This window comes from Mycolicibacterium sp. lyk4-40-TYG-92, from assembly GCF_030209435.1.
Classification (GTDB): domain Bacteria; phylum Actinomycetota; class Actinomycetes; order Mycobacteriales; family Mycobacteriaceae; genus Mycobacterium.
Genome location: NZ_JARVRX010000001.1, coordinates 509,873 through 564,370, shown reverse-complemented (window position 1 = coordinate 564,370; position 54,498 = coordinate 509,873). Strand labels below are relative to the sequence as shown.

Below are 54,498 nucleotides of genomic sequence, written 5' to 3'. Positions count from 1 at the left end.
GGCGCCCGGATGCCCCTGCGCGGCCAGCCGATCGATGCGCCGGATCACCGGCTCGCTCAGCATGTTCTGCAACGGTAGTGGAAGTGGCTTGCGGCCACCGTCTTTCGGCGCCCACGCATCCGTCCAATCCGAAACCAGTTGACGCGCAGGCTTTCCGGTGCGGCCCGCCGACCGTACGGTGTCCCGTGACGTGGCCGCCAGCATCTTCTGCTTGGTGGCCGGCGCGGTCTCGGCCTCCTCGGTGGTCAGCCACACCGAGCCGGTCCAGGCCCCGGCGGCGCCGAGCGCGACCGCAGCGGCCATCTGCCGGCCGGTGACGATGCCGCCCGCCGCCAGTACGGGAACCGAATCATCAATGGCCTCAATCACTTCCGGCACGACGACGAGCGTCGACACCTCGCCGCAGTGACCGCCAGCCTCGGTGCCCTGCGCGACGATGAGGTCAACCCCGGCCGCCACCTGCTTGACGGCGTGCTCCTTGGCGCCGACCAGCGCGGCCACCGGAATCCCCCGCTCGCGGCCTGCCTCGATCATGTAGTCCGGCGGCACCCCGAGGGCATTGGCGATCAGCTTGATGGGGTGGCTCAACGCCACGTCGAGCAGGTCATGCCCGGTGTTGCCGGACAGCACCGAGCCGCCGGTACGGACGCGTTCCTCCGGCTCGATACCGTGGTCGATGAGCAGCTGGGTGACGAATTCCCGGTATTCCGAAGGGATTCGGTCGGCCAGCTGGCCGTCGGACAGATTCTCGCCCTTGCCCTCGAATTTCGCCGGCACGATGATGTCCGCGCCGTAGGGCCGGCCGCCGACGTGGTCGTCGATCCAGTTGAGTTCCCGGTCGAGCTGCTCAGGTGTGTACGCCGTCGCGCCGAGCACGCCGAATCCGCCGGCATTGGTGACGGCGGCGACCACGTCGCGGCAATGACTGAAGGCGAAGAGCGGAAAGTCGATACCGAGCTGTTCGCAGATGCGGGAAGTCACCCGTCAGTTCTTCCACCCCGACTTGACGGGTGTCAAGAGCGGGCCCGATCAGGGCAGTTCAAACGGCAGGTTCACCCCGGCGTGGGCCAGGCAGTGGGTGCAGGTCCGCTCGGCGGGGACGGTCGCGAGGGCCTGCTGCACCAGCGCCTTGAACATGGGGGTGTTCCGCTCGAACTCCGCGAAGACGTCGACAGTGGTGACCCCGGCCCCGGCCTCGATACCCGCGTCCAGGTCGGTCACCAGAGCGATTGCCGCGTAACACATCTCGAGTTCGCGGGCCAGCACCGCCTCGGGATAGCCGGTCATGTTCACCAGCGTGAACCCCTGGGTCGCGAACCACTGGCTCTCGGCGCGGGTGGAAAAGCGCGGCCCCTGGATGACCACCATGGTGCCGCCGTCGATGACGCCCGGCTGCTCGGACGCCACGGCACGCAGCGTCGGACAGTACGGATCGGCGAAGCCGACATGGATCCCGCCGGCGTCGAAGTAGGTGTCCTCACGGCTACGGGTCCGATCCACCAGCTGGTCCGGCACGACCACAGCGCCGGGGCCGAGGTCGGCGGTCAGGCTGCCGACGGCGCACGGAGCGAAAATCCGCCGCACCCCGAGCTTGCGCAGCGCCCACATGTTGGCCCGGTACGGCACCGTGTGCGGCGAGTACTCGTGCTTGAGCCCGTGCCGGGGCAGGAACGCCACCTCGTGTCCGCCGACAGCCCCGATGGTGATCGGCGCGCTCGGCGCGCCGTAGGGCGTGTCGACGGAGACGGTGCGCGCGTCGTCCCCGAAGAACGTGTAGAAACCGCTACCGCCGATGACTCCCAGCATCCGTTATTCGGCGTCGGTCGCCGGATTGGTCGTGGCGGTGTCCGCTTCTTGCGGCTCCACGGCCGTGGCGGGCGTCGGCGCGGGCACGTCCGCGTCCTCCACCTCGTCGGTGTCCTCGATGTCGTCCTGGTCGAGTTCCAGCTCCGCGCGGGCGCGCCGGGCGCCGTCGCGGATCTCGAATGCGTCGGTGGCCAGGGCGCCGATGGAGCTCGCCACGTCCTTGACGGCGGTGACGACGATGTTCATGACCTCGCCGACGGTGCCTGCGACGGCTTCGACGGATTCCTGCACGACGTCTTTGCGAATCTCGTTCTTGCTGAGCCGATCCTTCATGCCGATAAGTGTAGGGGCGTGGGACGATTGCGCGCGTGGCCAGTCTTTCGCAGTGGATAGAGGGCGCCCGACCGCGGACCCTCCCGAATGCCGTCGCTCCCGTGCTGGCAGGCACCGGTGCCGCCGCCTGGGTCGGCGGTGAGGTGTGGTGGAAAGCGGCTCTGGCCCTTGTGGTTTCGATCTCGCTGATCATCGGAGTCAACTACGCCAACGATTACTCCGACGGCATCCGCGGCACCGATGACGACCGGTCCGGGCCGGTCCGCCTGGTCGGCGCCAAATTGGCGTCACCACAGGCGGTGCTGGCGGCGGCCGTGATCAGCCTGTCCATCGGCGCAGGTGCCGGCCTGGCGCTGGCCCTGGTCAGCCAGCCGTGGCTGATCGCCGTCGGCGCGGCGTGCATCGCCGGCGCCTGGTTGTACACCGGTGGCACCAACCCCTACGGCTATCGGGGGCTCGGCGAGGTCGCGGTGTTCGTGTTCTTCGGGCTGGTCGCCGTGCTCGGCACGCAGTACACCCAGGCGCTGCGGGTCGACTGGGTGGGACTCGTGCTCGCTGTCGCGGTCGGGTCGTTGTCGTCAGCGGTGTTGGTGGCCAACAACCTTCGCGACATCCCTACCGATCAGGTGTCCGGCAAGATCACGCTGGCGGTGCGCCTCGGCGATGCCCGCACCCGGCAGCTGTTCCAGGTGCTGACGTTGCTGCCGTTCGTGCTGACTGCGATCCTGACGCTCGCGACCCCCTGGTGCCTGGTCGGCTTCGCGGCGGCGCCGCTGGCGGTCCGCGCGGCCAGGCCGGTGCGCACAGGTCTCGGCGGCCGCGAGCTGATCCCCGTGCTCAAGGACACCGGGCTGACGATGCTGGTGTGGGCCGCCCTGATCACCGCGGTGCTGGTGATCAAGCCGTAGCGCCGCGGCGTCAGTCGCCGGCGGAATCCTCGCCGTGCAGCCGGGCCCGCAGCTGCTCGCGCTCGGCGCGGCGGCGCTCGTCGACGGCGGCGATGCCGGCAGTGGCCCGGCGGCGCAGCGGTGCGAACAGCCAGATGCCCAGCGGCATGCCGAGAACCAGTGCGAACAGCAGCGCCACCATGGCCGGGAAATCACGGATTCCCAGCAACGCAACAACGCCGAAGATCGCGCCGGCAATCACCGCTACCAGCAGCAACCGGGCGAGCGCGTAGAGAAAGACGTCGAGCAGCAAACGTGGCATGGACGGGGTGGCGGGCGCATCAGACACCGCACGAGTTTACCGACGGACGCGTATATTCGAATAAAGGAGGTTTTACGTGCAGTTCCTGCTCCTGATCGCGCTGTTGGCTCTGTTGGCCTATGTGGGTTGGCGCGCCACTCGTGCTACTGCCGCGCGGCCGACAACCCGCGTCATCGGCCCGGACGACGATCCGGAATTCCTGCGCCGGCTCGGTTCCTAGCGACTCTCTACAGCGACAGCGGAAATCCGTCGGCGACTGCCACGGCCAGTTCCAGCAACGCATCCCTGGTATCCGGCCGGAGCCGGTCCAGACTGATCTCGGCGCCCTCCTCCAGGTGCGGATCGAACGGCACCAACTGCACTGCCCGGCACCTGCGGCCGAAGTGGTCGACCACCTTGCGCAGATCGACCTTGCCGGATCGCGGACGCACCGCGTTGACCACCGCGACGGCGTTGCGCACCAACTCCTGATGACCGTGCGCGTCGAGCCAGTCGAGCGTCGCGGCGGCGCTGCGGGACCCGTCGACCGAGCCTGAACTGATGACGACGAGCACGTCGGCGTGGTCCAGCACCGCGCCCATCGCCGAATGCAGCATGCCGGTGCCGCAGTCCGTGATCACGAGCCGGTAGTAGGGCTCCAGCACCGCCAGCGTGCGGGCGTAATCCTCCGAGCTGAACGCCTCCGACACCGCCGGATCGCTCTCCGAGGCCAGCACCTCGAGTTGGCTCTCACCGCGCGAGGTGTAGTTGCGGACGTCGCTGTAGCTGGCGATGCCCTCGGCGTCACGCAGGAGATGGCGGACCGTCGCCGGCGTCTCCAGCGGCACCTTCTGGCTCAGGGTGCCCCGGTCCGGGTTGGCGTCCACCGCGATGACCCGGTCGCCGCGGATCGACGCGAACGTCGCCCCCAGCGTCGCGGTGATGGTCGTCTTACCGACGCCGCCCTTGAGGGACAGCACCGCGATCCGGTAGCAGTCCCGCAGCGGGCGGTTGATCTGCGCGGTCAGCCGGTTGCGGTGCAGGGTCTTGGGACTGTCACCGGGGTTGAGGAGCGTGCCGGTCGCGTAGTACAGCGCCTTGCGCCAGCCGGACGACGGTGCACGGCTCGGCCGACTCAGCAGCGCGACCGTGGCGGGGTCCAGACTCCGCGGCTTCGCGGGCTTCGGCGCCACGACAGGGGTCACCGCATGCGCGATGACGATGCGGGTCTCCGGCGCCGCGGTGGGCGTGGTGACCGCGACGGGGTCGGCCGGGTCTTTGAACCGGCCCTGGGCGCGGAAAGAAGGCACGATCAGCCCCGACATCTGTCCGGCTCAGCCGACGCCGGCGTACGAGTGCAGGCCGACGGTCACCAGGTTGATGAAGAACAGGTTGAAAACCATCGCGACGAAGCCGACGACGTTGATCCACGCGGCCTTCTTGTCACGCCAGCCTGCGGTGGACCGGGCGTGCAGGTACGCGGCATAGACGACCCACGCGACGAACGACACCGTCTCCTTGGGGTCCCAACCCCAGTAGCGGCCCCACGCCTCCTCGGCCCAGATGGCGCCGAAGATGACGCCGAATCCGAAGATCGGGAACGCGAAGATCGTGGTCCGGTAGGCGATGCGGTCCAGGGTCTGCGCATCCGGCAGCCGCTGGATCATCCGGCCGAACCCGTTGTCCTGAAGAGCCAGCGGCGACATCTTGAGCAGGAAGAGAATGCTCGCCACACCCGCGACCAGGAAGACGCCGGAACCCAGGCTGACCACCGAGACGTGGATGGGCAGCCAGTACGACTGCAGCGCGGGCATCACCGGGGCAGCGTTGGTGTACAGGTACTTGACCGACACCGCCAGCAGGATCAGTTCGGGCACCAGGACGAAGACCCACAGCGCGCGGTATTGCGGCTTGCGCAGCACGATCGAGGCGGCGACCAACCCGCAGAAGCTGGTCAGGTTGATGAACTCGTACATGTTGCCCCACGGCACGCGCATGGTGGCCAGGCCGCGCAGCACGATGCAGACGAAGAGCATCGCGATGCCGACGTACACGAGCGCCAGCCCGACGCGGCCGATCCGCTCGTCAACCGTGCGGGTGGGTTCGTCGACGATCACGCCGGGGGTGGCGCTGTTGGCGCCCACGCCCGCGCCGACCAGCTCCCGGGTCTCGACCTTCCGGCCACGGCTCGACGCCAGTTCGACGGCCAGCAAGACGAAAGCCAGGCACAGCACCGTCCAGGAACTGAAGAACGCCCAGTCCGAGTACCGGGCCAGGTCGATGTCGATGTGCTCTGTATTCATCGCTTGTCCTCAATCAACCGCTCTGTGAGCTTCTCGAACTCGTCGCCCCACCCCGAGTTGTCCGTACGTGCCAGGCCGCCGAGCTCGACGTTGACGGTACCCGGCCCGGCCGACACGATCCGAATCCAAACGCGGCGGCGCCGCACCACCAACGACACCAGCAGCCCGGCCATCATCGTCAGCGCGAACACCAGTACCCACACCTGCGCCGGGTCGTGGGACACCTGCACGTTGATGAACGGCACCGCGCCGTCGAACTTGATGACGGTGCCGTCGTCCAGCTTCGTCTGCTCGCCGGCCTTGAGGTTGACGCGCGCCTGCTTGGTGAGCCGCTTCTGCTCGATGAGGCCCGGGTCCAGCGAGAACAGCGACTGCGGCTTACCGCTGTCCAGGCCGCTGTCACCGCGGTAGATGTCGATGGCGACCGCGGGCGCGTTCATCGCCGGGAAGCTCGAGGACAGCAGCTTGCCGTCGAGTTCGGCGGTCGGGGCGAAAAGCCCCTGGATGGCGATCTGGTGCTTGCGCCGCTCGCGGTCGTCGGGATAGCTGCCGCCCGGCGGGTCGACGCGCGCGACGCCCGAGGACAGCAGCGTCAGGGCGTTCTCGGGCTTCCACTGCACCGTCGACGTGCGGGTCTGGCCGTTCGGGAACGTGACGGTGAAGGTCGGCGCGTAGCCGTGGCCCTGCAGGTAGATGCGTTCGCCGCCGATCCGCAGGGGGTGATTGACCTCCAGCCGGTACGGCCGCCAGGTGCCGCTGACGAGGTCGGCGCCGTCCTGGTAGTCGATGTTCGCCGCGAACGCCGTGGCCTGCCCGCTCGGCAGGTAGCGGGCATCGAAGTCGTGCACGCGCAGGCAACTGGGGTGCAGTGCGGTGCCGTCGACGACGTTGCCGGCGCGGAACGAGTCGAACGCGGCCGGCGAGGCCGAACAGAACCCGGGCCCGCCGTCGGCGATGACGATGACGTTGCCCTCGTAGCCGAACATCTTGCCGAACGCGATGGCCACCAGCAGGCCCAGCAGCGAGAAGTGGAAGACGATGTTGCCGAACTCGCGCAGGTAGCCCTTCTCGGCCGAGATTTCGCGCGTGCCATCGTCCAGCGTGCGGGTGGTCTGGCGCCAGCCCTTGAGCCGTGTGGTCACCTGCGCGGCGACCGCGTCCGGCTCGCCCGGGACGGTGGCTGCGGCGTGCTTGGGCAGCCGCGCGAGGTTCCGCGGCGCGGGCACCGGGACGGCGCGCAGGCTGCGGATGTGCTCGATCATGCGCGGCGTCAGGCAGCCGACGAGCGAGATGAACAGCAGCACGTAGATCGACGTGAACCAGAAGCTCGAGAACACCGAGAACGCCTGCACCTTGTCGAGCCACGGCCCGATCGTCGGATGCTGCGCCAGGTACTCGTCGACCTTGCCGGCGTTGAGGGAACGCTGCGGCAGCAGCGCGCCCGGGATGGCACCGAGGGCCAGCAGGAACAGCAGCACCAGCGCGGTGCCCATCGACGTCAGCGTCCGCCAGGTGTTGCGGAACAGCGCGAAAACACGTGCCATCAGATCGGGAGCCTCACGTTGCTGACGAAGGCGTCGCGCACCCACGAGGTGAAGTCGTTCCACACGCCGGTGACGAGCGCGGTGCCGACGACGATCAGCAGCAGGCCGCCGAAGATCTGGATGGCGCGGGTGTGCCGACGCAGCCAGCCCAGCCCTTGCACGGCGCGGGCCGACCCGAAGGCCAAGAGCACGAACGGGATTCCGAGACCCAGGCAGTACGCGACGACGAGCGCGATGCCGCGGGCGACGCTGGCGCCGTCACTGGCGGAGGCCACTGCGATGACGCCGGTGAGTGTCGGCCCCAGGCACGGCGTCCAGCCCAGCCCGAACACCGCACCCAACAAGGGGGCCCCGACGACCGTCGACACCTGGCGCGGCGTGAACCGCACCTGACGCTGCAGCGCCGGCACCAGCCCGATGAACACCAGGCCCATCAGCACCGTGATGACGCCACCGATGCGTTGCAGCAGAAGCTGATTGGCGATGAGCGTCGTGGTCAGACCGAGCACCGCGACCGCGCCCATCAGGAACACCGCGGTGAAGCCCGCGACGAACAACGCCGCCGCGCCGGCCACGCGCCAGCGCGCGGTGCGGACTTTCGTAGACCCGGCAGTGACTTCCGATTCATCCACACCGACCACCGCGGCCAGATACGACAGATACCCAGGCACCAGCGGCACCACGCACGGCGACGCGAACGACACGAGCCCGGCCAGCACGCTCACCCCCAAGGCCACCAACAGCGGTCCGGCCGCTGCGGTTTCGGTGAAGGAGTTCATGCCTTGCCCTCTTTGGCGAGCCGCTCGACGACGGGCTCGAGGTCATCGGCCAGCAGCTCCCGCAGGAACACCGCGGCCACCCGGTGCTGACGGTCCAGCACCAGCGTCGACGGGATGACCGTCGTCGGGTACTTGCCGCCGAACGCGATCATGGTGCGCATGGCCGGGTCATAGATGGACGGGAACGTCACCTTGTGGTCGACGACGAAGTCGACCGCGGCCTGCCGGTTGTTGTCGCGCACGTCGATGCCTAGAAAAGCCACGCCGCGACTCCTTGTGGCGTACACCTTCTCGAGCTCGGCGATCTCCGAGCGGCACGGGCCACACCACTGGCCCCACACGTTGATCACCACGACCTGATCCGAAAAGTCCTCCAGCGACAGGGTTTTCGAGGGATCCGTGAGCGACGGACCGCGCACCGCGCCCGGCTTGCCGCGGCTCGCCGGCGGGTCGTAGAAGATGTCGGTCTTGCCGCCCGGCGCCACGAACTCGAAGGTGCCGCCCTGCGCGACGGCGTCGTCACCGGTGGAGCAGCCGACGAGCAGCACGGCCGTCGTCAGGACGGCCGCCATCACTGCCCCGGCACGGGCCACCAACGAGGTCACTGTCCGGCCAGCTCCGAATATCCCCAGCCGACCATCTGGTCGCCATGGAAGTAGAACGACGTCACCGACGCCAGGTTGCACATCCGCTTCGTCGGGAAGTGGTGCAGGTTCTTGCCGAGCATCGCGCGCCGCAGCGTCTCCACCGGCAGCTGATGGCTGACGCACACCGCCTCGTGCCCCATGCCCTTGATCCGGGCGCGGTCCACGGCGCCGGTCATCCGTTCCGCGATGTGCTTGTACGGCTCGCCCCACGACGGGGTCTTGGGGTCGCGCAGGTGCCACCAGTTCCGCGGGTCGCGCAGGGCCCCGTCACCCGGCGAGACTCGCTGTCCCTCAAACACATTCGTCGACTCGATGAGCTCGGGATCGGTGTCGATGGGCAGGCCGTGCCGGGCCGCGATGGGCGTCGCGGTCTCCTGCGCGCGCTCCAGCGGCGACGCCACGACGTAGACGATGTCGCGCTCGGCCAGCCAGCCGGCGACGGCCTCCGCCTGCGCCTGTCCACGCTCGGACAGATGGAAGTTGGGCTTGCGGCCGTACAGGATCTTGTCCGGGTTGTGGACCTCGCCGTGCCGCATCACGTGCACGATCGTCTTGTCGGTCATGCGGGCTCCTGAGCTTGGGCGGCGGCCTGCGCGGCGGCGGGCAGCGCGTCGGCGATCCGGTCGAACGCAGCGTCGTCGAGTGCGGCCGAGACGAACCAGGTTTCGAAGGCGCTGCACGGCGGGTAGACCCCGGCGTCCAGCAGGGCGTGGAAGAACGCCGGGTAGCGCCAGGTCTCGGTGGCCTTGGCGGACGCGAAGTCGGTGACGGGCGCATCGCCGAAGAACACCGTCAGGAAGTTCCCGGCGCGTGAAATCCGGTGCGCGACAGACGCTTCGGTGAGCGCTTGAGACAAGAGCCCCGACAGCCGGTCTGCGTTACGGTCCAGGGCGGCGTACACCGCGTCGTCGGCGGCGCGCAGCGTGGCCAGACCCGCGGCCATCGCGACCGGGTTCCCGGACAGCGTGCCGGCCTGGTACACCGGCCCGAGCGGGGCCAGCCGTTCCATCACCTCGGCGCGGCCACCGAACGCGGCGGCGGGCAGGCCGCCGCTCATGACCTTGCCGAAGGTGAACAGGTCGGCGGCGACCGGGTCGAGGCCGTACCAGCCGCCACGGCTGACGCGGAAGCCCGTCATGACCTCGTCGATGATGAGCAGCGCGCCGTGCTCGGCCGTGATCTGCCGCAGCGCGGCGTTGTAGCCCGCGGCCGGCGCGACGGTGCCCATGTTGCCCGGGCTCGCCTCGGTGATGACGCAGGCGATCTGGTCGCCGGCCGCGGCGAATGCCTGGCGCACTGCCTCGACATCGTTGTACGGCAGCACGATGGTGTCGGCGGCGGCCGCGCCGGTGACACCCGGCGACGACGGCAGCCCCAGCGTGGCGACGCCCGAGCCGGCGTCGGCCAGCAGCGCGTCACTGTGGCCGTGGTAACAGCCGGAGAACTTGATGATCTTGGGCCGGCCGGTGAAGCCGCGGGCCAGCCGGATGGCGCTCATGGTCGCCTCGGTGCCGGAGTTCACGAAGCGGAGCAGGTCGACAGGAGCCACCCGGTCGATGATCTCTTTGGCCAGGTCGGTCTCGGCGGGCGTCGGCGCGCCGAACGACAGGCCGTTCACCGCGGTGGCCTGCACAGCCTCGACCACGGCGGGGTGCGCGTGGCCCAGGATCATCGGCCCCCACGAGCACACCAGATCGACGTAGCGGTTGCCGTCGGCGTCGGTCAGCCAGTAGCCGTTGGCCGAGGTGATGAAGCGAGGGGTACCGCCGACCGAGCTGAAGGCCCGCACAGGCGAGTTGACCCCGCCGGGGATCACGGTCGACGCGTCGGCGAACAGTTTCGCGGAGACGTCGGTAGAGCGCATGGCCACCAGTGTCCCAGCCCGCTGCCGCAGCACCAACTACAGGGTGTAGGAGGGGGCCGGTGACAGCGGCCCGATGACGGGCGCCGGCCACCGACGAGCCGTCGCGAATGTAACCGGAGGGCGGAAAAACGGCCGATTCTCCGCCACGGCGTTACGCTCGCGAGCCGTCGCTGCCCGCCACTGCGGCCGCCGCCTACTGCTGCGGCGTCAGCTTGAAGACCGGGTGGTCGGCATCGTCGGGCAGCTCGCGCCAATACTGCTCGACCACCTTGCCGGCCAGCGGCCGGTACGCCGCGATGATGGGCGCCCGGTCCGCGACCGGTACCTCACTGGCCAGGTAGTTCTTCTTACCCAACGCCACCACCGGGTTCTCCCGGACGTTCTTCACCCACGCCGACTCACCGCGCGTCGACACCAGGTACTTCACCCCGTCGACCTCCGGTACGACGACCGGGATGCGCTGCGGCAGATGATTCGAGCTTCGGGTGACCGTCAGCGTCTGGCTGCCACCGATACCGGTCAGCCGCGCAATCGGGTTGAAGACCTTGACGACGAACCACGGCGGCTTGAGGTAGGCCATGGCCAAAAGCCTATGGCTATACCGCGCTCAGCGCATCGTCCAGAATGTCCAGCCCGCGCTTGGCGTCGTCGATGCTGATGTTGCACGGCGGCACCAGGTGGAAGCGGTTGTAGTTCATGAACAGCAGCAAGCCGTTCTGCTTGGCGCGCGCGTTGATGGCGCCCATCTCGGGAGACGACCCGCCGTACGGTGCCAGCGGCTCCTTGGTGGCGCGGTCCTTGACCAGTTCGACGGCCCAGAACACACCGAGACCGCGGACGTCGCCGATGATGTCGTGCTTCTCGGCCAGCGCCGCCAGGCCCGGACCGAAGACGTCGGTGCCGATCAGTTCGGCGTTCTCGACGATCTTCTCGTCGTGCATCGCGGTGATGGTCGCGACGGATGCCGCACACGCCAGCGGGTGGCCCGAGTAGGTGAGCCCGCCGCCGTACGGCTGATCCAGGAAGCGCTCGAGGATCTTGTCGCTGACGATGACGCCGCCGAGCGGGACATAACCGGAGTTGACGCCCTTGGCGAACGTGATGAGGTCTGGGGTGACGCCGTAGTTGTCCAGCGCGAACCACTTGCCGGTGCGGCCGAAGCCGGCCATGACCTCATCGAGGATCATCACGATGCCGTACTGGTCGCACAGCTCGCGCACGCCCTGCAGGTAGCCGGGCGGCGGCGGCATGATGCCGACGGTGCCGGGCACCGACTCGAGGATGATCGCCGCGAACGCGGTCGGGCCCTCGAACTCGATGACCGACCGCAGGTGCGCCAGCGCGCGCTCGGACTCTTCCTCCTGCGTCAGCGAGTTGAACTGGCTGCGGTACAGGAACGGGCCGAAGAAGTGCGTGGTGCCCTCGGTGCCGTAGTCGTTGCCCCAGCGGCGGACGTCGCCGGTCAGGTTCACCGTCAGCGCGGTACCGCCGTGGTAGCTGCGGTACGTCGACAGTGTCTTGTAGCGGCCGGAGTACACGCGGGCCATGCGGATGGCGTGCTCGACGGCGTCCGCGCCGCCGTTGGTGAAGAACACCCGGTTGAAGCCCTCGGGAGCGACCTGACAGATCAGGTCGGCGGCCGTGGCACGGGCCTCGTTGGCGTGCTGCGGCGCGATGGTGCACAGCTTGGCGGCCTGCTCGGCAATGGCGGCGACGACCTTGGGGTGCTGGTGACCGATGTTGGTGTAGACGAGCTGGCTCGAGAAGTCGAGGAGACGGTTGCCGTCACCGTCGATGAGGTAGCTGCCCTCGGCGCCGGTGAACACCATCGGGTCGAGCTTCCCCTGGGCCGACCACGAGTGGAATACGCGGCTGCGCTCCAGGTCATAGATCCGGCGGGCGTCAGCGTTGGCGGGCGCAGGCATGCATTCCTCCTCGAAGATGGGATCAGCGGGTTACGGGCTGGTGTGCGACACCACGTCGTCGCCGCTACCGGTCGGTAACTTTACTCGCTCCCCTGGCCGCCCCAACCACGATGGCGCACGATGGGGACATGCAGATTCCGCAGTCGGTCGCACGATTCAATCGCCGGGTCACCAACCCCATCCAACGGCTGTGGGCCGGCCGCGCGCCGACCTTCGGCATCCTCGAGCACGTCGGGCGCAAGTCCGGCAAGACGTTCCGCACGCCGCTGACGGTGTTCACCACCGCCGACGGCTTCGCCGTCCTGCTGACCTACGGCCCCGACCGTGACTGGCTCAAGAACATCACCAAGTCCGGCGGCGGCAAGCTCACCCGGCGTGGTCAGACGTACAACGTCGTCGACCCACGCGTGGTGAGCAAGGAGGACGCCGCCCCGCTCATCACCGGATCGCTGCGTAAGGTGTTCCCGCGCTTGCCTTTCGAGCAGGCGGTGCTGTTGCGCCGGGCCTAGTCCGGGCGCGTCTCGTCGAGCACCTGCTGGACGACCCGCATCGCGCTCAGCGCCGCGGGTGCCCCGCAGTAGCCCGTGGCGTGGATTATCGCCTCGACGATCTCATCCCGGGTGAGGCCGTTGTTGAGGCCGCCCCGGACGTGTCCGGCGAGTTCCTCGTGGGCGCGCAGCGCCGTCAGCATGCCGAGGTTGAGCAGGCTGCGGTCGCGACGGCTCAGGCCCGGACGGTTCCACACCGCATCCCAGACATGCTCGGTGACGAAGCGCTGGATCGGTTCCGACTCGGTGCCGGCGGTGCGAGCCAGTGCGCGGTCGACGAACTCGTCGCCCATCACCTGGCGGCGGGTGGTGATTCCGGCGTCGAATGCCGAAGCTCGCTCGCTGGTCATCTCTGGGCCTTTCTCTCGAGGTCGCTGCGGCCGACCGTAGCGCAGCGCCGCGGCGACCGAATTCGGTGAACAGAACGCGATACCGGTCGCGAGTGACCCAGCTCTCAATTAGGTTCATGCCCGATCCACCCTCACAGCCAACTGTCAGGAGCCCTCGGTGCCCGAAACCGACCGTCCCGAGAGGGTTGCCCCCACCGGGGAGCAGTTCCTCGCCATGCAGGCCAGCCCCGAGTTCCAGGCATTGCGAACCAGGCTGCGCCGCTTCGTGTTTCCGATGACGGCGTTCTTCCTGCTGTGGTACGGCCTCTACGTCGCGCTGGGCGCCTTCGCCCATGACTTCATGGCCATCCGGGTGTTCGGCAACATCAACGTCGGACTGCTGATCGGGCTGGGCCAGTTCCTGACCACGTTCGTGATCACCGGGCTGTACGTGCGCTTCGCGGGCCGGGAACTCGACCCGCGGGCTGCGGCCATCCGGGAAGAACTCGAGGGCGCCTGATGAACAACACGGTGCTCGCCGCCGCAACCGTCGGCAATCCCGCCGCCAACATCGGCATCTTCAGCGTGTTCGTCGTCGTGACGATGGTCGTGGTCATCAAGGCCAGCAAGCGCAACGCCACCGCCGACGAGTTCTTCACCGGCGGCCGCGGTTTCTCCGGCCCGCAGAACGGCATTGCCATCGCCGGGGACTACCTGTCGGCCGCGAGCTTCCTCGGCATCGCCGGTGCCATCGCCGTCTACGGCTATGACGGCTTCCTGTACTCCATCGGCTTCCTGGTCGCCTGGCTCGTAGCGCTGCTGCTGGTCGCCGAATTGCTGCGCAACACAGGCAGATTCACCATGGCCGACGTGCTGAGCTTCCGGCTCCGGCAGCGCCCGGTCCGGTTGGCGGCGGCCACCTCGACGCTGACGGTGTCGCTGTTCTACCTCCTGGCCCAGATGGCCGGGGCGGGCGGCCTGGTCGCCCTGTTGCTCGACGTGAAGAGCCGCGGCGGCCAGTCGATCGTGATCGCCGTCGTCGGCGTCCTGATGATCGTCTACGTGCTGGTCGGCGGCATGAAGGGCACCACGTGGGTGCAGATCATCAAGGCCGTACTGCTGATCACGGGCGCCGCCCTGATGACCGTCATGGTGCTGAGCAAGTTCGGGTTCAATTTCTCCGACATCCTCGGCTCGGCGCAGTCGGCGATCTCGCACGCCACCACCAAGGGCGTCTCCAGCCGCGATGTGCTGGCCCCCGGTGCGCAGTACGGCGGTTCGCTCACCTCGAAGATCAACTTCATCTCACTGGCGTTGGCATTGGTGCTCGGCACCGCGGGCCTGCCACACGTGCTGATGCGCTTCTACACCGTGCCGACCGCGAAAGAGGCTCGGCGGTCGGTGGTTTGGGCTATCGCACTGATCGGCGCCTTCTACCTGTTCACGCTGGTGCTCGGCTACGGAGCCGCCGCGCTCGTCGGCCCCGACCGGATTCTCAAGGCGGCCGGGGGCGTCAACTCCGCGGCCCCGCTGCTGGCATTCGAACTCGGCGGGGTGGTCCTGCTCGGCGTCATCTCGGCTGTCGCGTTCGCGACGATCCTCGCGGTCGTCGCAGGCCTGACCATCACGGCGTCGGCGTCGTTCGCGCACGACATCTACGCGTCAGTCCTCAAGTCGCACAACGTGACCGAGCAGGAGCAGGTGCGGGTGTCCCGGATCACCGCGGTCGTGCTGGGCGTGTTCGCGATCGGCCTCGGCATCCTGGCCAACGGTCAGAACGTGGCGTTCCTGGTGGCGCTGGCGTTCGCCGTGGCGGCCGCCGCCAACCTGCCCACGATCCTGTACTCGCTGTACTGGAAGCGGTTCAACACCCGCGGCGCGCTGTGGAGCATGTACGGCGGCCTGATCTCGACCATCGTGTTGATCGTGTTCTCCCCCGCGGTGTCGGGCAGCAAGACCGCGATGATCCCCGATGCGGACTTCGCGTTCTTCCCGCTGGCCAACCCGGGCATCGTGTCCATCCCGCTGGCGTTCGCCCTCGGCATCGTCGGCACGCTCACCTCGTCCGACACCGGGAATCCCGAAATCGACGCCGAAATGGAAGTGCGGTCACTAACCGGGGTAGGCGCGGAAAAGGCGATCACGCACTGAGTTTCGACCGGGTGTCACGGTCGCGGTGCGGACCTCAGCCGGCGACCTGCGCCACCTCAGGACGGGCAACCGTCTCGCCTTCCGACTGCCAACGCTGTTGTGCGGTGGCCGCCTCGGCGCGCCTGTCGCGGTCTTGCGGACTGATCATGAGCAGCCCGTCGATGGTGGCACCGTTGTCCGACTGGGCCGCGGCCATCATCGTGGTGTGGGCGTCGTCAGGGTCCGTGCGTGGCGGGATCACCAGCAGTATCAGGCGGTCACGGTCGTCGTCGAGGCCGCGAACCTCAATGGTGTTGCGCGGCTGCAGCCGGTATCCGTCCAGGCGTACCGCGCGACCACCCGTGGTGAGTTTGCGCGGTGCATTCGCCCAGGCGCCCAGGCGATACGACACGCGATCGATGCGGCCCAGCCGCACCGACAGCACCGCCAACAGATCCGGCAGCTCGCCGGCGAGATCGTCGCTGTGCGGCCACCATGCCCCGTCAACGTATCCGCCATGCGGCGCTTTGGCTTTCAACCGCAACCTCGGCGTGTGCGCAGGCACGGTGCCGTTCTGGTCGTTCTTGCGAGTTTGTGGCGTCATGGCGACGTTCCTTTCGTTACTTCTCTGGTGTCGGCGCGATCCCACTGGGTCGTTGAGCTGTCCAGCGCGGACTGACGCCCCGCTGTGGTGGATGCCGGGCGGTCATCGCCGACATCAGCCGGCGTCGACTCCGGCTGCGCTCTGGGTGACGCAGCACGATGCTTGTTGCGGTTGCTGCCCGCGGTCCACGCGAAACCCGCGATGAGGACCATCGCCACGAAGACCACGAGAGCCGTGAAAACTGTTTTACTGGTAGCCATTTCGGCTCCTAAGGGTTGGCGGCCGGGACGCGCACGCGTACCCGCATCATCGGCAATCTGCCGTGGGTCTCACCGGACCCACGTCCACCGCCACAAGCACCACGGCCGATCCAACGATGACGATCATGACGGCGCCTCAATCCGGTGCTGTACGTCCAGTAGACGCCCTATTCGCACCAATGTCAACAGCGTAGACCTACGTTATAGGCTTACACTGGAGCGATGCCGGAGAGATGCGTTCCAGGAGCGGTGCTTCAGCCATGACGCCACCGCCGAAAGATCCCACGCGTCCGGGGCGCGCGACCCAGGGCACCGCCTCGATCACCGGAGATGGCGCGAGCCGGCCGATCACCCGCGCGGCGGTGCTGACCAGCGCCCTGGAAATCATCGACCGTGATGGCGTCGACGCACTGTCGATGCGCCGCCTGGGCGAGGCGGTGGGCCGCGACCCGATGGTGCTCTACCGGCATGTGTCGAACAAAGCGGCGGTGCTCGACGGTGTGGTCGAGATGATCTTCGAGCAGCTGTCACTGGAGACGCCGGCGACGGACTGGGCTGCCGCCTTACGTCAACTCGGCCACGACTTCCGCGACCTGGCGCGCGCGCACCCCAATGTGGTGCCGTTGTTGGTCACCCGTCCCCTGTCCACACCGCTCGGGATGCGGCCACCGGGAATCCTGCGGCACCTCGAAGAGGTGCTCACACTCCTGACCACGGCGGGTTTCAGCGGAGACGACGCGCTGCATATGTACCGGACGCTGTTCGGGTTCCTCTACGGCCATGTCCTGACCGAACTGCAGGAGATCGTCGAACGTCCCGAGGAAACCGATCACGTGTTGCGGCTCGGGCTGTACCGGCTCCCGATCGACGAATTCCCCCACTTGCGAAACCTCGCCCCGACCTGGGCCCGCTACGACGGGCGGGCCGAGCTCGACCGGGGACTCGACATCTTGCTCAGCGGGCTGGGTGCCCGATTCGGTGTACCCCGGCCTGTGGCCGAGTCACCATAACCACCTTGAATGGAGGTGATCCGGATGGCGATCACCCAAGTAGCTGAATACGCCCATCTCAGCGTGGCAGACCTGGACGCACTGGGAGCCGCGCTGGACGACATCCGTCGCGACGTCGAGAATTCGCGTGGCGCATCCGACCGGGCATACATCGTGCGCACCATCGTGTTTCAGCGCTGCCTGGAACTGTCCGCCCGGCTGGTCATCGCCGTCAGCCGCGGCAAGGTCGGGTCCACGCTCGGCACCACCGCATTGGCCACGGCCAAGGCCATCGAGAACATGGAACTCGGCCACAACATTTGTCACGGTCAGTGGGATTGGATGAACGACCCGGAGATCCACTCGAGCACGTGGGAGTGGGACATGGCCGCCGCCTCCGCGCAGTGGCGCTATGCCCACAACTACCGCCACCACGTGTTCACCAACGTGATCGGCATGGATGACGATCTCGGGTACGGCATCATGCGGGTCACCCCGGACCAACCGTGGGGACCTGGCAATCTGCTGCAGCCGCTGCGAAACATCTTGCTGGCTGCCATGTTCGAATGGGGCATCGCACTGCAGGGCTGGGAGTCCGGGCAAAGAGCCGCGGCCACCGGTGCCGAGAAATCCGCCCACACCCGGGCGCTGATCCGCAAGATCGCCCGCCAGGCCGGAAAGGACTATCTGTTCTTCCCCGCGCTGAGCGTTCGCCGGTGGCGCCGGACAATCACCGCGAATGCGGTCGCCAACCTGGTACGCAACGTCTGGGCCTACGTGGTGATCTGTTGCGGTCATTTCGCCGATGGCACACAGAAATTCACGCCCGCAGCTTTGGCCGGCGAGACCAAACCCGAATGGTATCTACGCCAGATGTTGGGCACCGCGAATTTCCACGCGGGGCCCGTGTTGGCGTTTCTCAGCGGAAACCTCTGCTACCAGATCGAGCATCACCTGTTCCCCGACCTTCCGAGCAACCGCTATGCCGAGATCGCCGTTCAGGTTCGGGCCGTGTGCGCTCGATTCGGCCTGCCCTACACCACCGGACCACTCGCTCTTCAATATCTCCGCACCCTGCGCACCATCTTCACCCTCGCGCTGCCGGATCGCGTTGCGCGCGAACAGGTCTGCGTGCGGGCTAGTCCGTAGGCGAGCCGGTGGGGTGCAGCGCGCAGCCGGCGCCAGGGCGATCGCACCGCCGTTGGTGTGCCAGCCGGTTGTCACGGCAGCAGTCGGCGAACCGGACTCGGCGGCGGATCTTCTCGGCGGCCCGGCGCACGTCGGCTGCTCGGCTCGCCGCGGGTTCGCCGGTCACCAGAAACTGCCTCAGCGCCACGCAGAGCTTCACCGCGGACATCAGAGCCGCACAAGCGCGGCAGCCGAAACGATCATGTCATCGACATCGTGGACGGTCATTTTCCGACCTCACCTATCCCCGATATCCAGTACACGCCCGATTCGACCGCGCTGTCAACCAGCCCTCGACCCCGCCGCTCTATCGCACCGACCCGGCGGACGGCCGGGCCGGCTGATCTCGCAACGCCGGCGGCAGACTGGGCACGAAATGCCTTGCGGCAAAACCGCGAATCTCATCGGCACTGTCCAGTGACTCGACGCTGGGCAGCAGCAGCACCATCGCGGCGTAGCGCAGGATGGTGTCGGCCAGGTCGTTGACCGCCTGCTCGCCGATCCGGTCGGCGAAACCGTCCGGGAAGATCACGCGCAGCGCCGCCGCCATCCGGCCGACCGCCGCCCCGTAATGCCGTTGCATGAGTTCGATGACGAGCGCGGGTTCGTCGGTCATCATCCGGTTCAACACGCGGTGCCGGCGGAAGCGCAGGATCGACAGGGTGAACGCCTCGACGTACAAATTCGATTGCGGTCCAGCGGTTTTCAGCTCATTGGCGATGTCGTCGAACAGCACCACGTTCTCGCGTTCGACGACGGCGGCCACCAGTTCGTCGCGGTTCGCGAACCGCCGGTAGATGGTGGTGCGGCTGACGCCGGCGCGGCGCGCCACGTCGTCGAGGGCAACCCGACGGAAGCCGTGTTGCTCGAACTCGACGAGCGCGGCGTCGAGGATGGCGGCCGTCGCGTCAGCGGGCACGCGCGTACCCCTGCTGCGCAAATTTGTTGTACCGCAACGACATCGGCAACCGGTCCCACACCCAGTTCACCGGCCTGGTGCGCCAGGCGGCGGCGAACAACTGGTAGGCACGCTCTTGCCGGTCGGACCAGGGCAGCTCCAGCAGGTCCCGCGCTCGCGGCGGGAGTCCACCGGTGGTCAGGAACGCCGCGACGGGGTTGAACACCACGGCGATAACACGCCACACCGCCGGGTTGACGGCCTTGGGCGCCGGAAAGCCCTTGGTCACATAGCCGACGCCGTACCGCGCCGTCTTGTGCGGCACCGCAACGTCGTTCAGCATCCGCTCCCAGTACTCCTCGAATTCGGCGTAGGTGGCCGGCATCGGCCGGTCACTGACGCCGTAGCGGCGGTACCAGGTCTTGGACTCGAGGTAGATCTGTTCCTTCTCGGCATCGGTCAGCCGCTTGACGAAGGTGTCCGCGAAATACAGCACCTGCTCGACGAACGTCGCGTGCGCCCAGTAGTAGGTCTCCGGGTCGAGCGCGTGGTAGCGGCTGCCGTCGGGCATATCGCCTTTGATCTCGCGGTGGAAGTCGCGGACCTGGGTGCCGGTATTGGCGTTGTCGGTGCCGTAGACGGTGCGGAAGATCGGCGGCAGCGAGCGCTTGATCCGCGCCGAGGTGTCGGCGAAGAACACCGAATGGTCCAGCACACCCTGACCGAGCTGGGCGAGCATGTTCTGCAGCACCGCCGGCCGCGGGCCGATCAGGTACATCCGGTTGTCGCCGAAGTACTTCCACACCAGCGAGTCCGGCCCCAGTGGCAGCGCGTCGGCTTTTTCCGTCGCTCCGCTGGCCCCGTCGACCAGCTCAGACTGTTCCGCAAGTTCGGTCATGCGGAACAGTGTTACAAATTTTGCACTCTGTAACAACCCCTGCGGCAAATGACTCTCTCGCGAGCCGCAGAACCTATTTGAGCGGCAACCCCGTGATCGCGCGGGACATCACGAGCCGCTGAATCTCGCTGGTGCCCTCGAAGATCGTGAAAATCTTGGCGTCGCGGTGCCACCGCTCCACCGGGTAGTCGCGGGTGTAGCCGTTGCCGCCCAGAATCTGGATGGCCTCGTCCGTCACGTAGACCGCCGTCTCGCTGGCGACGAGCTTGGCCATCGAGCCCTCGGCGTTCTCGAACGGCTGGTTGTTGCGCGCCATCCAGCCCGCCCGCCAGACCAGCAGCCGTGCCGCGTCGATCCGGGACTTCATGTCGGCCAACTTGAATGCGACAGCCTGGAAGTCACCGATCTTGCGCCCGAACTGCTCGCGCTCCTGCGCGTACCCCAGCGCGTACTCGTACGCCGCGCGGGACACGCCCAGCGCCATGGCGCCGACGGTCGGACGCGTCCGCTCGAACGTCTTCATCGCGACCTGACCCGCCGAGCTCTTGCCCTCGCGGGTGCGGGCCACCCGCTCCTCGAACTTCTCCCGGCCACCGACGATCAGGCGTCCTGGCAGCCGGACGTCGTCGAGCACGACCTCCGCGGTGTGCGACGCCCGGATACCGTGCTTCTTGAATTTCTGGCCCTGGCTGAAGCCCTTGGTGCCCGGCGGGATGATGAAGCTCGCCTGCCCGCGCGAGCCGAGTTCCGGGTACACCGACGCGACGACGATGTGCACGTTGGCGATGCCACCGTTGGAAGCCCAGGTCTTGGTGCCGTTGAGCACCCATTCGTCGGTCGCTTCGTCGTACCGCGCCCGGGTGATGATCGACGAAACATCTGATCCGGCACCGGGTTCCGACGAACAGAACGCGGCCAGCTTCGGCTCGTTGATGTCGCCGTACATCTGGGGCAGCCACTCGCCCAGCTGTTCCAGGGTGCCGTTGGCCGCCAGCGACGCGGCGGCCAGACCGGTGCCCATGATCGACATCGAAATTCCGGCGTCGCCCCAGAACAGCTCTTCGACGGCGACGGGCATGCCGAGCCCGGTTTCCTCGGCAGTCTGCGCAGCAAAGAACTCCATGGAGTACAGGCCGACCTTGGCCGCCTCCTGCAGGATCGGCCAGGGCGTCTCTTCGCGCTCGTCCCACTCTTCGGCGGCCGGACGGATCACGTCAGCAGCGAACTCGTGAACCCAGTCCCGGACCTGGCAGACGTCAGCGGACAGTTCCAGCGAAAAAGACATGGGCGACACACTACTTGGCGCGCCGCCACCTCGCTGTACCCACTACGGCGAGCACCCCGGCCAGGGCCGCCAGCAACAACGACAACGTGATGAACGACGGGTCATAGAGCACCGACGTCTTCACCGGCTCGCCGGGGATCACCGGCGCCACGTCCGCGATCGACGATGCGGCCAGCCAACTCACCACCGAGCCGACGGCCGCCAGCACCGCGACCACGAGCGCACCGGCGGCCACGAGCCTGTCGCGGCTCATTCGTCGTCATCCTCACCGAGTTCGCGCACACCCAATGCCTCCAGCTGGGCCCGCAACCCCCGATGACGGCGCGCCCACGCCTGCCCGCTGCGCTCACCGGTCAGCTTGACGCCGATCCCCGTGCGCCCGCGCGGAACGCCCGTCAGCTCGCCGAACGCCCGGTACGACTGCCAGCGCGGCACGTCGGCGCCGCGCGCCTCCGGGAACATCCCGACCATGTCCGCGACCCGGACGGACTCGGTGCCCTGCCGCAGGTACTCGGGCGTCAGCTCCACCGAGGTGTGCAGCCGCGCGGCCTTGACCTGCAGCCCCAGGAACCCGGTGACCAGGACGAGGAACACCACCGGCACCAGCGGGTCCAGCCGGTGCGCCGACCACAGCTGCATCGCCGCGATGGAGGCGCCGGAGAACGGGCCGAGGACGAGCCACCACCAACTGGCACCGACCTCGTGGAAGAGAATCTGCTCGGCGTCGGTGTCTGCCGGCGCGTCCGTCATACATGGGCCTTTCCGTCGAACCAGGTCTGCGCCGCCGGCCGCGTGATCGACACCGTCCCGCCGATCAACGGCAGCAGCGCCAGCAACGACAGCAGCTGCGCCACTCCCAGCAGTGCGAGAAGGCCGACGACGATCACGATCGCCATGGACAACGCCACCGCGGCCCGACGAAACCGGTTGTCCCCCGACCGGGCACGGCCGGCGGAAAACGCCATGGCTGCGCCGGCGAGGGCGGTGATGGCACCGAAGCCCAGCACCAGCGCCCGATACCCGGACGGCACCTCGGCGGTGGCGGTCAACATGCCGCCGACCATCAGCAGCACGGCGGCCACCACCCAGCACCAGAAAGCGACGGTCACGGCCTGCGGTCGGACCGGCGAAGAGGGCGTGGGCTCAGTCATATCCGGGCCAGCCTAGCGGGCCACGTGCACATCGACGTCGACCTGGGCACCCACGAGTGGCCCCGAACTGCACGCTCCGCGCGGCGTGTTGCCGGGCAGACGCGGCCGCTCGCGGGGGCTCGCGCGGGGGGATGGGCACTAGCGCACGAAGTAGGCGTTCGAATCGGGGCGGTGCAACAGGTACACGCCGCCGCCGATCAGCACGGCACCGCCGATGCCGCACACCGCGTAGCCCAGGGCCGCCGCCGCGCCGTGGTAGTTGGCGAACAGATTGGTGGTCAGGTACAGGATCGTGGCCGCCGACCCGCCCGTGAGAATGCTGCGCGCCCACCGGTAGCCCTGCCGCAACAGCACCAGGAACGTGGCCACCAGGACCGCGATGATGAACAGCATCAGACCGGACACCGCGTACGCGTAGCCCGACACCTCGCGCTCGGGCGTCGTCAGCAGGTTGATGACGTAGCCGATCACCGACAGCGGCAGCGCGGCCGTCCACAGCCAGAATCCGGTGGCGACGTCCTGCGGCATTTCGTGCGGCCCGGAGCTTGGCCCGTCCGGCCCCGGACCCTGATATGGCGGGTACTGCGGGTTGTGGGGCTGGTGCTGCGGGTCGTACGGGTTGTGTGGGTTCACCGCAACCAGCCCGCGACGTCCGTCGCCCAGTACGTGAGGACGATGTCGGCGCCCGCGCGCCGGATGCTGAGCAGCGACTCCAGGACCGAGGCCCGCAGATCGATCCAGCCGTTGGCCGCCGCCGCGCTGATCATCGCGTATTCACCCGAAATCTGATACGCCGCAACGGGTACCGGCGAGATGTCGGCGGCGGCGCGCACCACGTCCAGGTAGCTCATGGCCGGCTTGACCATCACCATGTCGGCGCCTTCGGCGAGGTCCAGCTCGATCTCGCGCACCGCTTCGCGGGCGTTGCCCGGATCCTGTTGGTAGGTACGGCGATCGCCCTGCAGGCTGGAGCCCACCGCCTCGCGGAACGGGCCGTAGAACGCCGACGCGAACTTGGCGGCGTAGGCCAGGATCGCGACGTCGCTGTGCCCGGCGTGGTCCAGGCCGTCGCGGATGGCCGCGACCTGACCGTCCATCATGCCGCTGGGGCTGACCACATGCGCGCCGGAATGCGCTTGCGCCACAGCAAGTTTGATGTACTGCTCGTTGGTGGCGTCATTGTCGACCTTGCCCGACGCGTCCAATACGCCGCAATGCCCGTGGTCGGTGAACTCGTCCAGACAGGTGTCGGCCATCAGCACCGTGGCGTCACCGAGGTCCGAATTCAGGTCGCGCAGCGCCACATTCAGGATGCCGTCGGGGTTGACGCCCTCGGAGCCGGTGGCGTCCTTGTCACCGTCACACGGGACGCCGAACAGCATCAGCCCGCCGACACCGGCCTCGACGGCTTCCGCCGCGGCGCGGCGCACCGACTCCCGGGTGTGCTGCACGACACCGGGCATCGAAGTGATCGGACGCGGCTCGGAGAGCCCGTCCGCCACGAACATCGGCAGCACCAGATGCCGTGGCTCCAGCGAGGTTTCGGACACCAGACGCCGGAGCGCCGGGGTGGTACGGAGTCGCCGTGGCCGATGCCGTGGGAATGCCATATAACGGATTTTAGCGACCGCTATCTTCTGCGACTCTTCTTACGCGGCGGCGGCAACGCACCCTCGGCGCGCAGCCGGGCAGCGTGCTCGGCCAGCGCCTCGACCAGCGGGCCGACAGCGGCGGTCTCCGGCTGCACGTCCACGCGCAGACCGAATTCGGCTGCGGTTTCAGCGGTTTTCGGGCCGATGCAGGCGACGATCGTCCGGGCGTGCGGCTTGCCGGCGATACCGACCAGGTTGCGCACCGTGGAGCTCGAGGTGAAGCAGACAGCGTCGAAACCACCGGTCTTGATCATCTCGCGGGTGTGCGCCGGCGGCGGTGCCGCCCGGACGGTGCGGTAGGCCGTGACGTCCTCGATCTCCCAGCCCCGCTCGCGCAGGCCCTCGGCCAGCGTCTCGGTGGCGATGTCGGCGCGCGGCAGCAGCACCCGGTTCACCGGGTCGAAAATCTCGTCGTAGTCCGGGAATTCGTCCAGCAGGCCCAGCGACGACTGCTCACCGGCCGGCACCAGCTCGGGGTTGATGCCGAATGCGCGCACCTTGTCGGCGGTGGCCTGACCGACGCACGCGATCTTCACGCCGGAGAACGCGCGGGCGTCCAGACCGAACTCGTTGAACTTCTCCCACACCGCACGCACCGCGTTGGTGGAGGTGAACACGACCCACTGGAAGCGGCCGTCGACCAGACCCTTGACGGCACGCTCCATCTGGGCGGGGCTGCGCGGCGGCTCGACCGCGATGGTCGGCACCTCGATCGGCAGGGCGCCGTGGCCCACCAGCCGGTCACTCATCTCGCCGGCCTGGTCCTTGGTGCGCGGCACCAGCACGGTCCAGCCGTACAGCGAGCGGCTCTCCCACCAGTTCAGCTTGGCCCGGTGCGCCACCGTCTTGCCGATGGTCACGACCAGCGGACCCGCCAGCGGGCCGACCGGCTCGGGGCCGACCGGCTTCTCCAGCACGGCCTTGTCCAGCAGCCCGGCCAGCGTGGTCTCGATGGACCGCTGCTGGCAGGTGGTGCCGTTGGCCGTCACGACACACGGGGTGTTGTCGGTCAGGCCGTATTCGATCAGCGTGCGGGCGGCGTCCGGCAGGTGCGACACCGTCGCGTGCAGGATCAGCGGCCCGGGGGCAGCGGCCAGCGCGGCCCAGTCGACGTCACCGCGGACGTCGGCCACGGTGTGCGACGAACCGACGGGCAGGCCCGCGTAGGTGGGCACCGCCGTCGACGACGGCAGGCCCGGCACCAGTTCGAAGTGCGCCGCGGTCTTGGCCAGCGCATTCACCTCGGTGATGACGGAATCGACCGACAGCGGGTCGCCGGCGACCAGACGCACCACGTCGACGCCGGTCTTCGCCTCGGCGATGAGCAGCTTGGCCACCTCGGTGGGGTCACCCAGCGCGGGGCGCACGTCGACACCGTGCGGGAACGTCATGGTGGGCGCGGCAGCCGGAGCCGGCGCGGCAGCGTCGTCGGTTTTGGCCTCGGCGGCCGGCTCGACGTCGGCCGGATGCGGCCCGGACGTCGGCGGCAGGTCGGTACCGATCAGCGCCAGCACCGCATCGGGCACATCAGGATCGGTGAAAACCAAGGCCGCATGCGCCAAAACGTTCCGCGCACGCGTCGTCAACAGACCCGGGTCACCGGGGCCTGAACCGACAAAGGTGATGCGGCCGGGCTTGTGCTTACGCACTCGGGTCGTCATCTCTCACTCCCGCTCTACAGTCCGCTGATCCAACACGTCGCGCGCACCCAGGTCGAACAACTCCGCGGCCAACGAGAGCCCCAGCTCCCGTGCCCGTTCGGGGGTTCCGATCCCGGACGCCCGGATCACGTCGGATCCGTCCAGCGCCGCCACGCAACCGCGCAACGACAGCTCTTCGAAGACCCGGCCGTCCTCGTCGATGGACTCGACCACTTCCGCGATCGCACCCACCGGCGCGGAACAACCCGCCTCCAGTTCGGCCAACAGGACTCGTTCGGCAGTGATCGCGGCACGCGTGTCGGGATCGTCCAGCTTTCCCAACAGCATCGCCAGCTCGGTGTCACCCACCCGGCACTCGACCGCGAGGGCGCCCTGCGCCGGCGCTGGCAACATCTGCACCGGCTCGAGGCTCTCGGTGACGGCGTCGAGCCGTCCGATACGGGCCAGACCCGCTCGGGCGACGACAACAGCGTCGAGATCACCACTACTTACCCTGTTCAACCTGGTATCTAGGTTGCCTCGTAGGGGGCGGATTTCCAAACCGAGACCCAGTGCTCTAAGCTGTGCCGCCCGTCGCGGGCTCGACGTGCCGATCACCGAGCCGGCCGGCAACTCCCCCAGCACCAATCCGTCGCGCGCCACAAGGGCGTCACGCGGGTCCTCGCGCGGCGGCACGGCGGCGATGACGAAGCGCTCGTCGGGCGCCGTCGGCAAATCCTTGTACGAGTGCACCGCGACGTCGATGCGGCCGTCGGCCATGGCGTGCCGCAGCTCGGCGGTGAACACACCGATGCCGATGTCGGCGACGGGCGCCTGCGACCGGTCGCCTTCGGTGCTGATGATGACCAGCTCCGCGGGCTGCCCCAGAGCTACCAGAGCGTCGCGGATGGTGCCCGCCTGCGTGGTGGCCAGGAGGCTGCCCCTGGTGCCGATCCGGACAACGTTTTCGAGGGTAGTTACCAAGTGTGGTTACTCAGCCTTGTCGTGGTGGGAATGCGGCTCGCCTGCCGCCAAATCTGGTGCCACCAAGGGCAGTTCGCCGGCGGACACGGCGTCGATGGCCTGCGGATCGAGCTCGAACAGCTCACGCAGTGCCTCGGCGTAGGTGTCACCGCCGGGCGCGCTGGCCAGCTGCTTGACCCGCACGGTCGGCGCGTGCAGCAACTTGTCCACGACCCGGCGGACGGTCTTCGCGACCTCGTCGCGATGGGCGGCGTCGAGTCCCGGAACACGGTTGTCGAGCCGCAACAACTCCGCTTCGACGACGTCGGCGGCACGCTGGCGCAGCGCCGTGACGGTCGGGGTGACCTCGGCCATCCGCTGGCCCGCCAGGTAGCTGGCGACCTCCGCAGCGACGATCGAACGGGCCGCTTCGGCGTCCGAGGCCGCGGCCCGGGCCGACGGTTCCCGCTGGATGCGGTCCATGTCGATCATGTGCACGCCGGGCAGGCCGGCAATCGCGCCGTCGACGTCGCGGGGCATGCCCAGATCGCAGATCACCAGCTGACGGTGCTCGGGGCGGTTCATCAGTCCGCGGTGCGCGTCGGCCAACGACACCACCGGACGCACCGCGCCGGTACATGCGACGACGACGTCCGCGTTGCCCAGCGCGACGGCGATGTCATCGAGCGTGTGGGCGGCCGCGTCGACACCCTGTGCCTTCAGGTTCTCGACCATGCGCTCGGCCCTCGGCAGCGAGCGGTTGACCACCTCGACGCGGGCGATTCCGGCGCGCGTCAGATGCGCGGCGGCCAGGGCTCCCATGGAGCCGGCGCCGATCACGGCGGCCGTGAGCCCGGTGAGCGACGCCAGCTTGTTCCTGGCCATGTCGAGCGCCACCGACACCACCGAGGCACCCGCGGAGTCGATCCCGGTCTCGGAATGCACGCGCTTACCGACCGACAGCGCCCGCTGCGACAGCTCGTGCAGGGTCCGGCCGACGGTCTGGTGCGCCTCGGCGGAGGTGTAGGCCCGGCGCACCTGGCCCAGCACCTGCGCCTCGCCGATGACGGCCGAGTCCAGGCCGCTGGCCACGGCGAACAGATGCTCGACGGCTGCCTCGGCGTACCGCACGTAGGCGTACTTGGTGAGATCGTGCAGCGACATGCCGGACCGCTCGGAGAGCACCGAGCCGATGACCGAGAGGCCGCCGTGAAATGCGTCGACCACGGCGTACACCTCGACCCGGTTACAGGTGGAGAGCACCATGGCCTCGGTGACCAGTGACGACTGCAGCAACAGCTCGACGATCTTGGCCTGCTCTGCCTCGTCGGTGCTGAGCTGCTCCAGCACGGAAACCGGTGCACTGCGGTGCGAAACCCCGAACAGCAGTACGCTCACGGCCTCTTCACCTCGTCGCACCTCCGTCGCGCAGGCAAGTGTCCCGGGCCTCGTCTGACCGCAGGAACGTATTCAAAGCTAGCCGCTCACCAGCCCGCCGACCAAATTTGCTATACGCACGCCGGGCCCCGGGACACGCCCCCCGATCGACCTGGCCGGAAGGTCAACCCGCTGCGTCAACCCGCCAAATCGGCGCGCAGCTGGTCCTCGTCGACCTCCCAGTAGCTGTGCTCAACGTCATCCAGGAGCACCACGGGCAGCCGATCGCCGAATTCCGCGCGCAGGGCGGTGTCGCCGGCCGCGGCCAGGACATCGACATCCGTGCTCGTCAGGACGAATCCGAGTTCGCCGGACAGCTCGACAAGCTGAGCCGCCGCGCGCTCGCACATGCTGCAGCCGGCCCGGGTGAGCAATGTCACGCGGTGGCTGTTCCCTGATCGATCCACGCGCAACAGTATGGCGTGACCTACTGTTGAACCGTGTCCGAATCCAGCCCCGTGACTGCCGACGAGCCCACGGGCACGCCTGTGCCCTCCGGAGCTGATGACGCCGCTGAACTCGATGACTCCGAGCGTGATTCCGGAGCCGACGAACCCGCTGCCCCGGTGCTCCCGCCGCCGCCCGACCTCACCGCAGCCGCGTTCTTCGACGTCGACAACACGCTGGTGCACGGCTCGTCGCTGGTGCACTTCGCCCGCGGCCTGGCCGCCCGCGACTACTTCAAGTACTCAGACCTCGCCCGTTTTGCCTACGCGCAGGCCAAGTTTCAGGTCACCGGCAAGGAGAACAGCGACGACGTCGCCGCCGGTCGGCGCAAGGCCCTGTCCTTCATCGAGGGCCGGCAGACCGCGGAGCTGGAAGCCCTCGGCGACGAGATCTACGACGAGATCATCGCCGACAAGATCTGGCAGGGCACCCGGGCGCTGGCGCAGATGCACCTCGACGCCGGCCAGCAGGTCTGGCTCGTCACCGCGACGCCGATGGAGCTGGCCCAGACCATCGCCCGCAAGCTCGGGCTGACCGGGGCGTTGGGCACCGTCGCCGAGTCGGTCGACGGGGTCTTCACCGGCCGCCTGGTCGGCGACATCCTGCACGGGGTCGGCAAGGCGCATGCCGTTCGCCAACTCGCAATCAGGGAGGGCCTGAACCTGCGCCGCTGCACCGCCTACTCGGACAGCTTCAACGACGTGCCGATGTTGTCGCTGGTCGGCACCGCGGTCGCGATCAACCCCGACGCCGCGCTGCGTGCCGTCGCCCGCGAACGTGGCTGGGAAATCCGCGATTTCCGCACCGCCCGCAAGGCCGCCCGCATCGGCGTGCCCTCGGCGCTGGCCCTCGGCGCGGTCGGCGGGGCGCTGGCGGCCGTGGCGTCACGCAAGGGCAACTGAGGCCGACGGGCTACCCGCACCCCGCCGCGGTGTGCAGGTCAGCGACCCGGACGCTGATAGGCTCACCCGCCATGGGCATTGCGGACGACATCATCGGAACCCACTTCCGGTACCCGGATTACTTCGAGGTCGGCCGCGAGAAGGTCAAGGAATTCGCGCAGGCGGTCCAGGACGATCACCCGGCCCATTTCTCCGAGGAAGCAGCCGCTGAGTGCGGCTCGGACACCCTGATCGCGTCGCTGACGTTCATCGCCGTCGCGGGCCGTCGGGTCCAGCTCGAGCTGTTCAACCAGTTCGACGTGCCGATCAACCTGGAGCGCGTGCTGCACCGCGACCAGAAGCTGATCTTCCACCGCCCGATCAAGGTCGGCGACCGGCTGTGGTTCGACTCCTACCTGGACTCGGTCATCGAGTCGCACGGCACGGTGATCGCCGAGATTCGCGCCGAGGTCACCGACGACTCCGGTGAACCGATCATGACGAGCATCGTCACCATGCTGGGCGAGGCGCAGAACGACGATGAAGCCGGCGAGGTCAGCGCGCAGATCGCCGCGGCCCGCGACGCCGCCATCGCGAAAATGGTTGCGGCGCAAAAGGGCTGAGCCTTTTGCCGCGCACCGCGAGCCGGATTACAGGAACGTGCCCCGGCGGTTGGCCAGCAGCTGGTACAGCGTCTGCTGAATGGTCGCGCGCACCTGGTCGGTCAGCTCGAAGGTGATCATCGGGTCGTCGGCGGCGGACTCGTCGTAGTCGGCCGTCGAGATGGGCTCGCCGAACTGGATGTACCACTTCGACGGCAGCGGCAGCAGGCCGATGGGTCCGGCGAACGGGAACAGCGGCGTCAGCGGGAAGTACGGCAGCCCGAGCAGCCGGGCCAGCAGCTTCACGTCGCCGATCTTCGGGTAGATCTCCTCGGAACCGACGATCGAGCACGGCACGATGGGCGCCCCCGAGCGCAGCGCCGCCGAGACGAAGCCACCGCGGCCGAACCGCTGCAGCTTGTACCGGTCCTTGAAGGGCTTGCCGAGGCCCTTGTACCCCTCGGGGAACACGGCGGTCAGCTCGCCGGCCTCGAGCAGCCGGTGCGCGTCGGCGGTGCAGGCCATGGTGTGTCCGGCCTTGCGCGCGGCCTGTCCCACCATCGGCAGGTCGAAGACGAGGTCGGCGGCCAGCAACCTCAGGTCGCGGTGTTTCGGGTGTTTGTCGTGCACGGCGACCGACGTCATCAGCCCGTCGAACGGCAGCACTCCGGCGTGGTTTGCCACGATCAACGCGGCGCCGTCATCCGGAAGGTTCTCGATACCGGATACCTCGACGCGGAACCATGAGTTGAAAAGCGTTCGCAGCAAAGGAAGAAACACCGCGTTGTTGAGATGCGGGTCGAATCCGAACTCGTCGACGCGGTAGTCACCGGTCATGCGCTTGCGAATGAAATCCGAAGCGGCACCGATGCGTTGGGCCAGTTCGTTGGGCTCGTCGGCGGCCGGAGGGCCGGACGCAGCAAACCGATGCTGGTCGATCTCGCGGACCACGGCGGCGATCTGCTCGGCAGATGCGCGGGTCCCCGGGTCGGTCAACAGCGAAGGATGTCGCAGCGTGGCATCGCGTTTCGACGCCCGCCGCTGGGCAGCGGCACGTGTCGAATTCGAATGTAGCGGAATGACTTTGGCTTTAGATTCGCCCGCCACGTCAATATCTCCCACCATCAAAAACTTGCGAAATCAGCGTCCCCACCGCTGCGCTGCGGCCACTGCACGACGCTCCACTGAGCGTACCCACCCTGGGTCGATAATGGGCGTCAGCGCGCGGCCTGAAACGTAATCGTCAAAAGCCTCCATGGTCGTCCACTTTGGGGTATAGCCGAGTTCCCTCGTCATCCGCGTGGTGTCCATGACCCGGCCATAGCGCATGTAGTCGGACTGTTCGCGGTCCAATTCGACGCCCGCGGTCGCCCGGCGCCAGGCGTCCAGCACCCACATGGTGGGGCCGGCGAGCGGCAACCCGATCCGGCCGGACCGGCGAATGGCCTGGCTCATCAGGATGATGCCGGGCGCCCCGATGTTGAAGGTGCCGGCCCGTCCCACCAGGGTGGCGCGCTCCAGCGCCCCGAGAGCGTCCTGCTCGTGCAGCAGTTGCAACCGGGCGTCGTGCCCCAACGCGGTCGGCACCAGCGGACCCGCCAGGTACCGCGACAGCGCGGTGTCCATGGCCGGACCGATCATGTTGGCCAGCCGCAGGATGGTGACCGCGATGTCGGGTCGCCGCCGCGCGAGACCGCGGGCATAGCCCTCGATGTCGATGCTGTCCCGGGCGAAGCCCTCCCCCGGTGGCCGGCGGGCGCTGCTGTCCTCGGTGAACATCACCGGATCGCGCGGGCTGGCCCCGTAGATCTCCGATGTCGACTTCAGGATCACCCGCCGTACCGAAGGCGCCTTCTGACAGGCCGCGAACAATTGCATCGCGCCCATCACGTTGAGCTCTTTGAGCGCAGCGCGACCGGATTGCGGCACGTATGACGCCGCCGCCGCGTGGACGACCGTGTCGACGTTGCCGTTCCGGATCACCTTGGCGATGAAGGGGTTGCGAATGTCCGCGCGGACGAACTCCGCGCGGCCCATCCGCCGCAACATGTCCTTGCTCGGCGTGATCGCGTCGACCGCGATCACGTGCTCGATGAGCTGGTTCTGAGCGAGTCTGGCTGTCAGATATCCGCCCAGGAACCGGCACGCACCCGTGACCAGAACCACCTTGGGGTGGTGCAGGGTCTCGGGGATGTCCGGGCCGGAATCGCTTCCGCCCGGCGTTGTGGGCCGGCTTCCGGGGCGTCCGTCGGCATCCATTTGGTCAGCCTAGTAGGCGACGCAAACGAGCGCTGAGAACTACTTACCGAGTTTTCTGCGCTGAACCCGGGTGCGACGAAGCAGCTTGCGGTGCTTCTTCTTCGACATGCGCTTACGCCGCTTCTTGATGACTGAACCCATAGACTTTGAAGTCTCCGCTACTAGACGTCGATCCGTGAAGATCGGTGTGAAACCAACCCCGCCACTTTACCCGGCCGGGTTTCCCGTCACGAAAACGCCTGCTGGATACGCCCGCTCATCAGCGATTTCGGCGTGCCCTGCCGCGCTGTCCGAGGCAATTCACGCCGAAGTCGCCGATGCGGTGCTGCGCACGCGAGGTGCGCAGCACTCAGCCGGGCGCGCGGAGACTAACCCGCGTCGTGGTAGGACGACTCGAGGAGGTCGTGCACGGCCTTGGCGTGCACCCGAAATGAGCGGCCGACACGCACCGCGGGCAGCTCTCCGTTGTGCACCAGCCGGTATACCGTCATCTTGCTCACCCGCATAAGGCTCGCAACCTCGGCAACAGTCAGGAACTGCGTTCGTGGCTGATCGCCACCGTCACGCGCCGATGGCCCGTTCATAGACGTCATCGCAACCCAATCAATCAGGCACGGCCAGCTCCAGCGGCTTCCCCTCCGCTGGCACCAACGCGTGCTTACGAGAAGGAGAATAGCGTGGCCAATGTGGTTATTGCGACGGGTGTGGGGTAATCAATCTGAAATCTTAGAACTACTCAGATGTAATTCTTAGCTGCTCAGACCGTGTTTTTGCGGCTTCGACCGCACTTGCGACGGCAGACCGCAGCCCACCCCGTTCGAGTTCCCGCAGCCCAGCGGCCGTAGTGCCCCCCGGAGACGTCACCGAGGCCCGCAATTGCGCGGCGCTGGTGTCCAGCGGACCGACCGCGGAACCCGGGCCGGATTCGGTCATCCGGTCGAGCAACATGGCGGCCGCACCGGCCATCGTCTGGGCCGCCAACTCGGTTGCCACGGGCCGCGGGAGGCCCGCCGCGACACCCGCGTCGACGACCGCCTCGACCATCAGGAAGAAGTACGCAGGACCCGAACCGGACACCGCGGTCACCGCATCCATCTGCTTCTCGGGCACCGTCAGCACGGCGCCGACGGCGGAGAAGATCTCCGATACCTCGGCCAGCTGCGCTTCGTTCGCGAACCGGCCCCGCGACAGCGCCGTGATGCCCGCACCGACCAGCATGGGCGTATTCGGCATCGCCCGGACCACCGGCGCACCGGCCGGCAGTTTGGCTTCGTAGAAGGCCGTGGGGACGCCCGCAGCCACCGACACCACGACCTGCTCGACGCTGCTGCTGTCGGCGTCCGCGGCGGCGTCGGCCAGGACCTCGACGACGCCCTCGACGGCGTCGGGCTTGACGGCCACGATCACATAGGCCGCGTTCTCGGCGGCGTCCGCGACATCCGTGACCCGGACGGAGTACTTCTCGGCGAGCTGTGCGGCGCGCGCCGGATAGGCCTCGGCGACCACCAGATCCTTGACCTGGCGCCCTGACTGCAGCAGCCCCGCCAGCAGGGCCTCGCCGATATTTCCGCCACCGATGATCGCAATTCTCGCCACGGGAGACAGCATGCCAGGACGGCGCGGGGTCAGCGCAGCAGGTGCCGACGCGCGAATTCGAGCGACTCGACGAGCAGCGCCTCCCGCTCGGCGTTGTTGCGCGCCGCCGACGTGGTGACCTCCAGGATCACGTGTCCGGAGAACTCACTGGCGGCCAGCATCTGGCAGATCTGCACCGTCGGCTGGCTGCCGCGCCCGGGCACCAGATGTTCGTCGGTGGACGCGCCGTTGCCGTCGCACAGATGCAGGTGCACCAGCCCCTTGCCCATGCGCCGCGCCATGTCGACGGCATCGGTGCCCGCCGTCGCCGAATGCGACAGGTCCAGGGTGTAGTGGGCGTGATTGCCGTCCAGCGGGTCGTAGGACGGGGCGAACGCCGAGATCCCGGGTCCCGGGGCCCCGCCGCGCTTACGCATCCGCTCGATGGACGGCGCTCCGGTGCCGAAGAACCGGTCGGTGCGGAACGGGAACATGTTCTCGACCGCGACCAGCACCTCGCTCGACGCCTCGAGCTCGGCCACCTGGTCGGAGAAACCCTCGGCGTACCGCCGCTGCCACCGGAACGGCGGGTGCACGACGACCGTCTGCGCACCCAGCTGCTCGGCGGCCCGCACGCTGCGTTCCAGCTTCGGGATCGGATTGGAGCCCCAGACGCGCTGCGAGATCAGCAGGCACGGCGCGTGCACGCTCAGCACCGGGACGCCCCAGCGCTGCGACATCCGCTCGATCGCGTCGATGTCCTGGCTGACCGGCTCGGCCCACACCATCAGCTCGACACCGTCGTAGCCGAGTCGCGCGGCGTACTCGAAGGCAGCCTCGGTCCGCAAGGGATAGACCGACGCGGTGGACAGACCTACCTTGATGGCGGGACGCACAGGCCTCCGGTTCAGGCTGAGTAGAGCAGTGCCAAGGGTCCGAACGTCACCAGACCGCCGACCAGAATCGCGATCAGCGTACTGGCCAGGTCGTGATCCTTCCGGATCACCCGAATGCCGGCGACCAGGCCCAGGATCACCAGCATCGACAGCATGAGCGCCACGATCTGGTTCCAGCGCCACAGCTGGTCGAACGCGAAGAACATGCCGGCACCGAACGCGACGGCCAGCAGGCTCTGCCCGACGACCCACGCGCCGCGCTTGAGGCTGGACCCGGACTTTTCGTCGGCCTCGTCGTCCTCGTGGTCGGCTTCGTCATGGTCGACGGCTTCGTGGTCAACGGCTTCGTTGTCGATGTCCTCGTCGCGCACATCGTGGTCGGCGACGAGCTCCTCGCGCCGGGTGTCCACATCCGCCGCGAAACCACCGAACAGGGCGTCGTAGCGCTCGCTGCGCCCATTGCGCGACGTCTGACGCGGTGGCTCGGGGGCGGCTTCGGTCGCCACGGCGTCGTCGGCGACGGGGACGGCCCCGGTGTCGAGCTTGGCGACGGGCTCCGCGTCCGTGAGCGAGAGCAGATCGTCGTCGATGTCGGCGTCGGCCGGCACGTCGTCGTCGACCGGGTCGGGGCTCATCTCCTCGGCGCCCCGGACCGGCTTGAACGACCACCGGAAGGCGGGCTTGCGCGACGGCGCCACGAACTCCAGCGGGTCGGCCTCGGCATCGCGACGGCGCAGGTGGTCTTCGTAGTCGTCGACCACCGCGGTGTCCGCGGGTGCGGGCTCGACGATGTCGGTGTGCAGCATCTCGTCGTCGACGACGTAGTGGGCCCCGGTGTCGTCGGGCTCCATCTCGTCGGCGGCGGACGGCGTCTCGTCCTCGACGGCGGCAGCCGCCTCCTCGACAGCGGCTTCCGGTTCCGCGGCGGCCTCGGGCTCAGCGACGGGCTCGGGTTCGGCGACCGGCTCCGGAGCGGTCTGCGCCGGGGCCTCAGCCGGCTCGGCGTGCAGCGTCTCGGGCCGGATGATCGGGATTTCGCCGGTCAGTTCGGCGACGGTCACCGCGTCGCTGTTGCCCCGCCGGCGGCGCCGGCGGCCGCCGACCGGCGGCGCACCGATGGTGCCGTTCTTGGCCAGCAGCTCGGCGACCGAGATCGGTCGCGTCGCCGAGAAGTCGTCTGAATCTGTCATCGTGTCTCGCCTTTGGCGGGAGCCAATCCCGCGAACGTTTCCACCAAGTCGGTTCCATCGGCTTCACTGTCGAGTTTCCGCAGGATCACACCCTCCCGCAACGCCCACGGGCAGATGTCCACGGCGTCGAGCGACAGCGCTCGCATGGTTGCCTCGGCCACCAACGCACCGGCCACGATCTGTGGCGCACGGTCGGCACTCACCCCTTCCAGTTCGGCTCTGTCGGCCGTGGTCATCCTAGAGATGAAAGATATGAGCTGTCTGAGGCCGGCGGCGGTCAACGTGCGCTTCACGCGCGGCCCGGCGCCCGACGGCGCCGCTCCGGTGAGCCGCGCCAGCGACCGGAAGGTCTTCGACGTCGCGACGGCCAGCTCCGGCGTGCCCGCCGCGAGCACCTTGGCCGCCGAGGCGGAGATCTCGTTGTCCAGCCAGTCGCGCAGCACGGCCACACGCCGGCGGCCGGGCGGATCCTCCTGCAGCCATTCGCGCGTCAAACGGCCCGCACCCAGCGGCATCGACAGTGCGACGTCGGGTTCTTCGTCGATGCCGCCCGAGAGCTCGAGCGATCCGCCGCCGATGTCGAGGTTGATGATGCGGCCCGCGCTCCAGCCGTACCAGCGGCGCACGGCCAGGAACGTGAGCCGGGATTCGTCGACGCCGGACAGGACCTGCAGCTGGACGCCGGTCTCGGCCCGCACCCGCGCCAGCACGGCCTCGGAGTTGGTGGCATCCCGGACCGCAGATGTGGCGAACGCCATAAACTCCGCGCACCCCGAGCTGGTGGCGATCTTGGCGAACTCGTCGACGGTCGCGACCAGGCTGTCGGCGCCCTTGCGGGTCAATTTGCCGGTGTCGTCGATCGCCTCGGCAAGGCGCAACGAGGCCTTGGTGGAACTCATCGGTGTCGGGTGCCCGCCACGGCGCGCGTCGACTACCAACAGATGAACGGTGTTACTGCCCACGTCGAGGACGCCCAATCGCACGGAAACCACGGTAACGGGTCTACGGTTGCGTGCTGTGACCGCATCGCAGATCAGCCCCGGCGAGCCTTCGAAGCCCGGTTCCCACGAGGTGGGGCTGGACTTTGCCCGCGAGTGGGTGGAGTTCTTCGACCCCGACAATCCGGAGCACCTGATTGCCGCGGATCTGACGTGGCTGCTGTCGAAATGGACTTGCGTCTTCGGGACGCCGGCGTGCCAGGGCACCGTCGAGGGCCGGCCCGACGACGGCTGCTGCAGCCACGGCGCCTTCATGGCCGATGACGACGACGTCGCGCAGCTCGAGGAGTCGGTGAAGCTGCTGACCGACGAGGACTGGCAGTTCCGGGACAAGGGCCTGGGCCGCAAGGGCTACCTCGAGATGGACGAATACGACGACAAGCCCAATCTGCGGACCCGCAAGTACAAGGGCGCGTGCATCTTCCTGAACCGGCCGGGTTTCGCCGGCGGCATCGGCTGCGCGCTGCACAGCAAGGCCCTCAAGCTCGGCGTCGAGCCGCTGACCATGAAGCCCGAGGTCTGCTGGCAGCTGCCGATCCGCCGCACCCAGGACTGGGTGACGCGGCCGGACGGCACCGAGATCCTGCGGACGGTCGTCACCGAGTACGACCGGCGCGGCTGGGGCGAGGGCGGCCACGACCTGGTCTGGTACTGCACGGGCGACCCGGCGGCGCACGTCGGCGCCAAGCCTGTGTGGCAGTCCTACGGGCCCGAACTGACCGAACTGCTCGGTGCGAAGGTGTACGCCGAACTGGCCGCCCTGTGCAAGCGGCGGACCGGGCTGGGGCTCATCGCCGTCCACCCGGCCACTGCGGCTGCCAAGGCGGCCAAGAAGTAACCGCGAGGAATCAGCCCTCGAGCTTGTAACCCAGCCCCCGCACCGTGACGAGGTGCACCGGGTTGGCCGGGTCGGCCTCGATCTTGGACCGCAGCCGCTTCACGTGGACGTCGAGGGTCTTGGTGTCGCCGACGTAGTCGGCGCCCCAGACGCGGTCGATCAGCTGACCACGCGTCAGCACCCGGCCACTGTTGCGCATCAGGTACTCGAGCAGGTCGAACTCCTTGAGCGGCAGCGTGATGGCATCGCCGTTGACCGACACGATGTGCCGCTCGACGTCCATGCGGACCGGGCCGGCCTCCAGCACCCCGTCGGCGCCGACGGTGTCGTCGGTCTCGCCACCGCGGCGCAGCACGGCGCGGATGCGGGCGATGAGCTCGCGGGCCGAGTACGGCTTGGTGACGTAGTCGTCGGCGCCGAGTTCCAGGCCGACGACCTTGTCGATCTCGCTGTCGCGCGCGGTCACCATGATGACCGGCACGCCGGACCGCGAACGCAGCTGCTTACAGACGTCGGTGCCGCTCATGCCGGGCAGCATCAGGTCCAGGAGCACGATGTCGGCCCCGGCCCGGTCGAATTCGGCCAACGCCGACGGACCATCGGTCACGACGGTCGCTTCGAAACCTTCCTTGCGCAACAGGAACGCCAAGGGATCGGCCAGGGACTCCTCGTCCTCCACGATCAGCACACTGGTCATTGGTTCGGTCGCCCTCCTTGTGATGGCAATGAGTGGTCGTCTCCCTCGTCGACATCCGCGTCGTCCGAGTCGAGATAGGCCGGAATCGACAACGTGAACGTCGATCCGGTTCCCGGCTGACTCCACAGCCGGATGGTTCCGTTGTGGTTGGCCGCAACGTGTTTGACGATGGCCAACCCCAGCCCGGTGCCGCCGGTGGCCCGGGACCGCGCCTTGTCGACGCGGAAGAATCGCTCGAAAACCCGTTCCTGATCGGCTTTTTCGATCCCGATGCCGCGGTCGGTCACCGCGATCTCGATGTTGTCGCCGTAGCGGCGCCGGCTGATCGACACCTGGGAACCCTTGGGCGAGTACGAGATTGCGTTGGATACCAGGTTCGCGAGCGCCGTCGCCAGCAGCGTCTCACTGCCCAGCACCTGGTAACCGCGGGGCGCGTCCGTCGTGATCGCGATGTCGGCATTGTCGGCGGCCACCTTATGCCGGGAAACCACCTCGGAGACAACGGAATCCACGTCCACCGCGTCCAGGTGCGGCAGCGGCTCGGCGCCCTGCAGCCGGGACAGTTCGATCAGTTCACCGACCATGTTGGCCAGCCGGGTGGATTCGGTGACGATCTTCTCGGCGAACCGGTTGACCATGTCCTGGTCCTCGGACGACGCCAGCAGCGCCTCGGCCAGCAGCCCCATGGCCCCGACGGGCGTCTTGAGCTCGTGGCTGACGTTGGCGACGAAGTCGCGGCGGCTGGCCTCCATGCGGGCCTGCTCGGACTGGTCGTTGACGTAGACCACCGCGAAGCGGCCGTCCTCCTCCGTCAGCTGACGCGCCAGGCCCCGCACCGCCAGCCGGGAGCGGCCCGGATTGGCCCGCTTGGCCGGCGACAGGTCGAACTCGACGTCCTCGCCGGTGGCCAGCGTGCGCTGCGCGGCCTCCCAGGCCCGGTCGTCGAGCAGCCGGTCCCGCACCAGGCCGAGGTCCTTGGCCAGGCCGTTGGTGTAGACGACGTCGCGGTAGGTGTCGACGACTGCCATTCCCAGGGGTGACATCGACACGATGTGGGCGAACATCTCGGACACCGTGAGGCCGGACTGCTCCGCGGTGCGGCGCTCGCGGCGTTCGCTCAGCCGCGGCGCCCACCGCAAGCCGACCGCGATACCCACAGCCAACGCGAGCAGCGCCGTGGCGGCCACCAGAGGCAGCGCGGACGACAAGCTCACGGGCAAATCGTACGCATCAGGTGAACGTCATCCCAGCAACGAGCGGCCAGATCGATACAAGTCACACGCACAAATCCAGGTGTTTCACTGGAGTTAACCGCAGTTCACCGGTTGTTCGCGACGTCAGTGCTGTTTGGCGCCCTGTGCGGCAACGGCGGCGGCACCCGCGGCGGCGGCCTCGGGGTCCAGGTACTCACCGCCGGGCACCGTCGGCTTCAGGTTTTCGTCCAGTTCGTACTTCAACGGGATGCCCGTCGGGATGTTCAGGCCCGTGATCTCCTCGTCGGACATGCCGTCGAGGTACTTCACCAGGGCACGCAGCGAGTTGCCGTGCGCGGCGATCAAGACGGTCTTACCGGCCCGCAGGTCCGGCGCGATGGTCTCCTCGAAGTAGGGCACGAACCGCTTGACGACGTCGGCGAGGCATTCGGTCAGCGGCGCGTCGATGCCGGCGTAGCGCGGGTCGCCGTCCTGGCTGTAGGTGCTGCCCCTCTCGATCGGGGGCGGCGGGGTGTCGTAGCTGCGGCGCCACGACATGAACTGGTCCTGGCCGTACTTGGCGAGGGTCTCGGCCTTGTCGAGGCCCTGCAGCGCGCCGTAGTGCCGCTCGTTGAGGCGCCAGTCGCGCTGCACGGGAATCCAGTGCCGGTCGGCGGCGTCGAGCGCCAGGTTGGCGGTGGTGATCGCGCGGCGCAGCAGCGACGTGTACAGCACATCCGGCAGCACACCCTGCTCGACCAGCAGCTTTCCGCCGCGGACGGCTTCGGCCCGGCCCTTGTCGGTGAGGTCGACGTCGACCCAACCGGTGAACAGGTTCTTCTCGTTCCACTGGCTCTCGCCGTGGCGCAGCAGGATCAAGGTCGGCATGGCCTGCATCTTCTCACGTGCGGGTTTGTCGGGGGCGGCGCACCCGGGACGTCCTACTCAGGCCGCAAGTGCTCGAACGCCTTGAGGTTCTTCAGCGACTCCCCGCGGGACAGCCGCCACTTCCACTCCTTCTCGATCGACGAGCGGAAGCCCAGCTCGAGCAGCGTGTTGAAGTCGAAGTCGACGGCCTCGATCACCTGGCCCATCAGGCGGTCGATCTCGTCGGGCGTCACCGCGTGCAGCGCCATCCGGCCGACCAGGTAGATGTCGCCGATGTTGTCCAGCGTGTAGGCCATGCCGTACAGCCGCCGGTTGCGGCGCAGCAGGTACTTGTAGACGCCTTCGAAGTTCTCGTCGGGCTTGCGGCAGACGAATGCCTCCAGCCGCACGCCGTGCTCACCGACGCTGAGCAACGTATTGGTGCTCAGCCGGCGCTCGCCGGGCAGCGCGACGACGATGCCGGCCCGGCCGCCCACTCCCCCGTCGTGGTGCGAGAAGTCGAGCTCGTGCGCGCGCAGGGTGTCCTCGATCAACTGGGTGACCGTGGCCGAGGTCGTCATGCCCGCACGCCCCGACGGATCGAGAAACGGCGGCTGCGGCGTGCCGTGGCGTCCCGCCGGGGACGACGGCCGCGGTAGTCGGCGATGGCCCGCGTGTAGCCGGCGAGCAGCGCATCCACGGTATGTGCCCACGAGAACGTCGCGGCGTGCCGCAAAGCGCCCTCCCGCAACGACTCCGGTCCCAGTTCCAGTGTCCGTCCGATAGCATTGGCCCAGTCGACCGGATCGTGGCCGTCGACCAGGACACCGCTCACGCCGTCGCGCACCGCGACGGGCAGCCCGCCCACCGCAGCGGCCACGACGGGCGTCCCGCAGGCCTGCGCTTCCACCGCGACCAGGCCGAACGATTCCGAATAGCTCGGCACCGCAACGAGATCCGCGGCACGGTAGACATTGACCAGCTGTTCGCGGGACTGCGGCGGCAGGAACGTCACGCGGTCGGTGATACCCAGCTCGTCGGCGAGGGAAACCAGGCCGTCGGGTACGGCCAGGCCACTGCCCGACGGACCGCCGGCGACCACGACGCGCACGTCGGGCAGCTTGGCCGCCGCGCGCAGCAGGACGTCGGGGGCCTTCAGCGGCTGGATGCGGCCGACGAAGGCGACCACCTGTTCGTCGAGCGAAAGCCCCAGTGCGGCACGGGCTCCGGCCTTGTCTCCCGGCGTGAAGGTCGTCAGGTCGACGCCGGGGTAGGCCACGTCGATGCGGGCCGGGTCCGCGTGGTGCAGCGAAACCAGTTGCTGCGCTTCGTCTTCGGTGTTGACGATGAGGCGGTCGGCGGCGTCGACCACCTGCTGCTCGCCGACGGCGCGCAGCGCCGGCTCCGGCGTATCGCCCTCGGCCAGCGACAGGTTCTTCACCGCGGCCCAGGTGTGCGCCGTGTGCACCAGGGGCACCGCCCACCGGTCCGAGGCCAGCCAGCCCACCTGCCCGGACAGCCAGTAGTGCGAATGCACGATGTCGTAGTAGCCCGGCTCGTGGTTGGCCTCGACACGCAGGACACCCGCGGTGAAGGCGCACAGCTGCGTCGGCAGGTCGTACTTGTCGAGGCCCTCGAACGGGCCCGCGACGATGTTACGGACCAGCACGCCGGGCGCCACCCGCACGACCGGGGCGTCGGTCGACGACGTCGCCCGGGTGAAGATTTCCACCTCGACGCCGCGGCGGGCCAACTCGAGCGCACTTTGCAGGACGTAGACATTCATACCGCCGGCATCGCCGGTGCCCGGTTGAGCCAGCGGCGAGGTATGGACCGACAAGACGGCGACACGCACGCCCTCCATCCTTACACCGTCGCTCGGACCGCCCGCCGTCCGGTGGTCCGAGCTGGGCATTCAGGGCCCCTTGCCGGCGGCGAATAGCCGCGGAATGCACGGCTGACACGGCGTGTCGGCGTGCAGACTGCCCCCGCAAGCGGGAGGTACCCCCAGGCCGGCTCGCGGGAAGAGGCTAGGCGGCGCGGAGGGCGCGGCGCATGGCGCCGATCGGGTCGGCGTACAGGCCGCCGAGCGAGACCACTCCGGCACCGGCTTCCTGCACGCGGTTGCCGAAAGAGGTGATGCGAATGTCCTTGATGCCCAGCACCGTTCGCTCCGCGAAGGCCTGCTCGACGAGCGGCAGCCCCTCGGGGTACTCCGAGAACGCCTGGCCGCCGACGACCAGGTCATCGGGGTTGAGCAGGTCGCGCAGCAGCGCCACCGCGCCACCGAGCACGCGGGCCCGCTCGGCCAGCAGCTCGACGGCCGCGGCGTTGCCGGACCGCGCGGCACGCAGCACCGCAGCGATGGTCGACGACGGCCCGTCAGCCGGCACGATGCGCTGCTTACGGGCGGCGGCCAGCACGGCCTCGTCACTCACGGTGGTCTCGAGCCGGCCGCTGCCGCCGAGCAGTTCGGAGTGCGCCGGGAGTCCGGAGATGGTGCCGGGGCCACTGACCGGCGAGTGCACCTTGCCGCCGATCGACAGCGCATAGCCGACCGTTTCGCGGGCGTACACATAAAGGCTGGTGGCGGACTCCGCGGCCGCCGCGGAGCGGCGCGCACCGAGGAGGAGTTCGGCGCCGGCCATCGCATCGACGTGCGACGCCAGCGACACCGGCAGCCCCAGCGTCTGCGCGAGCACCGGGCCGACGGGGGCGTCCACCCAGCCGAGGCGCGGGTGGTCGACGTGACCGGTGGCGCTGTCCACCACGCCACCGGCGGCGACCCCGACCCACAGCGGGCGGCGCCGGTGCCAGCGGCTCAGGTAGCGCTGCGCGCTGCCGGCCAGCGATGCGAGCGCGGCGTTCTGGTCGCCGCGCGGAGTGGGCGTCTCGACCACGTCGAGGGTGCGGCCGAACAGGTCGGTCGCGACGATCGCCGTGGTGCGGGCGCCGACGTGCAGGCCGAGGGTCAGGAACGGTTCGTGGTTGACCTCGACCGGAATGCGCGGACGGCCGATGGCGCCGGCGACGGCCAGGTCGGCCCGCTCACGCAGCATGCCGGCGTCCAGCAGGGCCGTGACCTGCCGGTTCACCGTGGCGATGCTCAGGCCGGTGGCCTGCGCGATCACGTCCCGGGCGATGGGGCCGCGCAGCCGGGCCGCACTGAAGACCGAGCCGGCGGCCGCGTCGGCGACCCGGAGCGACGGCGCGACGATGTGGTGCCGGGCCAGGAGGGTGCGCTTGGCGTGGGCATTGGAGTGAACAGCAGCACGGACGCCGGGACGGTTGGCGACGGTGGAAATGGGAGCAGGCATTTGGGTGTCCTAGGGAAGAAGTCGGGCTGGTGGGTCCTGGGGCCACACCTGCCGACAGCTAGGACGAAGAGATCCGTGTCGTGAGTCAGGCGCAGCGCGAAGCGCGACAACAACAACACGAACGCCGCACAGCGACGCCGGATGCCTGACTGATGATCACGAGAGGAAACTTAGCACGCCCAGGGCACAGCACAACGGCCGTGATGAAGCGTGCGGTCAGTGACTAAGGTCGGTCACATGTCAGCTGACGAACGCTCCGTGCGCGTCGCGGTGGTCACCGGTGCCAGTTCCGGAATCGGCGCCGCTACCGCGAAAACCCTTGCCGCCCTTGGCTTTCACGTAGTCTGCGCGGCCCGCCGCGCCGATCGGATCACCGCCCTCGCGGCCGAGATCGGCGGCACCGCCGTTGTGACCGACGTCACCGACCAGGCGTCGGTGGACGCGCTCGCAGCCCGGCTCGACGACATCGGGCCGGTGCACGTCCTGATCAACAACGCCGGCGGCGCGAAGGGACTGGCGCCCGTCGCGGAGGCCGATCTGGAGCACTGGGACTGGATGTGGCAGACCAACGTCCTGGGCACCCTGCGGGTGACGCGCGCACTGCTGCCCGCCCTCATCGACTCGGGTGACGGACTCGTCGTCACCGTCACGTCCATCGCGGCGCTGGAGACGTACGACAACGGCGCCGGGTACATCGCCGCCAAGCACGGCCAGGGCGCCCTGCACCGCACGCTGCGTGGCGAACTGTTGGGAAAACCGGTGCGGCTCACCGAGATTGCGCCCGGCGCCGTCGAGACGGAGTTCTCCCTGGTGCGGTTCGACGGGGATGCCGAGCGCGCTGACGCGGTGTACCAGGGCATCACGCCACTGGTCGCCGAAGACGTCGCCGAGGTCATCGGTTTCGTGGCGTCACGGCCGCCGCACGTCGATCTGGACCAGATCGTCATGCGGCCGCGCGACCAGGCGCCCTACAGCCGCTTTAACCGCCGGCCGAAGTAGTCGTCGGCGCCGACGAGGTCGAAGTCGCAGTCGACGCTGCCGTCGATGTCGTCGTCGAGGTGGACGACGACGTCGACGGAGTGGTCGAGGTGGTGGCCGGACCCGTCGGCGGCGGGGTCGTCGTGGTCGTCGGTGTACCCGAATACGTCGGGGCGTCGGTCGGGGTGGCCGGCGCGCTCTGCGGGATCGACGTCTCCGGCCGCGGGGCGTTCGGCCGCGGCAGCGCGGACATCGACAGCCAGGTGTCCCAGTCGACGGCCCAGTCCCAGATGTCGCCGTCGGCGTACGACAGCTGGATCGACGTGCCCGTCACCTCGACCGGATCGCCGTAGATGGCGGTCTGGAAGTACTGCTGGGCGTTGTCGGTCGACAGGTTGATGCAGCCGTTGGTGACGTTGGTGTTGCCCTGCGCGCCCGAGCTGGCCGGGTTGGCGTGGATGAACTCGCCGTTGTTGGAGATCCGCACGGCCCAGCGTTCGTGGACGTTCGAGTACCCGGCGGCCGGGTTGGACATCCAGAAGTCCGCGTACTTCTCGGTCACGACGTGGGTGCCGCTGCGCGTCACGTTGCGCGGCTTGTCGGCCTCGCCGTAACTACACGGGAAGTCGAACAGCACTCCACCGTCGGTGATCACCTGGATGCGGTGGCTGGTCGCGTCGGCCTTGACCACCTGGCGCCGGCCGATGTTGATCTCGAGCGTGCTGTCCTGCGCACCGTAGGCGTCGTCGCCGAACGGAACGCCGTACAACTTCGCCGAGACGCTGACCTTGGTGCCCGGCGGGTAGTACTCGCGGGGACGCCAGTGCATGCGCGCGCCCTCGCGCTCGTCGGGCAGCCAGGCCCAACTGCCCTCGACCGGTGGTTCGGTGACGACCTTGACGTTGCGCTCGACCGAGGCCTTGTCGCTGATCGACGAGTCGAATTGCAGGATGATCGGCGCCGCGATGCCGACGGTCTGCCCGTCGGCGAGCTGGAACTGCCCGTTGACCTGCTTGGTCGGGTTCACGGTCGTGAACGTCGCGGACACCGGCACCGATTTGCCGTCACGGCCGACGACGGAACCGGTGAACGTGTACGTCGCGCCGAAGCCGAGCGGCTCGGCGGTGTTGAACGACGTGCGGTCCTTGTTGAACACCGCGGCGACGACCTTGCCGTCGCCGTTGGTGAGGGTCAGCTTCTGGAACCAGCCGTCGGTGACGTCGACCCCGATGCTGCTGGTCGGCACCACGTCGGTGGCGCCGTTGGCGGGACGGTAGGTGATGACGGGCGCCGCGGTCTCTTTGGCAGGGGCCGAAGAGCCAGATCCGTTCGATTTGTCGGAGCACGCGGCGAGCACGCCGGAAGTGCCGACGGCAATCGCGGTCAGCATCTGTCGCCGGTTCACACTCACAGGTTCGAATTTACCTACAGCGAACAGCCGATTAAGCACGGTTCCGGTGTGAGATCTATCCCGAAAGCGGCCTTGACGCCGTCCCGAACGGCCCTGGCCAGCGCTAATACGTCCGCGCTGCCAGCAAATCCCCGGTTGGTCAGGGCCAGCGCATGTTTGGTCGACAGCCTGGCCGCAGCGCCGTCACCGGGGTAGCCCTTGCCGAAACCGGCCTGCTCCACGAGCCAGCCGGCGGCCAACTTGACCCCGTTCGGAGCCGGGTAATTGGGCACGGGACCGTCGGTCGCGGCCTGGATCCGTTCGAACACGTCCTGCGGGACGACGGGGTTGGTGAAGAACGATCCGGCGCTCCAGGTGTCGTGGTCGGCCGCGTCGGACACCATGCCCTTGCCGCGCCGCAACGCCAGGACGGCCTCGCGGACCGCCAGCGCGTCGACGCGCGTGCCCGCCTCGGCGCCGAGCCGGGACGCGAGTTCGCCGTACCGCAGCGGGGCACTGAGCCCGTCCGGGTTCAGGGTGAACTCCACCTCCAGCACGACGGCGTGGTCGGAGTTCTTCAGCACGCTGTGCCGATAACCGAAATCCAGCGTCTCGGGACCGACCCAGCTGTCGGCGCCCGTCCGGCGGTCGAACAGCCGGACCCGGGTGATGGTGTCGGCGACCTCGGCGCCGTAGGCGCCGACGTTCTGCACCGGTGTCGCCCCGGCCGAGCCCGGGATTCCGGACAGGCATTCCAGGCCACCGAGCCCGTGCGCCAGCGACGCCACGACCACGTCATCCCACAGCGCACCGGCCTCGGCCCGCACCACGTTGCCTTCGACGGTGACCTCGGTGTTCGCCAGCAGCACGACTGTCAGGTCGCGCAAATCGTCGGCGACCAGCACATTCGACCCGCCGGCCAGCACCAGCAGCGGACCCGGGTCGTCCCGCAGGGCGGTGAGGACGCCGACCACCTTCGCGGTGGTATCGCAGGTGATCAGGCGGGCTGCCACCGGTCCGACCCGGAACGAGGTCAGGGGTGCCAGCGGCACCTCATAGTCGACCGCCGCGCCCCCGATATCCGAACTGACCACGGCCGCTAACGGTAGCGTGCCGAGTATGGCCCGCTCTTTCGACATGGTTGCCGAATACCTCGGGACCGTGGCGCAGGTGCACAGCGCGTTCTGCAGCAAGGATTACTGGCTTGACCGGCTGGCAGAGGGCCGTGCCGATGTGGCGATGCTCGACTCGTTCGCCGAGGACGGCCAGGGCGGCACGGACATCACCACGACGCAGACCATGCGCGCCGCGGGCCTGCCCAGCATCATCACGCAGTTCCACTTCGGTGACCTCAGCCTGGTGCGCGAAGAGCATTGGGGCCCATTGACCGACGGGCGGGCCGTCGGGACGGTGCGCAGCCGCGTCCCCGGCGCGCCGGCGACCATCACCGGCAAGGGTGTCCTGACGTCCACCGGAGACGGTGCACGACTGGACTTCTCGGCGAATGTCGAGGTCCGCATCCCGCTGGTCGGCGGCAAGCTCGAGGCGCTGCTGGGCCAGCAACTCGGATATCTGATCGAGTTGGAGCGGAAATTCACCAACGACTGGATCGCCGCGCGCGGGGTGTGAACCCGCCCGTCGGCAGCTCAGACCACCTCGGCCGGGTCATAAACTCAGCCCATGCATTCGCCCGTCGGCCGGCCACAGGGCGCACCTGTCGGCCAGCCGACGCGCGGCACAACCGGCTACAACCGGCTGCGCCGCAGCGACCGCTGGCTGGTGCACTCGCCGCGCGTCCGGGCACTGCTGCGGGCCGCGCCGGACCCCGTGGTCGTCGACCTCGGGTACGGCGCGCTGCCGGTGACCACCGTGGAACTGGCGTCCCGGCTGCGCACGGTCCGGGCCGACGTTCGGGTGGTCGGCCTGGAGATCCACCCGGAACGGGTGCGACTGGCCCGGGAACTGGCCGGCGACGTCGTCGAATTCGGTCTCGGCGGTTTCGAATTGGCCGGGCACACACCGGTTCTGGTTCGCGCGTTCAATGTCTTGCGGCAGTACGACGTCGCCGACGTACCCGCCGCATGGGCGGAGATGACGGGCCGGCTGGCACCGGACGGGCTGCTGGTCGACGGCACCTGCGACGAATTGGGACGGCGCTGCTGCTGGGTCCTGCTCGACGCCGACGGACCGGTGAGCCTGACGTTGTCGTGCGACCCCTTCGCCATCGAACGGCCGTCCGATCTGGCCGAGCGATTGCCGAAAGTGCTTATCCACCACAATGTTCCGGGTCAGCCGATCCACCAGCTGCTGCAGGACGCCGACCGTGCCTGGGCCACCACGGCCGGACACGGGGTGTTCGGCCCTCGTGTCCGGTGGCGCGCCATGCTCGACCTGCTGGTCGCTGAGGGCCAACCGCTCGAGCCGCCGCGGCGCCGGCTGCGTGACGGCGTCCTGACCGTGCCGTGGTCGGCCGTCGCGCCAACACCGTGACGACGAGCGCATAGGGTTCGCCGTATGCCGTCACCCCGCAGCCGACTGCGATCGCCGGTCGTCCTGGCCTCGGCCGCGGCGGTGATCGTCGTCGCCCTGATCGTCGCGGCCGTCGTGAGCAAGCCGCGGCCCGTCGACGCCCCGCCACCGGCCCCCGAACACCCCGCCGCGGCCCCGCCTCCGGTGCCCTGCCGGCTGGACACCGTCGTGACAGCCCTCAGCGTGCGCCAGAAGCTCGCCCAGCTGCTGATGGTCGGGGTCAAGAACCTGGCCGACGCGGAGGCCGTCGTCCGGCAGCAGGAGGTCGGCGGCATCTTCATCACCAGCTGGACCGACTACTCGATGCTCGGCGCTCCCCTCGCCGCGCTGGCGCAGGAACCGCGACCCCTGCCGATCGCGGTCAGTGTCGACGAGGAGGGCGGCCGGGTGCAGCGCCTGAAGGGCCTCATCGGCAGCCAACCGTCGGCGCGCGAGCTCGTCGCCGCCGGCAAGACGCCGGAACAGGTTCGGGAGATCGCCCGGCTCCGCGGCCAGGCGATGAAGGAACTCGGCATCACCATCGACTTCGCGCCGGTCGTCGACATCACGGACGCGGCCGACGGCACCGTCATCGGCGACCGGTCCTGGGGCAACACCGCCGACACCGTCACCGCCTACGCCGGCGCGTACGCCGACGGCCTGCGTGACGCCGGCCTGCTGCCGGTGCTCAAGCACTTCCCCGGCCACGGCCACGCCTCCGGCGACTCGCACCAGGGTGGCGTCGTGACCCCGCCCCTGGCCCAGCTGGAGACGCTCGACCTGGTGCCTTACCAGGCTCTGACGACCCAGCAGCCCGTCGCCGTGATGGTCGGCCACATGCAGGTACCCGGCCTCACCGACAGCGATCCGGCGAGCCTGTCCCCCGCCGCCTACGACCTGCTGCGGCGCGGCACCTACGGCGGCGGCCCTGCGCACCCGTTCCACGGCCCGGTGTTCACCGACGACCTGTCCAGCATGGGCGCCATCACGCAGCGCTACAGCGTGCCGGAGGCGGTGCTCAAAGCCCTGCAGGCCGGCGCCGACACCGCGCTGTGGATCACCACCAAAGAGGTGCCGGAAGTCCTCGACCGGCTGCAGCAGGCCGTCGACTCGGGAGAACTGCCCACCGACCGCGTCGACGACGCCGTGCGCCACATGGCGGTGACCAAGGATCCGTCGCTGGCCTGCGCCCGCTGATTACGCTGGGGCTCATGCGCATCGCACTGGCCCAGATCGGCGCGGGCACCGACCCGGAAGCCAACCTGGAACTGGTCGCCGACCACACGGCGCGCGCCGCCGACGCGGGTGCCGACCTCGTGCTCTTCCCCGAGGCGACGATGTGCCGGTTCGGGGTGCCCCTCGCGCCCGTGGCGCAACCGCTCGAGGGCCCGTGGGCCGATGCGGTGCGGGACGTCGCGGCACGCGCGGGCGTCACCGTGGTGGCGGGGATGTTCTGTCCGGCCGACACCGACGGCCGCGTCACCAACACCCTGCTCGCCACCGGCCCGGGGCTTGACACGCACTACCACAAGATCCACCTCTACGACGCCTTCGGATTCGCCGAATCACGCACGGTGGCAAGGGGTTACGAGCCCGTCGTGATCGACGTCCCGACCGCGGACGGCGCCGTTCCCGTCGGCCTCACGACGTGTTACGACGTCCGATTCCCCGAGCTGTACCTCGAGCTCGCAGAGCGTGGCGCCAAGGTGCTGACCGTCCACGCGTCGTGGGGGTCGGGCCCGGGCAAGCTGGACCAGTGGACGCTGCTGGCCCGCGCCCGCGCGCTCGACACCAGCTGCGTCGTCGCCGCGGTCGACCAGCCGTACCCCGGTGACGAACTTGCCAGGAAGGGACCGACCGGCAACGGCGGCAGTCTGGTGGCCTCCCCCACAGGCGACATCGTCGTGCAGGCCGGGCTCGACGCGGAACTGCTGGTCACCGACATCGACCTGGCCGCGGTCGAGCGCGCCCGCGAGACCATCGCCGTGCTGCGCAACCGCACCACGATTCCGCGTAAGGCACAATCGCAAGGGTGACTGACCCCTGGGCCCGCCCCGCCAATGAGGACGCTGCACCATCCGCCGAGCCCGCGCCGCAGGCGCCGGAGGCTCCGGGTGCCCAGCCGACCGAGGTGCTGACGGCCACCGAACAACCGGCACCGGCCGCCGCCGACGTGCCGCCCGCTTACGGCGCTGACGCTCCGGCCCCGCCGGCCTATGGCGGTGACGTGCCGCCCACGTCGTACCCCGCTCCGCAGCAGGTGCCCGCCACCGACCCGCCGAAGAAGCGCCGCGGCGTCATGGAACTGCTGCGCGACCCGATGTCATTGATCCTGATCATCGTGATCGCGCTGGCGCTGTCGGCGGCCGGTGTCGTCGGCGGCGAGTTCTACGCCCGTAGCCGCGGCAACAGTGTCGTGTCGCAGTCCGTCCAGTGCGTGGTCCAGGACAAGGTCGACGTGCAGTTCGGCGCGACCCCGTTCCTGTGGCAGGTCGCCAACAAGCACTATGACCACATCACGGTGACCACGGCCGGCAACCAGGTGCGGTTCGCCAAGGGCATGAAGGCCCAGATCAAGATCGACGACGTCAAGCTCGAGAAGACGGCCAAGTCGGCCGGCACCATCGGGGCGCTCGACGCGACCGTCACCTGGTCGGCCGACGGCATCAAGCAGACCATCGCCGACACCGTCCCGGTGCTGGGCGGCCTGGTCTCCGACGTCACCACCGACCCGTCGTCGGGCACCATCGTGCTGGACGCGCCGATGACCCAGATCGTGGCCAAGCCGACGCTGTCCGACGGCACCATCTCGCTCAAGGTGGAGCAGCTGACCGGCCTGGGCTTCCTGCTGCCGCGCGAGTCGATCCAGCCGGCGCTCGATATGTTCGCGTCGCAGCTGACCAAGGATTACCCGATGGGCATCCGGCCGGAAGGCCTGCAGGTGACCGGTACCGGCGTGACCGCGCAGTTCGGCACCAAGAACGCGACCATCCCGCTGGGCCAGCAGGACACCTGCTTCTCCGGCCTCTGATCCCAGCGATTGGTGCACGATTTTCCGCGGTGACCGCGGAAAATCGTGCACAAATCGCTAGTTGAGCCCGTCGAGAACGGCGCGGGTGCCGGACAGGCCGAGCCTGGTGGCGCCGGCGTCCAGCATCGCCACGGCGTCCGCGGCCGAACGGATGCCGCCGCTGGCCTTGATGCCGAGCGCCGGGACGGTCTGGGCCATGATCTCCACGGCCTGCACTGACGCACCGCCCGCAGGGTGGAATCCGGTGGAGGTCTTCACGAAATCGGCGCCGGCGTCGGCGGCCGCACGGCAGACCTCGGCCAGCGTCGGCACGCCGGCCATGGTGAGCAGCGCCGCGGACTCGACGATCACCTTCAGCACCGCCGTGGGGGCGGCCCCACGGACCGCGGTGATGTCGGCGAACACCGCCGAAATGTCGCCGGCGATGGCGGCGCCCACGTCGATCACCATGTCGACCTCGTCGGCACCGCGCCGGCCGTCGGACCCGACGACCGACAACGCCGCCTCGCGGGCCTTGATCTGCGAATCATGCTTGCCCGACGGGAATCCCACGACGGTGGCGATCTTGACGCGCTCGGGTACCTCGACCGCGCCGAGCATCGACGGCGACACACAGACGGCGCACACGCCCAGATCGGCGGCCTCCCAGCACAGGCTCGCCACGTCGGCGGCGGTCGCCTCCGGCTTGAGTAACGTGTGGTCGACCAGTGCGGCCACCTGCCGGCGGGTCCAACTCATCAGAACGGCTCCTCTGCGCCACCGGGGTTGCAACGTGTTCTCACCATCTGGTTGTCGTCGACCACCGGGCGCCACGGCTCGAGATTCCAGCTGGTCTTGCCGGGCGCGCCCGCTTCGGCGAAATACCAGTGGCACATGAACTGCGCGCGCATGCCGGGGGTGTCGGCGTCAGGTGCCAGGTTGAGTACCTCGGACCAGGCCTCGTCTCCCGGCTGCGTGGCGCCCAGGCCGGACGCGCGCCGGCCGGCCCACGTCGGGTACACCTGCAGGCTTTTCGCACCATCCCACTGCGTCCACCGGGTGTGGTCGACGTAGGGCGGCGACGGAACGGGTTGTGGGGCGGGGTCGATGGGATCAGCTGAGGACAGTGGGGCGGGAGCCAGCGTCAATGCCGCGGCAACCAGCACCCCGAACCGGATCGAACGCACCGACTACCGGGATTTCCCTTGGACCTCAAGGAGTTTGGGCTTCACATCGACCAGGTACACACCGGTGGCGCAGGCGGCGATGGCCGCACCGACAGGCGGCCCGATGATCCAGCCCAGGACGGCGCCGCCGCCCAGGATCGCCAGCCACACCGGCTTGGTCAGTTTGTCGACCGCCGTGTAGGCGTCCGGCCGTTGCATGGCGGCATGCACGAACGCATAAACGGTCGTGGCCAGCACCGCTATCTGCAATGCGAAAAGGACGTAACCCACCAGGCTTCCGAGGTACACGCCCTCAGCCTATGTGGGTTACGTCCCTGGCGTCTAACTGTCCCGGCGCTTCGCTCGCGCCGGGAAACCTGACTACTTCTGGGTGACCTTCTTGGCCGGAGCGGCCTTCTTGGCCGGAGCCTTGGCAGCGGCCTTGGCCGGGGCGGCCTTGGTCGCAGCAGCCTTGGCCGGGGCCTTCTTGGCGGCCGTCTTGGCCGGAGCAGCCTTCTTGGCCGGCTTGGCCGGGGCCTCGTCCTTCTCGGGCAGCTCGACGCCGACCAGCTTGGCGGCGCGCTCACCGACGGCGCGGGTCTGGCTGGCGACGTTGCCCAGGGCGTCCTGGGTCAGCTCGGTGACCTGCTCGGTGTAGTTCTCGACGCGGCCACGGACGTCCTCGACGCGCTCGCGGACGCTCTCGATCGACGACTGGGTGCGCAGGCGCTCCAGCGCGGCTTCGCCACGCTCGACCAGCTTGTTGTAGGTGTTCTGAGCGTTCTCGGCGTAGGCCTCGGCGGCCTTGCGCAGCTCTTCGGTGCTGAACTTCTCGCGCAGCTCCTCAACCTGGCCCGGCAGTTCTTCCTGCAGCTTGGTCAGGCGGGCACGGCCCTCTTCGACACGCGCGTTGGCATCGGTGCGGGCCTCTTCGGCACGCTCACGCAGGCTCGCGACGATCTCGTTGACGGTGGCCAGCGCCAGGTCCGCGGCGCCGACGGCGGCGAACAGGGGGGCCTTCAGGTCTTCGATGGTGGGCTGGGTGATCTCTTTGTTCTCTGCCATGGTCTTGTTTCCTTTCTCGGGTACTGCGTTGGTCAGTTCGCTACTTGGTGAGTGTCAGTCGTCGTTGTCTGCTCCTCACTGGCGGCTTCCAATTCAGGCTGATCAGGAAGCGGTTTGGACTCGGCATCGTTCTGCTGCCGGAAGGACGTGTAGATGTCGAGCAGCACCTGCTTCTGCCGCTCGGTGATCGAGAGGTCGGCGATGATGGCGTCACGCACCTCGCCGGCAACGCTGGGCTCGAGAATCCCGGCCCGCACGTA

64 protein-coding genes and 1 pseudogene (2 of these 65 only partly in view) are annotated in these 54,498 nt (G+C 68.6%); 16 read left to right on the top strand and 49 right to left on the bottom strand.

Features of this window, described 5'->3' with window-relative positions:
* The 3 genes in view from QRN63_RS02800 to QRN63_RS02790 are tightly spaced (at most 48 nt apart) and all read right to left on the bottom strand, a layout consistent with a single transcriptional unit that may run on beyond the window.
* A protein-coding gene (locus tag QRN63_RS02800; RefSeq protein ID WP_267318821.1) for an NAD(P)H-dependent flavin oxidoreductase crosses the window boundary here: on the bottom strand, window positions 1-981 show its 5' portion. The gene continues 135 nt to the left of window position 1, outside the view; 981 of the gene's 1,116 nt are visible here — the first part of the coding sequence; it begins with the start codon at window positions 979-981; its stop codon lies beyond the left edge, outside the window.
* Window positions 982-1,029: 48 nt separating this feature from the next.
* Window positions 1,030-1,806: an S-methyl-5'-thioadenosine phosphorylase gene (locus tag QRN63_RS02795; protein WP_267318820.1), complete on the bottom strand. Its 777-nt coding sequence runs from the start codon at window positions 1,804-1,806 to the stop codon at window positions 1,030-1,032.
* A gap of 3 nt (window positions 1,807-1,809) precedes the next feature.
* A complete protein-coding gene (locus QRN63_RS02790; RefSeq protein ID WP_267318819.1) occupies window positions 1,810-2,139 on the bottom strand; it encodes a hypothetical protein in 330 nt (109 codons plus the stop codon).
* A 35-nt stretch (window positions 2,140-2,174) separates the two neighbouring features.
* Between QRN63_RS02790 and QRN63_RS02785 the strand changes: the two genes are divergently transcribed.
* Window positions 2,175-3,047: a 1,4-dihydroxy-2-naphthoate polyprenyltransferase gene (locus QRN63_RS02785; protein ID WP_285029106.1), complete on the top strand. Its 873-nt coding sequence runs from the start codon at window positions 2,175-2,177 to the stop codon at window positions 3,045-3,047.
* 10 nt (window positions 3,048-3,057) lie between these two features.
* Here the strand turns inward: QRN63_RS02785 and QRN63_RS02780 are convergent, their stop codons facing one another.
* A complete protein-coding gene (locus QRN63_RS02780) occupies window positions 3,058-3,375 on the bottom strand; it encodes a DUF4229 domain-containing protein (protein ID WP_502888071.1) in 318 nt (105 codons plus the stop codon).
* A gap of 49 nt (window positions 3,376-3,424) precedes the next feature.
* Between QRN63_RS02780 and QRN63_RS02775 the strand changes: the two genes are divergently transcribed.
* Window positions 3,425-3,568, top strand: coding sequence for a hypothetical protein (locus tag QRN63_RS02775; protein ID WP_267318817.1), 144 nt, complete (start codon window positions 3,425-3,427; stop codon window positions 3,566-3,568).
* Window positions 3,569-3,575: 7 nt separating this feature from the next.
* Here the strand turns inward: QRN63_RS02775 and QRN63_RS02770 are convergent, their stop codons facing one another.
* From QRN63_RS02770 to QRN63_RS02730, 9 genes are all read right to left on the bottom strand, one after another.
* Entirely contained in the window at window positions 3,576-4,652 is a 1,077-nt protein-coding gene (locus QRN63_RS02770) for a MinD/ParA family ATP-binding protein (protein ID WP_502888070.1), read from the bottom strand.
* 9 nt (window positions 4,653-4,661) lie between these two features.
* On the bottom strand, window positions 4,662-5,630 hold the full coding sequence (gene ccsB / locus QRN63_RS02765) for a c-type cytochrome biogenesis protein CcsB (protein ID WP_267318815.1): 969 nt from the start codon (window positions 5,628-5,630) through the stop codon (window positions 4,662-4,664).
* On the bottom strand, window positions 5,627-7,174 hold the full coding sequence (gene resB, locus QRN63_RS02760) for a cytochrome c biogenesis protein ResB (protein WP_285029102.1): 1,548 nt from the start codon (window positions 7,172-7,174) through the stop codon (window positions 5,627-5,629). Before resB ends, ccsB begins: the two co-directional genes overlap by 4 nt.
* Window positions 7,174-7,953 carry a cytochrome c biogenesis CcdA family protein gene (locus QRN63_RS02755; RefSeq protein WP_267318813.1) on the bottom strand — a complete coding sequence of 260 codons (780 nt, stop codon included), beginning with the start codon at window positions 7,951-7,953 and terminating at the stop codon, window positions 7,174-7,176. The genes resB and QRN63_RS02755 overlap by 1 nt, the downstream gene beginning before the upstream one ends.
* Entirely contained in the window at window positions 7,950-8,525 is a 576-nt protein-coding gene (locus QRN63_RS02750) for a TlpA family protein disulfide reductase (RefSeq protein WP_285029676.1), read from the bottom strand. Before QRN63_RS02750 ends, QRN63_RS02755 begins: the two co-directional genes overlap by 4 nt.
* Window positions 8,526-8,554: 29 nt before the next feature.
* A complete protein-coding gene (locus QRN63_RS02745; protein WP_267318812.1) occupies window positions 8,555-9,163 on the bottom strand; it encodes a histidine phosphatase family protein in 609 nt (202 codons plus the stop codon).
* Window positions 9,160-10,464 carry a glutamate-1-semialdehyde 2,1-aminomutase gene (hemL, locus tag QRN63_RS02740; RefSeq protein WP_285029099.1) on the bottom strand — a complete coding sequence of 435 codons (1,305 nt, stop codon included), beginning with the start codon at window positions 10,462-10,464 and terminating at the stop codon, window positions 9,160-9,162. The genes QRN63_RS02745 and hemL overlap by 4 nt, the downstream gene beginning before the upstream one ends.
* A gap of 193 nt (window positions 10,465-10,657) precedes the next feature.
* Entirely contained in the window at window positions 10,658-11,044 is a 387-nt protein-coding gene (locus QRN63_RS02735; protein WP_285029097.1) for a pyridoxamine 5'-phosphate oxidase family protein, read from the bottom strand.
* Window positions 11,045-11,060: 16 nt separating this feature from the next.
* A complete protein-coding gene (locus QRN63_RS02730; RefSeq protein WP_285029096.1) occupies window positions 11,061-12,389 on the bottom strand; it encodes an aspartate aminotransferase family protein in 1,329 nt (442 codons plus the stop codon).
* A 128-nt stretch (window positions 12,390-12,517) separates the two neighbouring features.
* Between QRN63_RS02730 and QRN63_RS02725 the strand changes: the two genes are divergently transcribed.
* Complete coding sequence (locus QRN63_RS02725) at window positions 12,518-12,898, top strand: nitroreductase family deazaflavin-dependent oxidoreductase (RefSeq protein ID WP_285029094.1); 381 nt, start codon at window positions 12,518-12,520, stop codon at window positions 12,896-12,898.
* Here the strand turns inward: QRN63_RS02725 and QRN63_RS02720 are convergent.
* Window positions 12,895-13,287 (bottom strand): carboxymuconolactone decarboxylase family protein, encoded by a 393-nt coding sequence (locus QRN63_RS02720; RefSeq protein WP_285029092.1) that lies wholly within the window; start codon window positions 13,285-13,287, stop codon window positions 12,895-12,897. The two genes, QRN63_RS02725 and QRN63_RS02720, sit on opposite strands and share 4 nt — an antisense overlap.
* 157 nt (window positions 13,288-13,444) lie before the next feature.
* Between QRN63_RS02720 and QRN63_RS02715 the strand changes: the two genes are divergently transcribed.
* Window positions 13,445-13,786: a DUF485 domain-containing protein gene (locus QRN63_RS02715; protein WP_502888069.1), complete on the top strand. Its 342-nt coding sequence runs from the start codon at window positions 13,445-13,447 to the stop codon at window positions 13,784-13,786.
* Window positions 13,786-15,417: a monocarboxylic acid transporter gene (locus QRN63_RS02710; protein WP_267318806.1), complete on the top strand. Its 1,632-nt coding sequence runs from the start codon at window positions 13,786-13,788 to the stop codon at window positions 15,415-15,417. Before QRN63_RS02715 ends, QRN63_RS02710 begins: the two co-directional genes overlap by 1 nt.
* A gap of 34 nt (window positions 15,418-15,451) precedes the next feature.
* Here the strand turns inward: QRN63_RS02710 and QRN63_RS02705 are convergent, their stop codons facing one another.
* Window positions 15,452-16,000 (bottom strand): DUF5994 family protein, encoded by a 549-nt coding sequence (locus tag QRN63_RS02705; protein ID WP_285029091.1) that lies wholly within the window; start codon window positions 15,998-16,000, stop codon window positions 15,452-15,454.
* Window positions 15,997-16,260, bottom strand: coding sequence for a hypothetical protein (locus QRN63_RS02700; RefSeq protein WP_267318804.1), 264 nt, complete (start codon window positions 16,258-16,260; stop codon window positions 15,997-15,999). The genes QRN63_RS02705 and QRN63_RS02700 overlap by 4 nt, the downstream gene beginning before the upstream one ends.
* A 260-nt stretch (window positions 16,261-16,520) precedes the next feature.
* Between QRN63_RS02700 and QRN63_RS02695 the strand changes: the two genes are divergently transcribed.
* Window positions 16,521-17,270 carry a TetR/AcrR family transcriptional regulator gene (locus QRN63_RS02695; protein WP_285029089.1) on the top strand — a complete coding sequence of 250 codons (750 nt, stop codon included), beginning with the start codon at window positions 16,521-16,523 and terminating at the stop codon, window positions 17,268-17,270.
* A 24-nt stretch (window positions 17,271-17,294) separates the two neighbouring features.
* Window positions 17,295-18,398, top strand: a complete 1,104-nt coding sequence (locus QRN63_RS02690) for a fatty acid desaturase family protein (RefSeq protein WP_285029087.1) — start codon at window positions 17,295-17,297, stop codon at window positions 18,396-18,398.
* A gap of 346 nt (window positions 18,399-18,744) precedes the next feature.
* Here QRN63_RS02690 and QRN63_RS02685 read toward each other — a convergent pair whose 3' ends face one another.
* The 12 genes from QRN63_RS02685 to QRN63_RS02630 form a co-directional block, all read right to left on the bottom strand.
* A complete protein-coding gene (locus tag QRN63_RS02685) occupies window positions 18,745-19,356 on the bottom strand; it encodes a TetR/AcrR family transcriptional regulator (RefSeq protein ID WP_267318801.1) in 612 nt (203 codons plus the stop codon).
* On the bottom strand, window positions 19,346-20,233 hold the full coding sequence (locus QRN63_RS02680) for an oxygenase MpaB family protein (protein ID WP_285029084.1): 888 nt from the start codon (window positions 20,231-20,233) through the stop codon (window positions 19,346-19,348). Before QRN63_RS02680 ends, QRN63_RS02685 begins: the two co-directional genes overlap by 11 nt.
* Window positions 20,234-20,306: 73 nt before the next feature.
* The gene (locus QRN63_RS02675; RefSeq protein WP_267318799.1) at window positions 20,307-21,518 is read right to left on the bottom strand and encodes an acyl-CoA dehydrogenase family protein; all 1,212 of its coding nucleotides are present in this window, start codon (window positions 21,516-21,518) and stop codon (window positions 20,307-20,309) included.
* A gap of 10 nt (window positions 21,519-21,528) precedes the next feature.
* Window positions 21,529-21,771 carry a hypothetical protein gene (locus QRN63_RS02670; protein ID WP_285029082.1) on the bottom strand — a complete coding sequence of 81 codons (243 nt, stop codon included), beginning with the start codon at window positions 21,769-21,771 and terminating at the stop codon, window positions 21,529-21,531.
* On the bottom strand, window positions 21,768-22,268 hold the full coding sequence (gene mce1N / locus QRN63_RS02665; protein ID WP_285029079.1) for a transport-regulating membrane protein Mce1N: 501 nt from the start codon (window positions 22,266-22,268) through the stop codon (window positions 21,768-21,770). The genes QRN63_RS02670 and mce1N overlap by 4 nt, the downstream gene beginning before the upstream one ends.
* Entirely contained in the window at window positions 22,265-22,669 is a 405-nt protein-coding gene (locus QRN63_RS02660; protein ID WP_267318796.1) for a hypothetical protein, read from the bottom strand. Before QRN63_RS02660 ends, mce1N begins: the two co-directional genes overlap by 4 nt.
* 138 nt (window positions 22,670-22,807) lie before the next feature.
* Complete coding sequence (locus QRN63_RS02655; protein WP_285029077.1) at window positions 22,808-23,302, bottom strand: hypothetical protein; 495 nt, start codon at window positions 23,300-23,302, stop codon at window positions 22,808-22,810.
* Window positions 23,299-24,279, bottom strand: coding sequence for a porphobilinogen synthase (gene hemB / locus QRN63_RS02650; RefSeq protein ID WP_267318794.1), 981 nt, complete (start codon window positions 24,277-24,279; stop codon window positions 23,299-23,301). Before hemB ends, QRN63_RS02655 begins: the two co-directional genes overlap by 4 nt.
* Before the next feature lie 20 nt (window positions 24,280-24,299).
* Window positions 24,300-25,982, bottom strand: a complete 1,683-nt coding sequence (locus tag QRN63_RS02645; RefSeq protein ID WP_285029075.1) for a bifunctional uroporphyrinogen-III C-methyltransferase/uroporphyrinogen-III synthase — start codon at window positions 25,980-25,982, stop codon at window positions 24,300-24,302.
* Between the two features lie 3 nt (window positions 25,983-25,985).
* Complete coding sequence (hemC, locus tag QRN63_RS02640) at window positions 25,986-26,945, bottom strand: hydroxymethylbilane synthase (RefSeq protein WP_285029073.1); 960 nt, start codon at window positions 26,943-26,945, stop codon at window positions 25,986-25,988.
* Between the two features lie 6 nt (window positions 26,946-26,951).
* Window positions 26,952-28,322, bottom strand: a complete 1,371-nt coding sequence (locus tag QRN63_RS02635) for a glutamyl-tRNA reductase (protein ID WP_267318791.1) — start codon at window positions 28,320-28,322, stop codon at window positions 26,952-26,954.
* Window positions 28,323-28,498: 176 nt separating this feature from the next.
* Complete coding sequence (locus QRN63_RS02630) at window positions 28,499-28,768, bottom strand: glutaredoxin family protein (RefSeq protein ID WP_267318790.1); 270 nt, start codon at window positions 28,766-28,768, stop codon at window positions 28,499-28,501.
* Between the two features lie 33 nt (window positions 28,769-28,801).
* On the opposite strand from QRN63_RS02630, the gene QRN63_RS02625 reads away from it, so the two are divergent.
* Together QRN63_RS02625 and QRN63_RS02620 are read left to right on the top strand one after the other, a co-directional pair.
* Window positions 28,802-29,710, top strand: coding sequence for an HAD family hydrolase (locus QRN63_RS02625; RefSeq protein ID WP_267318789.1), 909 nt, complete (start codon window positions 28,802-28,804; stop codon window positions 29,708-29,710).
* A 71-nt stretch (window positions 29,711-29,781) separates the two neighbouring features.
* A complete protein-coding gene (locus tag QRN63_RS02620; protein ID WP_212807058.1) occupies window positions 29,782-30,312 on the top strand; it encodes an FAS1-like dehydratase domain-containing protein in 531 nt (176 codons plus the stop codon).
* A gap of 27 nt (window positions 30,313-30,339) precedes the next feature.
* Here QRN63_RS02620 and QRN63_RS02615 read toward each other — a convergent pair whose 3' ends face one another.
* The 8 genes from QRN63_RS02615 to QRN63_RS02580 form a co-directional block, all read right to left on the bottom strand.
* Window positions 30,340-31,398 carry a lysophospholipid acyltransferase family protein gene (locus QRN63_RS02615; RefSeq protein ID WP_267318788.1) on the bottom strand — a complete coding sequence of 353 codons (1,059 nt, stop codon included), beginning with the start codon at window positions 31,396-31,398 and terminating at the stop codon, window positions 30,340-30,342.
* Window positions 31,399-31,431: 33 nt separating this feature from the next.
* On the bottom strand, window positions 31,432-32,550 hold the full coding sequence (locus tag QRN63_RS02610) for an SDR family oxidoreductase (RefSeq protein WP_285029067.1): 1,119 nt from the start codon (window positions 32,548-32,550) through the stop codon (window positions 31,432-31,434).
* 39 nt (window positions 32,551-32,589) lie between these two features.
* Window positions 32,590-32,691, bottom strand: coding sequence for a 30S ribosomal protein bS22 (locus QRN63_RS02605; protein WP_003402602.1), 102 nt, complete (start codon window positions 32,689-32,691; stop codon window positions 32,590-32,592).
* 227 nt (window positions 32,692-32,918) lie between these two features.
* Complete coding sequence (locus QRN63_RS02600) at window positions 32,919-33,143, bottom strand: cell division/environmental response transcriptional regulator (protein WP_029105159.1); 225 nt, start codon at window positions 33,141-33,143, stop codon at window positions 32,919-32,921.
* 139 nt (window positions 33,144-33,282) lie between these two features.
* Window positions 33,283-34,146: a pyrroline-5-carboxylate reductase gene (gene proC / locus QRN63_RS02595; protein ID WP_267318786.1), complete on the bottom strand. Its 864-nt coding sequence runs from the start codon at window positions 34,144-34,146 to the stop codon at window positions 33,283-33,285.
* Window positions 34,147-34,175: 29 nt separating this feature from the next.
* Window positions 34,176-35,021: a sugar phosphate isomerase/epimerase family protein gene (locus QRN63_RS02590; protein ID WP_267318785.1), complete on the bottom strand. Its 846-nt coding sequence runs from the start codon at window positions 35,019-35,021 to the stop codon at window positions 34,176-34,178.
* Window positions 35,022-35,032: 11 nt separating this feature from the next.
* Complete coding sequence (locus QRN63_RS02585) at window positions 35,033-36,211, bottom strand: Rv0497 family membrane protein (RefSeq protein ID WP_285029066.1); 1,179 nt, start codon at window positions 36,209-36,211, stop codon at window positions 35,033-35,035.
* Entirely contained in the window at window positions 36,208-37,194 is a 987-nt protein-coding gene (locus QRN63_RS02580) for a Ppx/GppA family phosphatase (protein WP_064858693.1), read from the bottom strand. The genes QRN63_RS02585 and QRN63_RS02580 overlap by 4 nt, the downstream gene beginning before the upstream one ends.
* 25 nt (window positions 37,195-37,219) lie before the next feature.
* On the opposite strand from QRN63_RS02580, the gene QRN63_RS02575 reads away from it, so the two are divergent.
* The gene (locus QRN63_RS02575) at window positions 37,220-38,047 is read left to right on the top strand and encodes a DUF3109 family protein (protein WP_410506106.1); all 828 of its coding nucleotides are present in this window, start codon (window positions 37,220-37,222) and stop codon (window positions 38,045-38,047) included.
* A gap of 10 nt (window positions 38,048-38,057) precedes the next feature.
* Here the strand turns inward: QRN63_RS02575 and regX are convergent, their stop codons facing one another.
* From regX to QRN63_RS02545, 6 genes are all read right to left on the bottom strand, one after another.
* Window positions 38,058-38,744, bottom strand: coding sequence for a two-component sensory transduction protein RegX (gene regX / locus QRN63_RS02570; RefSeq protein WP_267318782.1), 687 nt, complete (start codon window positions 38,742-38,744; stop codon window positions 38,058-38,060).
* Window positions 38,741-39,952, bottom strand: a complete 1,212-nt coding sequence (locus QRN63_RS02565) for a sensor histidine kinase (protein WP_410506115.1) — start codon at window positions 39,950-39,952, stop codon at window positions 38,741-38,743. The genes regX and QRN63_RS02565 overlap by 4 nt, the downstream gene beginning before the upstream one ends.
* A gap of 129 nt (window positions 39,953-40,081) precedes the next feature.
* Complete coding sequence (locus QRN63_RS02560; protein ID WP_285029065.1) at window positions 40,082-40,825, bottom strand: phosphoglyceromutase; 744 nt, start codon at window positions 40,823-40,825, stop codon at window positions 40,082-40,084.
* A gap of 53 nt (window positions 40,826-40,878) precedes the next feature.
* A complete protein-coding gene (locus QRN63_RS02555) occupies window positions 40,879-41,385 on the bottom strand; it encodes a type III secretion system chaperone family protein (protein WP_285029064.1) in 507 nt (168 codons plus the stop codon).
* Window positions 41,382-42,668, bottom strand: a complete 1,287-nt coding sequence (gene mshA, locus QRN63_RS02550) for a D-inositol-3-phosphate glycosyltransferase (RefSeq protein ID WP_267318778.1) — start codon at window positions 42,666-42,668, stop codon at window positions 41,382-41,384. The genes QRN63_RS02555 and mshA overlap by 4 nt, the downstream gene beginning before the upstream one ends.
* A 166-nt stretch (window positions 42,669-42,834) precedes the next feature.
* Window positions 42,835-44,121, bottom strand: coding sequence for an ROK family transcriptional regulator (locus tag QRN63_RS02545; protein WP_285029063.1), 1,287 nt, complete (start codon window positions 44,119-44,121; stop codon window positions 42,835-42,837).
* Between the two features lie 237 nt (window positions 44,122-44,358).
* Here QRN63_RS02545 and QRN63_RS02540 point away from each other — a divergent pair, with 237 nt between their 5' ends.
* A complete protein-coding gene (locus QRN63_RS02540) occupies window positions 44,359-45,120 on the top strand; it encodes an SDR family NAD(P)-dependent oxidoreductase (protein ID WP_285029062.1) in 762 nt (253 codons plus the stop codon).
* An 82-nt stretch (window positions 45,121-45,202) separates the two neighbouring features.
* Here the strand turns inward: QRN63_RS02540 and QRN63_RS02535 are convergent.
* Both QRN63_RS02535 and QRN63_RS02530 read right to left on the bottom strand, forming a co-directional pair.
* Window positions 45,203-46,489 (bottom strand): annotated as a pseudogene (locus QRN63_RS02535) (L,D-transpeptidase); the annotation flags it as partial.
* Between the two features lie 35 nt (window positions 46,490-46,524).
* Window positions 46,525-47,583, bottom strand: coding sequence for a UDP-N-acetylmuramate dehydrogenase (locus QRN63_RS02530; RefSeq protein ID WP_285029061.1), 1,059 nt, complete (start codon window positions 47,581-47,583; stop codon window positions 46,525-46,527).
* A gap of 25 nt (window positions 47,584-47,608) precedes the next feature.
* On the opposite strand from QRN63_RS02530, the gene QRN63_RS02525 reads away from it, so the two are divergent.
* The 5 genes from QRN63_RS02525 to QRN63_RS02505 are packed head-to-tail and all read left to right on the top strand — an operon-like array spanning window position 47,609 to window position 52,028.
* Complete coding sequence (locus QRN63_RS02525; RefSeq protein ID WP_267318774.1) at window positions 47,609-48,118, top strand: DUF2505 domain-containing protein; 510 nt, start codon at window positions 47,609-47,611, stop codon at window positions 48,116-48,118.
* Window positions 48,119-48,169: 51 nt separating this feature from the next.
* Window positions 48,170-48,979 (top strand): class I SAM-dependent methyltransferase, encoded by an 810-nt coding sequence (locus QRN63_RS02520; RefSeq protein WP_267318773.1) that lies wholly within the window; start codon window positions 48,170-48,172, stop codon window positions 48,977-48,979.
* Window positions 48,980-49,003: 24 nt separating this feature from the next.
* A complete protein-coding gene (locus QRN63_RS02515; RefSeq protein WP_285029060.1) occupies window positions 49,004-50,194 on the top strand; it encodes a glycoside hydrolase family 3 N-terminal domain-containing protein in 1,191 nt (396 codons plus the stop codon).
* 14 nt (window positions 50,195-50,208) lie between these two features.
* Window positions 50,209-51,033, top strand: coding sequence for a carbon-nitrogen hydrolase family protein (locus QRN63_RS02510; protein WP_285029059.1), 825 nt, complete (start codon window positions 50,209-50,211; stop codon window positions 51,031-51,033).
* Window positions 51,030-52,028, top strand: coding sequence for an LmeA family phospholipid-binding protein (locus tag QRN63_RS02505; RefSeq protein WP_267318770.1), 999 nt, complete (start codon window positions 51,030-51,032; stop codon window positions 52,026-52,028). The genes QRN63_RS02510 and QRN63_RS02505 overlap by 4 nt, the downstream gene beginning before the upstream one ends.
* Before the next feature lie 57 nt (window positions 52,029-52,085).
* On the opposite strand, the gene deoC is transcribed toward QRN63_RS02505, so the two are convergent.
* From deoC to QRN63_RS02480, 5 genes are all read right to left on the bottom strand, one after another.
* A complete protein-coding gene (gene deoC / locus QRN63_RS02500) occupies window positions 52,086-52,766 on the bottom strand; it encodes a deoxyribose-phosphate aldolase (RefSeq protein ID WP_285029058.1) in 681 nt (226 codons plus the stop codon).
* A complete protein-coding gene (locus QRN63_RS02495; RefSeq protein WP_502888081.1) occupies window positions 52,766-53,185 on the bottom strand; it encodes a DUF2599 domain-containing protein in 420 nt (139 codons plus the stop codon). The genes deoC and QRN63_RS02495 overlap by 1 nt, the downstream gene beginning before the upstream one ends.
* 12 nt (window positions 53,186-53,197) lie before the next feature.
* Entirely contained in the window at window positions 53,198-53,482 is a 285-nt protein-coding gene (locus tag QRN63_RS02490; RefSeq protein WP_020101171.1) for a DUF2516 family protein, read from the bottom strand.
* Window positions 53,483-53,554: 72 nt separating this feature from the next.
* Window positions 53,555-54,238 (bottom strand): heparin-binding hemagglutinin, encoded by a 684-nt coding sequence (locus QRN63_RS02485; protein WP_267318768.1) that lies wholly within the window; start codon window positions 54,236-54,238, stop codon window positions 53,555-53,557.
* A 32-nt stretch (window positions 54,239-54,270) separates the two neighbouring features.
* Window positions 54,271-54,498: the final stretch of a helix-turn-helix domain-containing protein gene (locus QRN63_RS02480; protein WP_267318767.1), read on the bottom strand. Its footprint extends 228 nt past the window's final position; 228 of the gene's 456 nt are visible here — the last part of the coding sequence; the start codon falls outside the window, past its right edge — the gene reads right to left on this strand; its stop codon occupies window positions 54,271-54,273.

Excerpts from the sequence above, each read along its gene's own strand:
- QRN63_RS02795 (WP_267318820.1), bottom strand. The coding sequence starts at position 1,806 with ATGCTGGGAGTCATCGGCGGTAGCGGTTTCTACACGTTCTTCGGGGAC.
- QRN63_RS02790 (WP_267318819.1), bottom strand. The coding sequence starts at position 2,139 with ATGAAGGATCGGCTCAGCAAGAACGAGATTCGCAAAGACGTCGTGCAG.
- QRN63_RS02770 (WP_502888070.1), bottom strand. The coding sequence starts at position 4,652 with ATGTCGGGGCTGATCGTGCCTTCTTTCCGCGCCCAGGGCCGGTTCAAA.
- ccsB (WP_267318815.1), bottom strand. The coding sequence starts at position 5,630 with ATGAATACAGAGCACATCGACATCGACCTGGCCCGGTACTCGGACTGG.
- resB (WP_285029102.1), bottom strand. The coding sequence starts at position 7,174 with ATGGCACGTGTTTTCGCGCTGTTCCGCAACACCTGGCGGACGCTGACG.
- QRN63_RS02755 (WP_267318813.1), bottom strand. The coding sequence starts at position 7,953 with ATGAACTCCTTCACCGAAACCGCAGCGGCCGGACCGCTGTTGGTGGCC.
- QRN63_RS02750 (WP_285029676.1), bottom strand. The coding sequence starts at position 8,525 with ATGGCGGCCGTCCTGACGACGGCCGTGCTGCTCGTCGGCTGCTCCACC.
- QRN63_RS02745 (WP_267318812.1), bottom strand. The coding sequence starts at position 9,163 with ATGACCGACAAGACGATCGTGCACGTGATGCGGCACGGCGAGGTCCAC.
- hemL (WP_285029099.1), bottom strand. The coding sequence starts at position 10,464 with ATGCGCTCTACCGACGTCTCCGCGAAACTGTTCGCCGACGCGTCGACC.
- QRN63_RS02735 (WP_285029097.1), bottom strand. The coding sequence starts at position 11,044 with ATGGCCTACCTCAAGCCGCCGTGGTTCGTCGTCAAGGTCTTCAACCCG.
- QRN63_RS02730 (WP_285029096.1), bottom strand. The coding sequence starts at position 12,389 with ATGCCTGCGCCCGCCAACGCTGACGCCCGCCGGATCTATGACCTGGAG.
- QRN63_RS02725 (WP_285029094.1), top strand. The coding sequence starts at position 12,518 with ATGCAGATTCCGCAGTCGGTCGCACGATTCAATCGCCGGGTCACCAAC.
- QRN63_RS02720 (WP_285029092.1), bottom strand. The coding sequence starts at position 13,287 with ATGACCAGCGAGCGAGCTTCGGCATTCGACGCCGGAATCACCACCCGC.
- QRN63_RS02710 (WP_267318806.1), top strand. The coding sequence starts at position 13,786 with ATGAACAACACGGTGCTCGCCGCCGCAACCGTCGGCAATCCCGCCGCC.
- QRN63_RS02705 (WP_285029091.1), bottom strand. The coding sequence starts at position 16,000 with ATGACGCCACAAACTCGCAAGAACGACCAGAACGGCACCGTGCCTGCG.
- QRN63_RS02700 (WP_267318804.1), bottom strand. The coding sequence starts at position 16,260 with ATGGCTACCAGTAAAACAGTTTTCACGGCTCTCGTGGTCTTCGTGGCG.
- QRN63_RS02695 (WP_285029089.1), top strand. The coding sequence starts at position 16,521 with ATGACGCCACCGCCGAAAGATCCCACGCGTCCGGGGCGCGCGACCCAG.
- QRN63_RS02690 (WP_285029087.1), top strand. The coding sequence starts at position 17,295 with ATGGCGATCACCCAAGTAGCTGAATACGCCCATCTCAGCGTGGCAGAC.
- QRN63_RS02680 (WP_285029084.1), bottom strand. The coding sequence starts at position 20,233 with ATGACCGAACTTGCGGAACAGTCTGAGCTGGTCGACGGGGCCAGCGGA.
- QRN63_RS02675 (WP_267318799.1), bottom strand. The coding sequence starts at position 21,518 with ATGTCTTTTTCGCTGGAACTGTCCGCTGACGTCTGCCAGGTCCGGGAC.
- QRN63_RS02670 (WP_285029082.1), bottom strand. The coding sequence starts at position 21,771 with ATGAGCCGCGACAGGCTCGTGGCCGCCGGTGCGCTCGTGGTCGCGGTG.
- mce1N (WP_285029079.1), bottom strand. The coding sequence starts at position 22,268 with ATGACGGACGCGCCGGCAGACACCGACGCCGAGCAGATTCTCTTCCAC.
- QRN63_RS02660 (WP_267318796.1), bottom strand. The coding sequence starts at position 22,669 with ATGACTGAGCCCACGCCCTCTTCGCCGGTCCGACCGCAGGCCGTGACC.
- hemB (WP_267318794.1), bottom strand. The coding sequence starts at position 24,279 with ATGGCATTCCCACGGCATCGGCCACGGCGACTCCGTACCACCCCGGCG.
- QRN63_RS02645 (WP_285029075.1), bottom strand. The coding sequence starts at position 25,982 with ATGACGACCCGAGTGCGTAAGCACAAGCCCGGCCGCATCACCTTTGTC.
- QRN63_RS02620 (WP_212807058.1), top strand. The coding sequence starts at position 29,782 with ATGGGCATTGCGGACGACATCATCGGAACCCACTTCCGGTACCCGGAT.
- QRN63_RS02610 (WP_285029067.1), bottom strand. The coding sequence starts at position 32,550 with ATGGATGCCGACGGACGCCCCGGAAGCCGGCCCACAACGCCGGGCGGA.
- QRN63_RS02605 (WP_003402602.1), bottom strand. The coding sequence starts at position 32,691 with ATGGGTTCAGTCATCAAGAAGCGGCGTAAGCGCATGTCGAAGAAGAAG.
- QRN63_RS02600 (WP_029105159.1), bottom strand. The coding sequence starts at position 33,143 with ATGACGTCTATGAACGGGCCATCGGCGCGTGACGGTGGCGATCAGCCA.
- QRN63_RS02585 (WP_285029066.1), bottom strand. The coding sequence starts at position 36,211 with ATGACAGATTCAGACGACTTCTCGGCGACGCGACCGATCTCGGTCGCC.
- regX (WP_267318782.1), bottom strand. The coding sequence starts at position 38,744 with ATGACCAGTGTGCTGATCGTGGAGGACGAGGAGTCCCTGGCCGATCCC.
- QRN63_RS02560 (WP_285029065.1), bottom strand. The coding sequence starts at position 40,825 with ATGCCGACCTTGATCCTGCTGCGCCACGGCGAGAGCCAGTGGAACGAG.
- QRN63_RS02555 (WP_285029064.1), bottom strand. The coding sequence starts at position 41,385 with ATGACGACCTCGGCCACGGTCACCCAGTTGATCGAGGACACCCTGCGC.
- mshA (WP_267318778.1), bottom strand. The coding sequence starts at position 42,668 with ATGGAGGGCGTGCGTGTCGCCGTCTTGTCGGTCCATACCTCGCCGCTG.
- QRN63_RS02545 (WP_285029063.1), bottom strand. The coding sequence starts at position 44,121 with ATGCCTGCTCCCATTTCCACCGTCGCCAACCGTCCCGGCGTCCGTGCT.
- QRN63_RS02540 (WP_285029062.1), top strand. The coding sequence starts at position 44,359 with ATGTCAGCTGACGAACGCTCCGTGCGCGTCGCGGTGGTCACCGGTGCC.
- QRN63_RS02525 (WP_267318774.1), top strand. The coding sequence starts at position 47,609 with ATGGCCCGCTCTTTCGACATGGTTGCCGAATACCTCGGGACCGTGGCG.
- QRN63_RS02520 (WP_267318773.1), top strand. The coding sequence starts at position 48,170 with ATGCATTCGCCCGTCGGCCGGCCACAGGGCGCACCTGTCGGCCAGCCG.
- QRN63_RS02515 (WP_285029060.1), top strand. The coding sequence starts at position 49,004 with ATGCCGTCACCCCGCAGCCGACTGCGATCGCCGGTCGTCCTGGCCTCG.
- QRN63_RS02510 (WP_285029059.1), top strand. The coding sequence starts at position 50,209 with ATGCGCATCGCACTGGCCCAGATCGGCGCGGGCACCGACCCGGAAGCC.
- deoC (WP_285029058.1), bottom strand. The coding sequence starts at position 52,766 with ATGAGTTGGACCCGCCGGCAGGTGGCCGCACTGGTCGACCACACGTTA.
- QRN63_RS02485 (WP_267318768.1), bottom strand. The coding sequence starts at position 54,238 with ATGGCAGAGAACAAAGAGATCACCCAGCCCACCATCGAAGACCTGAAG.